We start from the raw sequence: 54,839 nt of genomic DNA on the forward strand, positions 1-54,839 counted from the left end.
TTCGATCGCCGAGGTCCCGGACGGCGTCGTCGTACGCGAGACGGCGCACGGCCGTGATCTCTTCCTGCCCCGGACCGACCTGGAGGCGTACGCCGAGAAGGCGGGTCCGGCGGCCGGACTCCTGGCGTACGAGGCGCTGCGCGTCGAGCAGCACCGGCCCCGCCTCGGCTTCGAGACCGACCACCGCACCATCCCGCACGAACTGGGCTGGATCGGCACCGCAGTGCATCTGCAGAAGGGCTGCTACCGGGGCCAGGAGACCGTGGCCCGGGTGCAGAACCTCGGCAAGCCGCCGCGCCGCCTGGTCTTCCTCCACCTGGACGGCAGCGAGGTGCACCTGCCGCCGCACGGCACGGAGATCCGGGTGGCCGACGAGGGCGAGGACGGCCGGAAGATCGGCTTCGTCACGACGTCGGTACGGCACTTCGAACTGGGGCCGGTGGCCCTGGCGTTGGTGAAGCGCAACGTGCCCGTCGACGCCCGCCTGATGGCGGGGGAGACGGCGGCGGCACAGGAAGCGATCGTCGAACCCTAGGCGACCTCAGGCGTTGTCCGCAGGTCTGTCAGAGGCCGTCGGATCCGGCAAGCACGCTGCGCGGGTTGCCGTTGCCAATCCATAATTGGCAACGGGCAGCGACCTTTGGGACACGGCGTGCACGTGCCCGACCTCATCGAGCGGCATGCCCCTGGGGGAGGAGCAGTGACACCGCAGGAGGAGTTCGCCGAGGCGCTGCGGGTGCGCCGGGAGGCCGCGAAACTCTCCCTCGCCGAACTGGCGGAACGGGTCCACTACAGCAAGAGCTACCTCAGCCGGGTCGAGAACGGCCTGCGGCCTCCCGGCCGGCTCCTCGCCGAGCGCTGTGACGCCGCGCTGCGGGCCGACGGCGCCCTGCTCGCCCTGCTCCCGGCCGGGCCCGAGAAACACGAGAGGCAGGAGGGGCACGAGGGACGTGGGGGACGCGAGGGACCTGATGAGGCCGGCCGGTCCGGGCGTGCGGTCCCGCGCCGCCCGCACCCCGACCTGATCCCGTCCCCGTCCGCCCGGCCGAGCGGCTACGGCGCCGAGTTCGACCAGCACATCCGGCGCGGCGACACCCGCCATCTCCTCGGCGAGATGTACGAGGCGGGCCAGCACTACCAGGCGGCCTACGAGACCGCGGGCGAGGACGAACTGGCCCGCTCCTACGCCGTGGTCCGCTCCGCCCGCCGCTGGTCGGACCCCGGGCAGGTCGACCGCGACCTGCTCTTCCGTATCGACGCCTGCCTGGCCGCGCTGGCGGACCGCGAGGACCCGCCCGCCGTCGAACTGCGGCTGCGGCTCACCGTCCACCGGGCCAAGAAGATCGCCATGGCGATCGGCGACGACACCGCGGTCACCGGCGCCGAACCCCGCACCGGCGCCCGGCTGGCCCGCCAGGCGCTGGCGGAGCTGCGCGAGCGCGGCCGCCGGTCACCCGGGCAGATCGGGGACGAGGCCCGCTGCGAGGTGCTGACCGAGAGCCGCTGGGCCCTGTACGACTTCGCACCGGCCCGTGAACTGCTCGCCCTCTCCACCGAACTCCGTGACCTCGCCGTACGGTCCCACTCCGCCTACTTCCAGGGCGAGGCGCTGGTGGCCCTCGCCATCGACCAGCTGCGCACCGGCCGGGTGCCCACCGCCGAGGCGACCGTCAGCCTCCACCGGGAGTTCGCCGCCCGGCACCGCAGCCGGCTCGCGCACTGGCAACAGGGCACGCTGGACGCCCTGATGAGCCTGTGGCGCGGGGAGTTCGCCGCCGCCGAGGGCTGGATCCTCGGGGAGGCCGGGAGGGTGGCCGGGGCGATGGAGTCCGGGCTTTCCATGCCCGCCGACACCCTCAGCCAGACCGTGCTCGGCCAGGAGTACTGGCTGCGCCACGAACAGGGCCGCCTGGCCGAGCTGTTCGCCTCCCCGCGCATGGCGGGCGTCCAGCGCCGGGGCTACTTCCCGGTGTGGCGGGCGGGCCTGGCGCTGGCCCTGTGCGAGACCGGACGGTACGAACAGGCCGTGGACCAGGTACGGGCGTTCGCCGCCGACGCCGACGGGTTCACCCGCTTCCCGCCGAGCGGCTGGGCGCTGCCCACCGCGGCGATCCTCGCCCAGGTCTGCGCCGGCCTGGCGGAGCGCACGGACCGCCGTGCGGAGATCTCGGCGTACCTCCCACCGCTGCGTGCCCTTCTCGACCCGCACGGCGACGAACTGGTGCTGGCCGGCTGGCCCACCGTGCTGCTCGGCCCCGCCGCCCGCTTCAGCGGACTGCTCGCCCTCGCCGCCGGCGAACCGGACACCGCGCTCGCGCACCTCGCCCGTGCCGTACGCCTGGTCCAGCGCTACCCGGCGCAGATGGCCCGGCTCCGCCTCGACGAGGCCCGCGTCCGGCTGCGCACCGGCTCGCCCGCCGCGCGGGACCTGGCCAGGACCGCGCTCGGCATCGCGGAGGAACTCGGCATGGCGGCCCTGGCCCGGGACTGCCGGGAGCTGCTCAGATCTCCAGCAGGACGGTGAACGGCCCGTCGTTCGTCAGGGACACCCGCATCTGTGCCCCGAACCGCCCGGTCGCCACGGTCGCCCCCAGTGACCGCAGCTGCGCCACGACCTCCTCCACCATCGGCTCGGCCACCTCGCCGGGGGCCGCCGCGTTCCAGGTCGGCCGCCGCCCCTTGCGCGCATCGCCGTACAGCGTGAACTGGCTGATGACGAGCAGGGGCGCGTCGATGTCACTGCACGACCTCTCGTCCGCCAGCATGCGGATCGACCAGAGTTTCCTGGCGAGTTGGGCGGCCTTCTCCTTGGTGTCCGCATGGGTCACGCCGACCAGGACGCACAGCCCCTCGCCCTCGATCGCGCCCACCGTCTCGCCGTCCACGACGACACTGGCGCCGTCCACCCGCTGTACCACCGCTCGCATGCGCACCATCATGCCCGGTGCGGATCGAAGCCGTCGAAGCTGTGCCCGTTCCTGGACGTGCCCGCGGCGGCGGCCGGACCCGGCCGCCGCCGCGGGGCCACTTCTCAGCCGAGGCCGAACTTCTGTGCGGTGGTGCCGTTGCAGTCCCAGATCTGGAGGCGGGTGCCGTTGGCGGTGGCGCCGCTGGGGGAGTCGAGGCAGCGTCCGGACTGGGGGTTGAGGAGGGAGCCGTCGGCCTGCTGGACCCAAGTCTGGCCGCCGACCCCGTTGCAGTCCCAGAGCTCGACCTTGGTGCCGTTCGCCGTGCCGTTGCCCACGATGTCCAGGCAGCGCCCGAGGGTGGACAGCGAGCCGTCCGGGTTGTGCGTCCAGTGCTGGTCCTCGGCGTACGTCTGACAGTCCCACAGCTACGCACCGTGTTCGGGTGCGTCAATATTTGTTTCCTTTTTTGGTACAGACCACAGCGGGAGCCGGGACTGGAAAAGGAGGCCCATTATTGATCCTTAACATCCCAACTAGGGCCGTTCGGGGGCACTCGGTCACATTGCGGCCACTTGGGGTGGCACCATGCTTCCACACGCCGGTCGAGGGGACGGTAGAGGCGTATGAGCACACCGAGTACCGGGCGACTGAAGGTGCAGGGCACGCAGAGCGCGCAGAGCCTGCCCCGGCCGCCCGCACAGCGAGGCGAGGGCGTCCCGCTGCCCGCGGAACCCCCGGAGCACGACCTGACCCGCCTGAGCCTGCCGGAGCTGCGCGTCCTGCGCCGGGACGCCCAGCGAGACGAGGCCGACCTCAGTTACGTACGACGGCTGCTCCAGGGCCGTATCGACATCCTGCGCGCGGAACTGGCCCGCCGCTCCCCGGCGGGCGCCGCCTCCGTAGTGGACCGCCTTCCGGAGATCCTCACGGACGCCCCGGCCCGCCACCGCTCCTCGGCCCGCCATGTCACCCTGGGCACCCCGCACAACGAGGAGTACGGCCGCCTGGCCGCCGAGATGCTGGCAGAGGTCGAGCTGTCCGACCTGGAGGCCCGCACGGACACCGAACTGAACACGGCGATGGGCCGCCTGGTGCGCTACGAGCAGGAGGTGTCGGGCAGAAGGCAGCGCCTGCAGCGGACGGCCGACGACTCCAGCGGAGAGATCGCCCGCAGGTACAGGGAAGGCGAAGCCCAGGTGGACGATCTGCTGACGTAAGGCAGAGCGCCCCTTCAGGGACGCGGGGCTGTATCGATGTGCGGCTACCGCCGCGTGGGCGCGACCAGCCCCCACAAGGCCGCACCCAAAAATGAATCGGCACCACGGAATCAAACACATACCGTGCTGCCATGACCGACGCCGTCGAAGTCCGCCCCATAACCGAACCCGAGTTCGCAGACTGGCAGCGAGCCCTGAAGACCGGCTTCCTCCAGCACCCCACGCTGACAGCCGACCAACTCGACGCCCGGCGAAAGCAGTTCGTCCCGGGCAGACTCCTCGGCGCCTTCGACGGCCCCCGCTGCGTCGCGACGTTCCGCTCCTTCGCCCAGGAACTGACCGCGGTCGGCGGCGCCACCCTCCCCGCGGACGCAGTCTCGAACGTCACCGTCACCCCGACCCACCGCCGCCGCGGCCTGCTCACCCGCATGATGAGCCAGGACCTCGCCGCGGCCAAGGAACGCGGGGACGTCGTCGCGACCCTGATCGCCGCCGAGTACCGGATCTACGGCCGCTACGGCTTCGGCCCCGCGACCACGCTGACCGAGTGGACGATCGACGTTTCACGCACCGGCCTGGACCCCCGCTGGTCGCGCCCCGAGGGCGGCGGCCGGATCGACCTCGTCGACGGCGAGGACATTCGCAAGCTCGGCCCCGAGCTGCACGAGCGCGTGCGCCGCAGTACTCCCGGCGCGGTCAGCCTCCCCGAGCTGTCGTGGCAGCTGCGGACGGGGGCGGTCCGCTTCGACTCCGAATGGGCCGAGCCGTACTTCGCGGTGTACCGGTCGGCGACCGGCGAGGTCGAGGGCATCGCGTCCTACGATTCGGACGACAACTGGCACGACAAGCAGCCGCACAACACCGCCGACGTGCGCTGGCTGCTGGCCGCGACCCCGGCGGCGGAACGCGCGTTGTGGCACTACCTGTGCTCGATCGACTGGATCACCAAGGTGAAGAGCGGCTGGCGGTCGCCCGACGACCTGCTGCCACACCACCTTCCCGACCCGCGTGCCGCGCGGATCACCACACAGGCCGACTGGCTGTGGGTGCGGATCCTGGACGTCGTACGGGCCCTGGAGGCGCGGACCTACGACAGGGCGGGTTCGCTGGTCCTCGATGTGGTGGACCGGCAGGGGCTGGCCGGCGGCCGGTTCCGGCTGGACGCCTCCCCCGAAGGCGCGTCCTGCACCCCGACCACCGACACCCCTGAACTCACCCTCGACATCGCCGAGTTGGCGAGCGTCTGGCTCGGGGACCAGTCCGTGACGCGGTTGCACGCCCTCGGACGGGTCCGGGAAGAGCGAGTGGGCGCCGTCCGGGAGGCCGACGCCCTGCTGCGCGCGTCCGGGCGTCCTTGGTGCCCGGACATCTTCTGAGACGGTCTCCTTCCTCCCGGTGACAGTGCCTGAATCACCTTGTTCAGTTGTCTGTGCTGTGGTGCTCGATGGTGCTCATCCGTAGCGAGCTGTGAAGTTGTGACTGTGCGGGTCCTGCCGTGTTCGGTTGTCGGTGTTCAGTTGTGACTGTGCCGGTGTGCTGCGGGCTGGTCGTGCGCCTCGACGGCCGCCCTGAGTGACCGGGCTCCCGGCTCCCCTCCGGAAGGGAACCCGATCGGCCAACCGCCGAGGAAGTTTGACCATGTTGTAGGAGTTGGTGACCAACTCCACTGTACTTATCTCCGCTTGGAAGCGACTCATAACCACCTTCCCGGGAACTGCCAGAAGATGGCGGGAAGTTGTACTGTTTGTCCGTGGACCCGGAACACGCCTCCGCCAATGGGCGGGCGAGGTCACAGCGGCCTCAGGCGTCACATCGCGAGGTGGCCGACGAACTGCGCATCCGGATCAGGTCCGGGGTGCTGCGGCCGGGCCAGCGCATGCCCACGCAGGCCAAACTGGCCGACGAGTTCGGCGTCGAGCGGGGGGCCGTACGGCAGGCACTGCGCATCCTGCAGTCGGAGCATCTGCTCACCAACGTATCGAAGGGCAGTCCGGCAACGGTGGCCCCGGTTACGGGCCCGGTGCGGTTCGCCGTGGGGCCGGAGGCGCCCCCGCAGCCCACGATGGTGGCGCTCACGCCCCGGATAGAGGCGGCCTTCGCCGCACCGCACGTGGAGATCGACGCGCTCTGCCTGACCTCGGTCTCCCTCAACCTCGCCCTCGGCGAGCCGCTGCGGCTCATCCACGCGGGGCGGCTGGAACCGGCCAAGATCGACGTCCGGGTGCTGCTGCCCAGCCGGAACATCGACCTCGCGTTCCCGACCGCGGTGGACGCGTCGGCGGAGGACGCGGTGCACGACCGCTGGCTGGCCCAGCGCAACGCGCAGGGCCAGGTGCTCCAGCACAACCTGCAGGCGCTGCGCGCCACGCACGGCGTCGACGTGCAGGTGACCTTCCGGGCCCTGCCGTTCACCCCGCCGGTCAAGCTGTACCTGCTCAACGGGGCGGAGGCGCTGTTCGCGTACTACACGCTGGGGCGCCACGAGCGGGAGATCGACCACGAGCATCTGCAGACGTACGACGCCGAGGGCACGCGGTCGATGCTCTTCGCCTTCGAGCGGGGCGCGGGGCTGCGGGACACCACCTTCGTGACGCAGTCCCGCCTGTGGTTCAACGCGCTCTGGGAGACGATCAGTTCGGAGCTGAAGCTCACGTCCTAGCCGCCGCCGGACCGGCGAGCACCAGGGCGAGCAGGACCGCGCCGGCCGCGCTGAACGCCGGACTCTTGGCCTTGATGCCCACAGTGAGCAAGAGCAGGCCGATAATGCCAGTGGCACCGTACTTCGACTGGACGATCTGTTCGAAGCCGACGACGAAGACGGCGGAGAGAAGAGTGAGGGTGGCGGGCATGGCGGTTCCCCCATCGTCGGGAAGCAAAGCTTCCACCAACTCGACCAAGTTGGCAACCAACTCTAGTTATGTTGTTCCCAGTTGGTCGTGACTTATAAACAACCTTCAAACAACTCCCACCAAGTGGATCAGAGTTGTAGCGTTTGGTCGTGACTCAGGAGAACGTGGCAGTGAACGGCGGAAGCAGGCTCACGCACCAGGAGATCGCCGACACCCTGCGGGAACGCATCCGTGCGGGTGACCTCAAGGCGGGTGACCGGCTGCCCACCCAGGCCGAGTTGGCGGAGGAGTTCGGCGTGGAGCGTGGCGCCGTACGCCAGGCCCTGCGCGCACTCCAGGACGCCGGTCTCCTCACCAACGTCAGCAAGGGCAGCCCGCCGCGGATCGCCGAGCCCCCCGGCCCCACGCTCGACGAGCCCCAGCCGACCATGGTCGGCCTCGGCCCGCGTATGACGGAGGCCTTCTCCTGCCCGCATGTGCGCGTCGACGCCGCCTGCCTGACCGCCCAGAGCCTGCTCCCGGCGCTCGCCGAGCCGCTGCGCATGATCCACGAGGGCCGGATCCGCCCCGACCGCATCGACTTCCGGGTCCTGCTCCCCAGCCGGGACATCAACCTCGCCTTCCCGGTGCCGGTCGAGGGCGACGGCGACGCGGTCCACAACCGCTGGCTGGCCATGCGCAACGCCCAGGGCCAGGTCCTGCAGTACAACCTCCAGGGCCTGCGCTCCACCCACAAGATCGAGGTGAACGTCACCTTCCGGGCCCTGCCGTTCACCCCACCGGTCAAGCTGTACCTGCTCAACGAGGCCGAGGCGCTGTTCGCGTACTACATGGTCACCCGCCGGGAGGAGCAGACGGAGTCCGGCATCCTGGACATGTACGACGCCGTCGGCTCCGAATCCCTCCTCTTCTCGTTCGAGAAACGGGCCGGGCACCGGGACGCCGCGTTCGTGGAGCAATCGCAGAAGTGGTTCAACGCCCTCTGGGAAACCATCACCACGGACCTGACACTCTCCTAGTGACTTCTGATACGGCGCAGACTGAACTGGTGGCAGCCAAGAGCGCGAGGGAAACCGAAGAACTGACGGAACTGATCAGAAGCGCCCGTGTCGTCCTCTGGGACTTCGACGGGCCGATCTGCCGTCTGTTCGCGGGCCACTCGGCGGCGGAGGTCGCCGTCGGACTGGTGCAGTGGCTGGAGGGCCGGGGCCTGCACGGCCTGGTCGCGGACACCGGACGCGACTCCGTCGACCCGCAGCTTGTGGTGCGTGTCGCGGACCGCCGGCAGTTCGGCGGCGAACCGGCCGACGACGCCGAGGGCAACGTGCCCGACCCGCACCGCGTGCTGCGTGTCGTGGACAGCCGGCGTCCCGGCAGCGACCTGGTCGCGGAGTTGGAGGAACGTCTCACCGAGGAGGAGCTGCGGGCCACGGCGACGGCGATGCCGACGGCGTACGCGGACGTCCTCATCCAGACCTGGCGGGCACTCGGCGTGCGGATGGCGGTGACCACCAACAACTCTCCCCGGGTGGCCCGCGCCTACCTCGACGCCCGTGGCCTGACCGCCTGTTTCGCCCCGCACATCTACGGCCGTACCCAGGACCTGGACCTCCTCAAGCCCGACCCGCACTGCCTCAACCGCGCACTCAGCGCGATGGGCGCCGTCCCCGACGCGGCCCTGATGATCGGCGACTCCCCCTCCGACCTGGAGGCGGCCCGCAGGGCCGGGGTGCCGTTCCTGGGCTACGCGCGTAACGAACGGAAAGCCAAGCTTTTGACCGCGGCCGGTGCGGACCGTGTCGTCGGTTCACTGGAGCCTTTGCTGGAGATGCTGCGGGACTAGCCGTCTGCCCGCGCGCCTGCCGACGACGCCTGCGGACCCACGCTGTCAGGGACACCAGCAAACCTGCCGTCCAGACGGCAAGTTGACTGAGGTCGTCGATTTGCAGGTTGATCCCGAGTACCTGAACGTTCATGGCTTTCCACCCCCCTCGCCTCGCAGCAGTCGGTCAACCCCTCAAGTTGCCCAGTTGACTGAGAAGTTGACTGCTCGAGGCAGGGATGCCCGCCCGACTAGATCTATTAACCCCAAAGTTGACTGGTCAGTTGGCTGACTGGAAGTTGTTTGCCGGACGTCCGGGTGCGGTACTTACGGCATGTGACCAATCGGACGGCAGGTGGCGCAGGCGCCTTTCAGCGGGTCTCGGAGGAGCTCCGGGTCCGGCTCTCCGACGGGGCCTACCCGCTGAACTCCTTCCTGCCGTCTCAGGGGTCGCTCGCGGAGGAGTTCGGAGTCGCCCGTGACACCGTGCAACGGGCGCTGCGTGAACTGAGCAGCGAAGGGTGGATCGAATCCGGCCGGGGCAAGCGCTCACGGGTCGTGATGCGTCAGCACATACAGTCCTCCGCGCCCCGGGCCAGCCGTTCCCGGCACCACCCGGTCACCCTGGGCCCGCTCATTGGTGAAGCCTTCGAGCGGGAGGAGGTCACGCTGGACATATACACGCTGACGTCGGAGAGCCTGGACGCCCACATCCGCATCCAGGCGGAGCGGATCCGGGCCGGTGACATCTCGCCCCGGCGGATCGCCCTGCGGATGATCCTGCCGGCCGAGGGGCAGTCCATGCCGTACCCCCGCGCCAGTGGCGACAGGGACGACCCGCGCCTGCCGAAGCGGCTGCACGCCATCACCGATGCCCACACCAGTTCCCTGCGCACGGTCCTCGGCCAACTCCGGGCCGAGAAGCTGGTGCCGGAGGTCGAGCTGGAGGTCCGCCATGCCGAACTCACGCCGACGTTCAAGCTCTACGTCATCAACCACGACGAGGTCCTGCACGGCTTCTACGAGCCCGTCCGGCGTAGGGTGATCCTGGACGACGGGACGGAGGTCGAGGCTGTGGACGTCCTCGGCTTCGGTGCCTCGCTCACCCATCACGTCCGCGATGCGAACGCGACATCACCCGGTTCGACCTTCGTCGCCAACACCACCAGGTGGTTCGAGTCGGTATGGGCTCTCCTGGCCACATGACGTGATCCCGATGCGGTCCGGAGATGTTCTCCGCTGCGCTAGCATGCCGCAATCGACTGAGCAACCGCTCGGGTTCGTGCGTATGGGGATGGTGACAGAGCCGTCCTCGGGCGACCATACCGATCAACGACCGAACAGCTGTGCCCCACCACCCGTCAGGGTCACTCTGCTTCGCCTCGACTCGTGTCGTGCGTCACCCGGCAATACCGTTTCCCCTACCCGATACCCCGCGATCCACGCGCGAACCACCCCGGAGCGACCAGTGGGTGCACCGCCTGTCCCCCCTGTCGTGAGCGGGAGAGACACCGGCAGACCTCTATTCGACGACGAGTACGAGGCGTTCCGGGGGCGTGCGGCGGAGCAGGGGCTGGCCAGCTCCGGCTTCCACAACCAGAACTACGTCCTTCCGCTGAACGACGCGGTGGCCCGGCTGCTGGGCCGTGAGCCCGGGACCGCGGTCATCGTCAGGGTCCGCAGGCCCGACGCCCTGTCCGTGGTGATCCGGACGTGGGCGAACGAGGCGCGGATCCTGCAGGCGGTCCATGGCGTGCTGCCCAACGTCCCCGAATGTCTCTTCGAGGGGAATCGCTTCACCATCCACAGCTATGTGGAGGGAGTTCCGCTCTCCAGCGTCTGCGGGAACGGCAAGCCGGTCGACACCGTGCTGTTGAGCGCGCTGGCCCGGCTGATGGCCGAGATGACCCAGGTGCGCGGTGCCGCGCTGCCGCCGCTGCCGTCGATGTGGCCCAGGAACCACATGGACAGCCAGGGCTTTCTGCGGGCGCTGGCCAGGATGGCGGACCTCCAGGTCCGGCAGGCCAACGGGCCCGTGTTCGGCTGGCTGTTCGCCGCTCTGGGCATCCCCGAGGACGCTCTGCTCCGGTACGCCGACCGGGTGCCCTGGATGACCCGGCGTCCCTACAGCCTTCTCCACGCCGACCTGCACCGCGACAACGTGATCGTGTCGCCGGACGACGGTACGCCGCTCACCTGTGTCGACTGGGAGCTGGCCACCTTCGGTGACCCCTTGCACGACCTCGCGACCCATCTGGTCCGGATGCAGTACCCGGACCATCAGTGGGACGAGGTCGTCGAGGCGTGGGCGGTCGCCATGTTGGCGGTGCGGCCCGCCGCCACCCATGGGGTGGCCAAGGATCTGCGGCACTACGTGGACTTCGAGCTGGCCCAGTCCGTCTACCCCGACGTGATGCGGGCCGCGAGGTCCCTGGACGAGTCCTTCGACGAGCAGAGCCTGGACGCGGCCGCGGTGGCCGTCCGCCGCGCTCTGGAGGCCGCGGCGGAGCCGCTGCAGTTGCGGACCGTGCCTGGTGACAAGGAGATCGAACGGATCCTGTTCCGCTGGGCGGCGTCCGCGCCCGGCACCGGCGACACCCGGCGCGGCCGGGTCACCAAGGTCATCGACTGGAAGCAGGACTGGCGGGTTCCCGAGCGCCCCGACTTCCCGCATTCCGCGGTGCGCGCGGCGCTGTTCCTGGAGGGTTCGGCGCCGGCCCGTCAGGTGTTCAAGGGCACCGCGCACCTCAACTCGGTGATCCGGGTGCCGGGCATCGACTTTCCCGTGGTGATCCGCCGCAAGGTGCCGCACATCCGGCGTCTTGAGCGCAGTTACCTCAGTGAGCACGCGGTGCTGCGGGCGATCGAGCGCTCCGGGGCGCCGGTGGCCGCTCCCCGCGTCCTGGCGTTGGGGGAGAGCCACTCCCGCTATCTCTTCGCCTACTCGCGGGACCGCTTCGCCATCCACACCTACGAGGGCCCAGGCGACATCGGCCGCAAGCCCGGCCATCCCGTCGACGGGCTCCTCCCGCACGAGGCCGACAGGCTCGTCGACCAGTTGGCCGCGCTCACCGAGGTCGACTACACCCAGCTGGACCCGGCCGCCGGCGAGCCCGGCTTCTACGGCTGGCTCAGCGAGCAGCTCGTCGCGCTGGTCGGCAGCCTCCCCGGGGAATCCCAGCAGCTGGCCCGTTTCCTCGGCCTGCCCGGCGCTTCCCGGCTGCGGGAGATCCTCGCCCGGCACCCGGTGAGCGACCGCGCCTCCGCCCTGCTCCACGGCGACCTCAACCCCTGGAACCTGGTACGCCGGGACGACCCGCTCGCGCTGACGATCATCGACTGGGAGATGGCCCTGGTCGGTGACCCGCTCTACGACCTGGTCCGGCACATGCATCTCACCCCGACCCGGCCGGAGATCCGGGACAGGATGTTCCGTCGCTGGGACCGCATGCTGCCCGCGCGGTTCACCCACGACTGGCAACGGGACTGGCGGGTCTACCGCTGGATCGAGATCGTTCGCTCGGCCTACGTCGACCTGGACCGTCAGGTCACCGGGGCGAGCCTGGACGTGCCCAATGTCCGCCGGGCCGTGGACTCGTACGCCATGACGCTGACAGCGGCCAAAGGCTCCCTGGGCCTGCCCGTGCGGGCGACGGCGAATCCCCGTCTTGCTCGTGCTCTGGCCTAGAGGGGCCATGGCCGAACCGAATGCCCGCCTGCCCGTGGGTCCGTGGTGTCGGCCGGGCGGCGCGGTGCGGAGGGGGCAGGTATGTTCCGGCGGAGCGGTGGCCGGGTGGGCGAGGCCGGGGCAGCCCGGCTGAGGCGCCTTCAAAAACGGGTCGGGCCGGCGGTGATTCGAATCCTCCTGCTCGGCGCCTTCGTCACCGGCCTCACGGCCCAGTTCGTGAAGCCGGTCGGTGACGCCCCGGAAGGCAAGGCCTGTCTCGGCGGCGCGTTGCTGAGTCTGGTCGGCTATGTCCTGTACGACCAGGTGAAGGAGCTGACGTCGTCGGTCCGCGCCCCGGCCAGGGTGCTGGTGAACTCCAGTCAGCTGGACGGCTTCGTCGGCGAGGCCTTCGAGGCACGAAGCGTTGAGATCAGCTTCCTGTGGTCCCGGGACGGTGCGGCCGAGGCAGCCGTGGCGACCTGGACCGAACACCTCGACGATCTGTGGCACCTCGCGAAACTCCCTCAGTGGCGGCGGGGAGTGCCGGCCTGAATACCGCTGCGTAGGCTTGTCCCATGGGTGAGATGGGCCTGCGCGAGCGCAAGAAGCGGCGGATGTACGAGGACGTGTCGGACATCGCCGTACGGCTGTTCCTGGCGAAGGGGTTCGACGCGGTCCCGGTCGCCGAGGTGGCCGCCGCGGCCGGGATCTCCAAGCCGACGCTGTTCCGGTACTTCCCGGCCAAGGAGGACCTGGTCCTGTACCGGATCGCCGACCACGAGACGGAGGCCGCGCGGCTGGTCGCGGAAGCCTCGGACGCCGAGTCGCCGGTCGGTGTGCTGAAGGCCCACTTCCTCGACGGGCTCGGCCGCAACGACCCGATCACCGGGCTCAACGACCATCCCGCGGTCCTCGCCTTCCACACCCTGCTCAACAGCACCCCGACCCTGGTCGCCCGGCAGTACTCCTACCTGGAGCGGTCGGAGGCCGCGCTCGCCGAGGCCCTCGGTGGAACCCTGGACGCCCGGCTGGCCGCCGGCCAGATCATCGCCGTACAGCGGATCCTCGCGCAGGACAACTGGCGGCGGATCGCGGCCGGGGAGCGGGTCGAGGACGTACGGGAGGACGCCGTGCGGGCGGCGGAGCGGGCGTTCGGGCGGCTGGAGCGGTCCCTGGCCGAGGACGGCTGAGTTCCGGACGGACTCCGGCTGAGTTCGGGACGGACTCCGGGGACTCCGGACTGAGCTCCGGGGACTCCGGACTGAGCTCCGGTAAAAAATTTAACCGGGTCACGATTTCTCGTTTACGCTGTCTCCATGCAGCAGGAACTCGACCTCGAACGTGCCTACCACGACGCCTGCCGGGCCGCCCTCGACCGCATGGTCGAAGGCGCCGCCGAACACGTCGTCACCGGCGAGGACGTCTCAGCCTCCGGCGCCGACGCCGAGGTGCTCGGGTACCGGCTGCGCAGCCACGCCAAGGAGATGCGCGAGCTGCCGGAGGGCCCGCTGTTCTTCGGCAAGCTGGACTTCGAGACGGGGGAGCACGCCGGGCAGAGCTACCGCATCGGCCGGCTGCGGATCAGCGAGGAGCCGACCGCTCCGCCCCTCGTCGTCGACTGGCGGGCCCCTGTCTCCCGCGCCTTCTACCAGGCCGGCCCCGACGACCCCCAGGGCGTCGCGGTACGGCGCCGGTTCGGCTGGGCGCCCGGCAGCCGCGGCGACTCCGCCGACCTCACGGGGCTGGAGGACGAGCATCTCAGCAAGGGCGAGGCCGGGACCGGAGCGCTGCTCACCCACGAGATCGAACGACCCCGCGTCGGCCCCATGCGGGACATCGCCGCCACCATCCAGCCCGACCAGGACGACCTGGTCCGGGCCGGCCTCGCCGACTCCGTCTGCGTCCAGGGCGCCCCCGGCACCGGCAAGACCGCCGTCGGCCTGCACCGCGCCGCGTACCTCCTCTACACGCACCCCCAGCGCATCCGCCGCTCCGGCCTCCTCATCCTCGGCCCCAACCGCACCTTCCTCTCCTACATCTCCGAGGTCCTCCCGGCCCTGGGCGAGACCGGCGTACGGCAGACCACCCTGCCGGAGGAGATCGGCCGCCACCCGGCCACCGGCACCGACTCCGACCGCACCGCCGCGCTCAAGCACGACCCCCGGATGGCCGAGGTCCTGCGCCGGGCGCTGTACGCCCGTATCTCCACCGACGGCATCGACGCCCTCTCGCTCTCGGACGGCACCTACACCTGGCGGGTGCCCGCGGCCGTACTGGCCCGGATCGTGGAGGGGGTACGGGACGAGGAACCGCCGTACGCCGTCGGGCGCGAGCGGGTGCGGGGGCGGGCGATGCGGGCCGTACAGCTGCAGGCCGAACGCCGGGCCGGCCCGCAGCCGGCCGCCTGGACCCGGCGCCTGGAACGCTCCCGCGCCATGAGCGCCTACCTCGACACCGTCTGGCCCAAGGTGCGCCCGGAGGAGGTGGTCGCCGGACTCCTCACGGACGCCGGGGTGCTGGCGCGGGCCGCCGAAGGCCTCCTGACCTGCGACGAACAGCGGGAGCTGCGCTGGCCCCGCCCGCCCCGCTCGTACAAGTCCGCCCGCTGGTCACCCGCCGACCTGGTCCTCCTCGACGAGGTCGCGGGCCTCGTCGAACACCCCGAGGGATACGGCCATATCGTCGTCGACGAGGCCCAGGACCTCTCTCCCATGGAGTGCCGGGCGATCGCCCGCCGGGCCGTCTTCGGCTCGCTCACCGTCCTCGGCGACCTGGCCCAGGCCACCACCCCCTGGTCGGCGCGGAGCTGGGGCACGGTACTGCGGCACCTCGGCAAACCTGACGCCGCCGTCGTCCCGCTCACCACCGGCTTCCGCGTCCCGGCCGCGGTCGTGGACCTGACCAACCGGCTGCTGCGGCACCTGGGCACGGACGTGCCCCCGGCCAAGTCCTACCGGGCCGACGGCGAGCTGACGATCAGCCCGACGCGGGACGTCCACGCCACGACGGTCGCCGCCGTACGGCGGGCCCTCGCACACGAGGGTTCGGTGGGGGTCGTGGCGGCGGACACGGAGGTGACCGGGGTACGCGCCGCCCTCAAGGCCGCCGGCATCGACCCGGCGGACCCGGACCAACTGGGCGCCCGGGTGGCGGTGGTCCCGGCGAGCATGGTCAAGGGCCTGGAGTACGACCACGTGGTGGCCGTGGAACCGGCGGCGGTGGCGGAGGCGGAGGAGCGCGGCCTGCACAGGCTGTACGTGGTCCTGACGAGAGCGGTGTCCAGGCTGGATGTCGTGCACTCCAGAGCGTTGCCTTTCTGAGAAGGCCCGTTGCAGCGCGCCCCTTGAGGGGCGCGGGGCGGTATTCGATGTGCGGCTACCGCCGCGTGGGGGCGAGCAACCCCCACACACCCGCAGCCGCGCTACTGCCTCTCCCGGCACTCTCTTGCGATCCTGTCTCCCGATGCTCCTCTTCCTAGACATCGACGGAACCCTCATCCCCTTCGGCGCCCCCGCCGACCACCCCTACCCGGTCTACGGGACCGACCCCACCCCCTCGTCCCCCCTCCTCACCCGCATCGACCCCGCCCTCGGCCCCCGGCTGGAAGCCCTCCGCTGCGACCTCGTCTGGGCCACCACCTGGATGGACGACGCGAACACCGTCGTCTCCCCCTGGCTGGGCCTGCCCCCGTTGCCCGTCGTGGAGTGGCCGGACGAGGAGGAGCCGCCCTCGCTGCTGCACTGGAAGACCCGGGCGCTGGTGGCATGGGCGGCGGAGCAGCCGTTCGTCTGGATCGACGACGAGATCACCGAGGCGGACTCCGCCTGGGTGGCCATCCACCATCACCGCCCCGCCCTCCTCCACCGCGTCGACCACGAGTTCGGCCTGACGGACGCGGACTTCACGGCGCTGGAGGAGTGGCTACGGACGAACCGAGGACCGCGGTGACGGTGTCAGCGGCAAATCCCCGGCATTGACGGGGAGTTGGGGCACCGGGATGATCGGCGCCGACCCGAGCGACGGAAGGACCGGCCCGTGTCCGCACCCCCTGCCGCCGAGGCGGTAGCGCTCCTCCATGAACTCGGCGCCGCCGAGATCGCCCATCCCGGAGGCACACTCCTCGCCCATCTCCTGCGAGTCCACGACCAGTTGGCGGCCTGGGACGCCCGTCCGGCCCTCCGGCTCGCGGGTCTGTGCCATGCCTGCTACGGCACCGACGGCTTCCCCACCGCGCTGCTGGCCCCGGACCGTCGCGCCGAACTCGCGGCGGTGATCGGCGCCGAGGCCGAAGCCGTCGTGTACCTCTACGGGGCGTGCGACCGGAAGGCCACCTATCCGGTGCTCGCGGAGCCCGACGCCCCCGTCCACGACCGCTTCACCGGCCGCCCCCACATCCCCGAGCCCCGACTCCGCCGGGACCTCGCCGAACTGACGGCCGCCAACGAACTCGACCTCGTCCGTATCGACCCGTCCTTCCGGGAACGGTGGGGACCCGGACTCCTCACCCTGTTCACCCGCTTCCGCCCCCTGCTGAGCGGGCCGGCCTGGTCGACCTGCCACGCCCTGCTCACGGAGGACTGACGGCCGGTCGCCGGGCCCGTCGGCGGCGAGCCCTCAACTCGGCTCGGCGGGGGTGTCCGCGGGCGTCCCGGGTTTCCCGTGGAGGACCTCTCGGGCCTGGTCCGCGGCGCGCGCGATGCTCTCCGAGATGAAGTCGGTGAACCGGGCGATGTTCTCGAGGCGGCCGGCGGCCGGGGTGCCCGGACCGAGGACGGCCACACCCTGGCGTGCGGTGTCGGCGAGGTGGGCGGTGGCGCGGGCGCTGGCCATCGTCGACTGGTACATGACGTCGTCGTCGACGAGGTAACGCTCACGACGGCGTTCGTCGCGCTCCCTGCGGATGAGCCCCTGGCTTTCGAGGAACGCCACCGCCTTGGAGACGGAGGCCGGGCTGACCTGGAGGCGCTGGACGAGTTCGGCGGCGGTGAGGCTGCCCGCGTCGGTGGTGTAGAGGCAGACCAGGACCCGGGCCGTCATCCTGGACAGGCCCGACTGCATGAAGATGGTGGTGAAGACCTCCTCGTACGCGCGCACGGCTTCGGCGTCACGTCCGTGGGCCTGCGGGGGAGTGCCCGGGTCCCGGGGCGCGGCCTGCCTGCGGCGGTGGGTGCGGTGTTCGGTGGCGCGGTGGGCGAGGTCGGCGCGGTAGGCGGTGGGGCCGCCGTTGCGCATCACCTCGCGGGTGACGGTCGAGGTCGGGCGGTCGAGGCGGCGGGCGATCTCGGCGTAGGCGAGGTCGTCGGCCAGCCCCAGCGCGATCTGCTGACGCTCCTGCTGAGTGAGCCTGCCTCCCGGCATCGCGGTCTCCTTCGGGGTGTGCGGTGCGTTCGAGCATAGCGTTCACTCTCTATTCATTGCAACGCACGGGAGCGGGCTCTGTTGCGTTAGATTCAAAGCCATTGCAACGATTCTCGACGCTGACCTGCATAAATAAAGTTTGAGTGCAATGAATCCGTTGCTGAATCCATGAATGCAACGTAGCGTTTCTTTCGTCGGAAACGGCGGGCCGAAAGGGGCCCGCCCTGTAGATGAAGGAGTGCGCGATGCAGAAGTTCGACACCCCCGCCCCGGTCTTTGTCGTTCTGGACATCCCCGCGGGACTCATCCGGTTCATCGCCGCCGACCGGGCCGACACCACCGTCGAGGTGCTGCCCTCGGACCCCGCCCGGGGCCGTGACGTGAAGGCGGCCGAGCGGATCGAGGTCGGCTACGACGACGGTGTGCTGCGGATCGAGGCCGCGGCGGCGAAGAACCGGATCCTCGGCGACTCCGGGTCGGTGGAGGTGACCGTCCAGCTGCCGGCCGGCTCGCGCGTCGAGGCGAAGGCGGCGCTCGCCGAACTCCGGGGCGTGGGACGGCTCGGCGACGTCGTCTTCGAGGGTGCGCAGGCCACGGTCAAGCTCGACGAGACCGACGGCGCCCGTCTCACCCTCCAGGCCGGCGACATCTCCGTCGGCCGGCTGGGCGGTCCTGCCGAGATCAGCACCCAGAAGGGCGACCTCGACATCACCGAGGCCGTGCGCGGCGTGGTCGTGCTGCGCACCCAGCACGGTGAGATCTCGGTCGGTGCCGCCCGCGGGGTCTCCGCCTCCCTGGACGCGGGCACCACCTACGGCCGTATCAACAACACCCTCAAGAACGACGGCACCGCCGCCCTCGACATCCGGGCGACCACCGCCTACGGCAACATCAGCGCCCACAGCCTGTGAGTCCGGGGGCGGCATGCACCGAACGGGGCGGCGTACACCGGCACTTCGCCGGTGTACGCCGCCCCGTCCGTAGGGTCTTATTCGCCCTTCTCGGCGAACAGGCCGACCAGGCCCTGGGCCGTGTTGTCGGCGGAGTCGATCCGGTGGACCTCGACGCCCTCGTACGTGGCGACCTCGGCGCTGCGCGGGAACATGGCCCGCTCGTACTCGGCGAGCGCGGCCTCGGTGTCGTCGGGGTGTGCGGCGAGCGCCCTGCCGAGTTCGGCGCCGTCGAGCATGGCCAGGTTGGCGCCCTCGCCGTTGGGGGCCTGGAGGTGGGCGGCGTCGCCGAGCAGGGTCACCCCCGGCACCCGGTCCCACCGGTGCCCGGCCGGCAGGGCGTGGTGCGGGCGCAGGACCGGCGCGGTGTCGCCGTCGGTGATCAGCGCGGTGAGCGCGGGTGCCCAGCCGTCGAACTCCGCCGCGATCCGGGCGGTTGCTGCGGCGGCGTCGGTGAAGTCGACGGCGGCGAACCAGTCCAGCGGCCTGCTGAGCGCCACGTAGGTGTGCAGGGTGTCGCCGCTTTCCCGGTGGGCGAAGATCTCCTTGCCCGGCGAGGGCGCGATCATCGACCCGCCGCCGACCGCCTCGGCGGCGGCCGGGTGCCGGGTGTCGGCGTCGAACAGGTAGGTCTCGACGAAGGACGTACCGGCGTACTCGGGTACGGCGCTCGACAGCAGCGGCCGGACCCGTGACCAGGCGCCGTCCGCGCCGACCAGCAGGCCGGTGTCGACGGTGGTGCCGTCGTCGAACGTCACCTCGTGGCGTCCCCCGCCGAGGGACCGGGCGCTGTCGACCCGGTGCCCCCAGCGGACGGTGCCGGCCGGGAGGGAGTCGAGCAGGATCCGTCGCAGGTCGCCGCGGAGCGCCTCGGGGCGTCCGCCGGTGCCGTCGTCGGCCTCGGTGAACAGGACGGTCCCGTCCTGGTCGAGGACTCGCATGGCCTGGCGGCCGGCCAGGACGATGGCGTGGAACTCGTCCATCAGGCCGGCCGCGTGGAGGGCGAGTTGCCCGTTGTAGTCGTGGATGTCGAGCATCCCGCCCTGGGTGCGCGCCGCGGGGGAGGCGTCGGCCTCGTAGACCGTGACCGGGACTCCGTGGACGTGCAGGACGCGGGCGAGGGTGAGGCCCCCCAGTCCGGCGCCGATGATCGTGACGGGAGTGGGCATGGTGACTCCTTCGGGATCGGGCCGCCCGGTGGACTCCGGCCGGCCGCCTCCGGAAAGCTCGCAGACCCCACCGACGGACAGCCGACGCCCACCGACGAGCCCCCGACACCCGACCGGCACCCCTCCGACAACCGACCGACACCGCAGCCCACCGGCCCACCGGCCCACGGCCTCCCTCGCCCCCTCTCAGCCGGTCACGATGAGGCGTGCGGACGGCTGGAGCGGGTGCTCTGCCGCGCATTAGGCTGCGCTGACAGGTCGAGGCGGACCGGCGGGGGTCATGTGGATGTCACTGAGCGCGAGCTGGCAGATCCCTGGGAGGGCGTGCTGGTCGCTCCCGTCCGCGGTAGTGACATCGGTGTTCTGGTCCTGGCGGGATCAAGCGGGCGTGTGGAACGAGAGAGAGCACGCATCCTTGCCCGGCAGGGCATGACGGCCATGTCGATCCGCTGGTTCGGCGGACCGGGGCAGTCCCCGGGGATCTGCGAGATCCCACTGGAAACCTTCACCGCCGCCGTGGACCTCCTCCGGTCGAACGGGGCGCGACGCATCGGCATCGTGGGCACTTCCAAGGGGGCTGAGGCAGCTCTGCTCACGGCAGTGCACGATTCGCGTGTGGACGTCGTCATCGCGCTGTCGCCCACATCCCGGGTCTGGTGCAACGTCGGACCGGGCCGTGACGGAGCGCAGCACCCCTATCGATCGTCCTGGACCTGGCAAGAGCAGGCGCTGCCGTTCATCCCGCTGGATGATTCCTGGACTCCCGCAGAGCCAGGCAGCGGGCCGGTCGCCATCCGCGGATGGTACGAACTCAGCGAGCGGACCTTCGCGCACCTGCTCCCTCCAGCGGAGATCCCCGTGGACAAGGCGCGGGCCGATCTGCTGCTCGTCGCAGGCGGCGACGACGCGATGTGGCCGTCTCTGCCCTTCGCCGAACAACTGGCGCAACGTCGACGCTCGGTCGGGGCCACGGTGCGTCTGATAGCCCGCCACGACGCGGGCCACCGTCCACGGTTTCCCGGCGAGAGCCCGGCGCCGGCATCCCCGCGCTTCCAGTACGGAGGCACGCCCGAAGCCGACGCGCTCCTGGGAACGGCCGCCTGGCCCCACGTCCTCGACGCGCTCCGGAGCAGGGGCTGATCTTCTCTCCGGTCGCACGGAGACAGGACACGCCATCCCGTTGTCCTGTCTCACGTTCCGCAGCCGTGTCGATCGTCGCCCGGGTGCCGAGGGGGATCGTCGGGGGGTGCCCGGACATCGCAGGGACAGGGCGGCGGTCGGCATCCCGTCTCTGGGCCGTCCGGGTATGGCGCGGCACACTTTTGCAAGCAGGTGCTTGCAATTGTTAGCGAGGGTGCTGCAAGGTGGAGGCATGGCATCGCTCAACGTCGGCAATCTCGGTGAGTATCTGCGCGAACAGCGGCGCAACGCGCAGCTGTCGCTCAGGCAGCTCGCCGACGCCGCCGGGGTGTCCAACCCGTACCTGAGCCAGATCGAGCGCGGGCTGCGCAAGCCGAGCGCGGAGGTGCTCCAGCAGGTCGCCAAGGCCCTGCGGATCTCCGCCGAGACGCTGTACGTCCGCGCCGGCATCCTCGACGCCGAGCGGGATCTGAACGAGGTCGAGACCCGTGCGGTCATCCTCGCCGACCCCACTCTCGACGAGCGGCAGAAACAGGTGCTGCTGCAGATCTACGAGTCGTTCCGGAAAGAGAACGGCTTCGGATCCGGCGAGGAGAGCGCGAGCGACACGGACACCGCCGGCGCGAAGGACGACGCCGCCGCCGACGGTGCCGCCGACAGCGGTGCAGACAGCGAGACCGATCCGCGGCGGACGGCCGGATGAGCCGGCCAAGCGCGCCGACCGCCGCGCCGCGGACCACAAAACCCTCAGCCGAAAGCGAATCCGGGAGGACCATCACCATGGCCATCACCGACGACCTGCGCAAGACCTTCAGCGACCCGACTCCGCTCTACTTCGCCGCCGGCACCGCCGACCTGGCCCTCCAGCAGGCCAAGAAGGTCCCCGGCCTGGTCGAGCAGCTGCGTACCGAGGCCCCCGCCCGCATCGAGGCCGTGCGCAACACCGACCCGAAGGCCGTGCAGGAGAAGGCCACCGCCCGCGCCAAGGAGGCCGGTGTCAAGGCCAAGGAGGCACAGGCCAACCTCCAGTCCAAGGTCAACGACTTCATCGTCTCCCTCGACGGCGACCTCAAGAAGCTCGGCGAGTCCGCGCAGGACTTCGCCCTGCGCGGGGTCGGCGTGGCCGCCGAGTACGCGGTCAAGGCCCGCGAGACCTACGAGAAGGTCGCCGAGCACGGCGAGCAGGCCGTGAAGACCTGGCGCGGCGAGGCCGCCGACGAGATCGAGGACCTGGCCATCGCCGTCGAGGGCAAGCCCGAGCCGGTCGCGGTCAAGGACGAGGAGAAGAAGGCGGAGGAGCCGAAGGGCGCCGAGGCCAGGCCGGTCGCCGTGAAGAAGGCCCCGGCCGCCAAGAAGACCCCGGCGCCGCGCAAGGCCGCCACGGTCAAGAAGACCACCCCGCCGGCCAAGTAACCGGCAGGGCGACGACGGCTACGGGCCGGGCACTCCTGGAGTGCCCGGCCCGTTGTCGGTGTAGCGGGATCGCCCGAGCGGGTACGGTGACCGCATAGGGACAAGCCGAGTCGGGTGGTGGACGTTGTGCTGATGCAGGGCTTCACGAGTTTCCTGGGGCTGCTCTACCTCGCCATGCTGGTGCTGGCCGTGGTGGCCCTGGTCATGGCCGCGCTCTTCCGCGACGACGCCTACCGGGCCGCCAGCAAGCAGAACAAGGGCTTCTGGCTGATCATCCTCGGCATCACCGTCGCGGTGAACCTCCTGGTCCCGATGCTCTTCCTGCAGCTCGCGGGCCTGGTCGCCACGATCGTCTTCTTCGTCGACGTCCGCCCCGCCCTCAGGCAGGTCTCGGGAGGCGGCTTCGGCCGCCGCGGCCGGGGAAGCAGCAGCGACGGCCCGTACGGCCCGTACAACGGCGGCCGCTGACCTGCCAGGACGCGCCCACTGCAACGCGCCCCAAAGGGGCGCGGGGCTGTACTGAGTATGCGGCTACCGCCGCGTGGGCGCGACCAGCCACAACCCACCCGCAGTCGGCCGACGACAGGCCCCCACGGCGAGCAGCCGCTCAAACCCCCCGATCCAGCAGCACAACAGCCACGTCGTCCGTCAGCTCGCCCCCATTGAGCTGCCGTACCTCGTTCACCGCCGCCCGCAGCAACGCCTCCCCGGTCAGGCCGGAGGCCAACTGCCGGCGCACCATCTCGACCATCCCCTCCTGACCGAGCCGCTCCCCGCCCGAGCCCACCCGGCCCTCGATCAGCCCGTCGGTGTAGAGCATCAGGCTCCACTCGGCACCCAGCTCGACCTGCATCCGCGGCCACCGGGCACCCTTCAGCAGCCCGAGCGCCGGTCCGTTGTTGTCGTACGGCAGCAGCTCGGCCGGCCGGTCCGGCCCGGCGACCAGCGGCGCCGGATGCCCGGCCAGGCACAGCCCGGCCCGGCGCCCGTCCGGCGCTATGTCGACCGTGCAGAGCGTCGCGAAGATCTCGTCGTCCGAGCGCTCGTGCTCCAGCACCTCCTGCAGCGTGCCCAGCAGCTTGTCCCCGCACAGCCCCGCCAGGGTCAGCGCCCGCCAGGCGATCCGCAGCTCCACCCCGAGCGCGGCCTCGTCCGGCCCGTGCCCGCAGACGTCGCCGATCATCGCGTGCACGGTCCCGTCGGGCGTGCGCACGGTGTCGTAGAAGTCGCCGCCGAGCAGTGCCCGGGAGCGGCCGGGGCGGTAGCGCGCGGCGAAGCGCAGCGCCGAGCCGTCCAGCAGGGGCGTGGGCAGCAGGCCGCGCTCCAGGCGGCGGTTCTCCTGCGCCCGCATCCGCCCCTCCGCGAGCTTGCGCTCGGTCGTGAGGGAACGTTTGCGCTCGACGGCGTACCGGATGGCGCGGCTCAGCAGCCGGCCGTCCAGTTCGTCCCGGAAGAGGTAGTCCTGCGCGCCGACGCGCACGGCCTCGGTGCCGCGTTCGGCGTCACCGGAGGCGGTGAGCGCGAGCACGGCATGGCGGGGCGCGAGCTGGAGCACGTGCCGGAGCACGGCGAGCTCGTCGGTACCGGCGCCGTCGCCGGTGGCTGCGCTCGCGCGGCCCGGCGCCGGCAGCGCCAGGTCCAGCAGGATGCAGTGGACGTCGTCGGTCAGCAGCCGCTCGGCCTCGGTGAGGTTGCGGGCGGTGCGGACGCGGATCGAGGTGCCGGACGCGTCCTGCAACTCGGGCAGGACCGGCGAGCCGGCCGGATCGTCCTCGATCAACAGCAGGGTGAGAGTGGTGCCGCCGGTGTTCTGTGCGACGGCTTCCGTGCGGTTGGCCTCTTCCTTGAGGGGGCCGCCGCCCTGTGCGGGCATGGCGGCCGGCGCCTGACCACTCTCCACGGCCGGGATCGCTCTCTGCCGCGGTACGGGTACGGGCATCGTGTTGGGTTCCTTCCCTCCCCCCGAGGGCATGGCGGGGCGAGGGACCTCGACCCACCCGACGGGGACCATAGCGGTACTGGCCGCTTCAACGGAATGGTGTGAGCCGCGTCGCCCTGTCTCAGGCCGGTGGCATATGCCGCATGCCGTACCGCAGTTGGGTAAGAAGTGTGCCGGAAGGGGATGACGAAGGTCACGTGCGCCGGAGTTTGAACGGGTGTTGGCGTGCACTGGGTCACATGACTCAGCTCACGAAAGGGACATCACACCTAAAAAGAACGGTCAGGCGTCCGGGCGTACCACTCCGAGGATCGGCATCGAACCGGCGCCGCCGATCGACACCGTCCGCCCCGGGCGCGGGGCTTGGATGATCGCGCCGTCCCCGATGTACATCGCGACATGGCTGGCGTCGTCGAAGTAGATGATCAGATCGCCGGGGCGCATGTCCTTGACGTCGATGTGCTTGAGCTGCTTCCACTGCTCTTCCGAGGTGCGTGGAATCGGCCGGCCGGCGCTCGCCCAGGCCTGCGAGGTCAGCCCCGAGCAGTCGTACGAGTCCGGACCCTCCGCGCCCCACACATACGGCTTGCCGAGCTGCGCGGTGGCGAACGCGACCGCCTTCTGGCCCGCCGCGGACGCCTTGCTGTGGATCTCGTCGAGTATCCCGGTGTCCAGCCAGGCGGTCTGCGCCTTGTAGGCGGCCTCCCGCTCCAGTTCGGCGAGGCGTTCCTTCTGCTTCTCCTCCAGCTGCGATTCGAGCTTCTCTGCGGCGGCGATCCGCTCCGTGATCTTCTTCTTCGCGGCGGCCTTCGCCTTGCGTCCCGCCTCCAGCTTGTTCCACTGGTCGGCCGCGTCCGCCGCGTACTGCTTCAAATCCTGCTGGGTCTGGGTCAGTTCCCTGATCAGGTCCTTGTAGGCCCGCCCCCCCTGGAGTGCCAGCCCGGCCCCGTCCAGGAACTGCGAGGGGTTGTCGCTCAGCAGCAGCTGGGCGGTGTCCGGCAGTCCGCCGGTGCGGTACTGGGCGGCCGCCGCCCGGCCCGCGCGGGCCTTCAACTCGTCGAGCTGCTGCTGGCCCTTGACGATCTTCTTGGCCAGCTCGACGATCTCGGCGGACTGCTGCTGGGAGGCCTCCTGGGCGGCGTTGTACGCGTCGGTGGCGACGGCCGCGTCATGGTAGAGATCGTCCAGTTTCTCCCGTACGGCCTCAAGGTCCTTGTCGGCCGGGAGAGTCACGGCGGGACTGGGGGAGGCCGAGGCGCCGGGAGAGGCCGAGGTGCTGGAGGACGGTGTGGGGCTCGGTGCCGCGAACGCCGTGCCGGGTGCCGCCAGTACGGTCACCGCGCAGACCACGGTCACCGCCACCATCAGGATCCGGCGCCCGCCCGGGCGGGCGGTGTGCTTGTCCGGCCCCATGACCCGACCCCCCAAAAAAAACTGATTAACCGTCAGTAACTTATGACACGTGGAGGATCGTGCCACGTCGCGCCGCAAAGCGACAGAGGTAGCAACAGGCGGGTTCCTCCCCTGTTTCCCCCCGAGCATGACGATCTCCCCGCCTTTGTGACGTACGACTCACCGAGATCGTTCCATCCGCCCGCCATCAGGCAAGCGGCGCCAATGCCCCCCACGCCACCGTCACTTCTCCCTGCCGCCAGCGCACCGCCGAGTCCGTCACGGGCCAGTCGGCCGTCAGGTCCCGCACCGCCCGGATCCACCGCTGCCGGGCGCCGTACGACGCGTAGGGCGCGGCGGCCGCCCATGCGCGGTCGAAGTCCCGCAGGAACGCGTGCACCGGCTCGCCCGGCACATTGCGGTGGATCAGCGCCTTCGGCAGCCGCTCCGCGAGGTCCGAGGGCCGCTCCAGCGACCCCAGCCGGGTGGCGAAGGTCACCGTCCGCGGCCCCTCCGCCCCGAGCGCCACCCACACATGACGCCGCCCGATCTCGTCACAGGTCCCCTCGACCAGCAGCCCGTCCGGCGCGAGCCGTGCGCACAGCCCCTCCCACACGCCGGCCACCTCGCGCTCGTCGTACTGCCGCAGCACATTGGCCGCACGGATCAGCAACGGCCGCGCGGGCACGGGGATCTCGAACCCGCCGTGCCGGAAGGTGAGCCCGTCACGCTCGTAGGGCTTGGCCGCGAAGACCCGGGCGGGCTCGATCTCGACCCCGACGACACGCGCGCGTGGAGCGACGGTACGCAGCCGGCCGAGCAGTTCGACGGCGGTCCAGGGCGCGGCTCCGTAACCGAGGTCGACGGCAACGGGATCGCCGGCGCGCCGCAGTTCGGCACCGTGGGTCGCGGCGATCCAGCGGTCCATGCGGCGCAGCCGGTTGGGGTTGGTGGTCCCGCGCGTCACCGTTCCCATGATGGGGGTCCCCCCGCTCGAGCGAAGCCGAGAGTGGGGGAGGGGGGCGCGGGCTTTCATGCCTACGAGGGTAAAGCGCCCCATAGGGGCGCGGGGAACTGCGCGACCAGCCCCACCGGCCTGCAACCGACCGGCGGCCTCACCGCCCCCACGCATCCCACCCTCGAACGGTTGAGCGACGTTCAGTAACGTGTCAGTAAAATCGACGCCCCCCGGAATGGGAACCAACCCCTCCGCTGTTGCACTCCTGGAGGACGCTCGACGCCCTCCCAACGGCATGCCCGCACCAAGGAGGACCGCCACGTGAGCCAGTACGCCAGCAGGCTCGGGCGCCGCTCACCGTCGGCTGCCACCCGGCTCCTCCGGCCCCGCCGCCCCCGCCGGGTCGCCATGCTCTCCGTGCACACCTCACCGCTCCACCAGCCCGGCACCGGCGACGCCGGCGGCATGAACGTCTACATCGTGGAGCTCGCGCAGCGCCTCGCCGCGATCAACATCGAGGTCGAGATATTCACCCGGGCCACCTCCGGCGGCCTCCCGCACACCGTCGAACTCGCCCCCGGCGTCCTCGTCCGGCACGTCGACGCCGGCCCCTACGAGGGCCTCGCCAAGGAGGACCTCCCGGCCCAGCTGTGCGCCTTCACGCACGGCGTGATGCAGGCCTGGGCCGGCCACCGCCCCGGCCACTACGACCTCGTCCACTCGCACTACTGGCTCTCCGGCCACGTCGGCTGGCTCGCCGCCCAGCGCTGGGGCGTCCCCCTGGTGCACGCCATGCACACCATGGCCAAGGTCAAGAACGCCAGCCTGGCCGACGGCGACACCCCCGAACCCGCCGCCCGGGTCATCGGCGAGACCCAGATAGTGACCGCGGCCGACCGTCTCATCGCGAACACCGCCGAAGAGGCCGACGAACTCGTGCGCCACTACAGCGCCGACCCGGCCAAGGTCGCCGTCGTCCACCCCGGAGTGAACCTCGACCGGTTCCGCCCCGCCGACGGCCGCGCGGCCGCCCGTGCCCGCCTCGGCCTCCCGCAGGATGCCCTGATCCCGCTCTTCGCGGGCCGCATCCAGCCCCTGAAGGCCCCCGATGTGCTGCTCCGCGCGGTGGCCGTCCTCCTCGACGAGCGCCCCGAACTCCGCTCCCGGATCGTCGTGCCGATCGTCGGCGGCCCCAGCGGTAGCGGCCTCGCCAAGCCGGAGGGGCTGCAGAAACTGGCCGCGCGGCTCGGTGTCGCGGACGTGGTCCGCTTCCGCCCGCCGGTCGGGCAGGAGCAGCTCGCGGACTGGTTCCGGGCGGCCTCCGTCCTGGTCATGCCCTCCTACAGCGAGTCCTTCGGCCTGGTGGCGATAGAGGCCCAGGCGGCCGGGACGCCGGTGCTCGCGGCCGCCGTCGGCGGCCTCCCCGTGGCCGTCCGGGACGGTGAGACCGGCTTCCTGGTGCACGGTCACAACCCTGCCGACTACGCGCGCGTGCTGCGCTGTTTCGCCGACGACGCCACTCTGGCGGACCGTTTCGGCAGCGCCGCCGCCCGGCACGCCCAGTCCTTCGGCTGGGACACCGCGGCCGCCGCCACCGCCGACGTCTACATGGCCGCGAACCAGTCCCACCGCCGTCGCGTACGCTCCCCCCATGGGTGATGCTCCACAAGAACGGCAGGCCGCGCAGGTCATCGAGGGTGTCCTGAAGGACGCCGAGCTGGAGTGGGAGAGTCCCGAGCCCGGCAACTACGTCGTACAGCTCCCCGGCACCCGCAAGCTGAAGACGACCGTCTCCCTCCTCGTCGGCCGCCACTCCCTCTCGCTCAACGCCTTTGTCATCCGCCACCCCGACGAGAACGAACCGGCCGTCCACCGCTGGCTCCTGGAGCGCAACCTCAAGCTGTACGGCGTGGGTTACGCTGTCGACCGCCTCGGCGACGTGTACGTCACCGCCAGGCTCCCGCTCGCCTCCGTCACCCCCGATGAGATCGACCGCATCCTCGGCCAGGTCCTGGAGGCGGCCGACGGTGCCTTCAACACCCTCCTGGAGCTGGGCTTCGCCTCCGCGATCCGCAAGGAGTACGCGTGGCGGGTGTCGCGCGGGGAGTCGACCCGGAACCTGGATGCGTTCACCCATCTGATCGAGCGCCCGGCCGACTGACCCAGGTCCGTACCTGAGCCCGATTGACCCCTGCACGACTCTTTCGAGGCGCCGGGGTGCCGTGCCATGCTCACGCCAGACGCAGATCTGAACGTCGTTCACATCCATGAAGAGTCGCATGGAAGGACGCACGGAATGAGCACCGCGCACCAAGGCATGACCAACGGCATGACCAGACGGACCCTGCTCGCCGGCGCCACAGCGGTGGCCGCCGCCACCGTGACGGCCGGTACGGCCCGAGCATCGGAAGGGGTCCACGCATCCGGCGGCCAGGTCCCTTCCCTCTGGCGGGAGTTCACCTGCACCCCCTTCACCCACCCGCAGATCCCGTTCATCGGCAGGGCCGGCGCGGCACGCATCCGCCGCCTCCCCGTGGTGGCCGACGTCCGCGCGTACGGCGCCGTGGCCGACGGAGTCACCGACTGCGCCCCCGCGATCAACCGTGCCATCGCCGCTGCCGCCAGGGCCGGCGGTGGCACGGTCACCATCCCGCCCGGCACCTTCCGCATCGACGGCCTGATCCAGCTCGGCCACGACAACGTGGTGCTGCGCGGCGCCGGCAGCGGGCGTACCACGCTGTACGCGACGAAGAACCTCACCGAACTGATCGGCCCGTACGGCTCCCGGTACGGCGGCACCAAGTCCGCGTGGTCCTGGGCGGGCGGCCTCATCTGGCTGGCGCCGCAGGCCCGTTGGGACTCCCTGACGGCCGCCATAAGGGGACAGGCCTGGCCGTTCGAGGGCTGGACCGGCAACAAGCGGGACGAGTGGGAGCAGTTGACGCCCGTCGCCCCCGCCCGCCAGGGCGACCGGACGGTCACCGTCACCGACCCCTCCCGGCTGCGCCCCGGCCGCCTGGTACTCCTCCGCGTGGACGACGACAGCGCCCACACCCTCCTCCAGCACATGTCCGGCGGGGGCCCGGGCCCGGCGTCGTACTACTGGGAGGACAAGACCAAGCTGCTGTCGTACGTGCCCTACGAATGGCCCGTCCGCGTCGCGGCCGTTCGCGGCCGCCGGGTGACCCTGGAGCGCCCGCTCCCGGTCGACCTGCGCCCCGAGTGGAACCCGCAGTTCACCACGCACGTAAGGGCGTTGACCGGATCCGGGGTGGAGGGCCTCACCCTCGACGTGATGGAGACCCCGCAGTCCCCGCACCTCCTCGACAAGGGCTACAACGGGGTCGTCCTGCAGTGCGCGTACGACTGCTGGGTGGACGACGTCACGGTCCGCAACGTCGACAACGGCTTCGGCCTGGTCGCCGCCTCCGCCTGCACCCTGCGCCGCACCCGGGTCGGCGGCCGGGGTGAACACCACCCGTACTTCTGCCGCGAGGGCTCGCACGACAACCTGATCGAGGACTTCACGATCGAGGAACGCACGGTCCCGGCCCCGTCCGACACTCAGCTGCACGGCATCAACGTCGAGGGCCTGTCCTCCTACAACGTCTGGTCGCGCGGCGAAATGCAGATGGGCACCTTCGACTCCCACCGGGGTCTGCCCTTCGCGAACGTCCGCACCGACATCACCGTCAACAACAACGGCCGCCACGGCGGCGACGCGAACGCGGGACCGTTGTTCGGGGCGCGGTTCACGCACTGGAACGTCCGGGTGACCAACGGCCGCGCGGGCCTGATGCGCCTCGACGGCCTCGCCCCGTACTCCGCCACCGTCGGCCTCGACACGGTCACGGACTTCGACCAGATCGACGTACCGGACTTCACCGGCGACCTGCACTCCCGCCTGGAGCTGTACGGGACATGGGACGCGGTCCGGCCGCGGAACCTGTACGAGGCTCAGCGCGAGCTGCCGTTCCGGTAGCGCCCGGGGGTCACCCCGACCAGCCTCTTGAAGTGGCGGGTGAGATGGGCCTGGTCGTAGAAGCCGGTGGCGGTGGCCGTCTCGCCGGGCGGTACACCGTCGAGGAGCAGCCGGCGGGCGCGGCCGACGCGGCGGGACATCAGGTACTGGTGCGGGGCGATGCCGTACGCGCCGCTGAACGCCCGTACCAGGTGGGCGGGGTGCGCGTGCAGCAGCCGGGCGGCCTCCTCCAGGGCGAGCCCGTCGGCGACGCGTTCGTCGAGGAGCTCGCGGAGGGCGGCGGCGAGGGCCGGGCCGGCCGGCCGCTCGGCCACGAGACGGGGGCGGAGCAGGCCCCGCAGCCGCTCGCCGATGAGGGTGAGCCGGCTCTCCGCCTCCAGCTCGTCTCCGGGGCGGGCGAGGGAGGAATGCAGCTGGCCGACGCGCCGGCGCAGCAGCGGGTCGCGCAGGTCGGGCCCGTCGACGGCGGCCCCGATGAGCTCGTCGCCGAGCAGGGCGCCGTCCAGATAGACCACGCGCTTGCGGAAACCGTCCGCGGTGGCCGGGGAGCCGTTGTGCGGTACGTGCGGCGGCAGCAGGGACACGGTGTCGCCAGGGGTGCCGTGCTCGTGCCGGTCGAGGTCGTACCGTACGGCGCCGTCGTCCACGATGAGCAGCGTCCAGGCGTCATGGACGTGCATCGGGTAGGCGTACTCGGTGAAGTGCGCGTGGAAGACCTCGGCGACGCCCGGGACACGCGGCCGCCAGGCGGTGACGTGCTGCGTGGCGTGCGGCCCGGCGTCCTGCGGGGCGTCCTGCGGGACGTGCTGCCGGGGGGCCATGCAAAGAACGTACAAGACGGGGTCGTACCGCGGTCGGCAGTCTCATGGCATGAGCACTGAACCCCTCCGCTTCGATACGAAGATCGCCGTTCTGCTCCGCGAGGACCTGGAGCCGTGGCAGCGCCTCAACGTGACAGCCTTCCTGGTCAGCGGCCTGGGACCGACCCTCCCCGAGGTGGTCGGGGAGCCGTACGAGGACGCCGACGGGGTGGCGTACCTGCCGATGTTCCGGCAGCCGGTGCTGGTCTTCGAAGGCACGAAGGAAGTGGTGAAGGCGGCCCACACCCGGGCCCTGAGCCGCGCCCTGCCCCGGGCCGTCTTCACGGCGGACCTGTTCTCGACCGGCAACGACCGCGACAACCGCGCGGCGGTGCGCGCCGTACCCACGGCCCAGCTGGACCTGGTGGGGCTCGCGGTGTACGGGCCGCGGAACGGGGTGGACAAGGTGCTGAAGGGGGCCCGGATGCATCCGTGACCTGCACTGTCCGCCGACAGAAGGAATCCCGTCGGGTGACCGGGTGATCGGATTATCACAATGGATGCAATCCGGGCTGAATGTCGTATGTCAGATTCATGCGATACATCAGATTCTTCAGTGCGGCCGCAGCTGCGGCGGCGATCGTCACGGGCCTGACGGGCCTGACGGGCGGGCCGGCGAGCGCCGCGGAGCCGGACCGCATCGCCTGCAGCGGGACGGCGCTGGCCATCGCCGTCAACACCGCGCAGAACGGCGACACCCTCGAACTCCGCCGCGACTGCACGTACCACCTGACGACGCCGTACCCGGGCAGTGACAACGACGGTCTGCCCGCCATCGGCAAGAACCTCACGATCCGGGGCAACGGTGCGACGATCGTCCGCGACGGGCTGAACACCGCCCCGTTCCGGATCTTCGACGTCAACTCGGGCGGCAACCTGCGCCTGGAGAACCTCACCGTCCGGGGCGGGTATCTCGACTCCTCCATCGGCGAGGACGGTGCCGGGATCCGGGTCAACGGTGGCGGCGCGCTCTCGCTGGTGAAGGTCGACGTACTCGACAACACCACCACGGAGAACGGCGGCGGCGTCGCGGTGGAGGCGAACGCCTCGGCGACCGTCAAGAACAGCTATGTGGCGTTCAACAACGCGAACAACGGCGGCGGGCTCTACACCGCGGGGGCCGTGACCATCGAGAACTCCGAGTTCGCCCGCAACCACGCCCGGACCTCCGGCGGCGGGATCTACCAGGCCGGCGGCACCACCTTCGTCGGCGCAAGCGTGATCCGGCGCAACACCTCGGCCGGGACCACCCGCGGCGGCGGCATCTACATCGCCGGGGGCACGGTGGAGATCTGCGAGACCAAGATCGCGAACAACACCGACACGGGCAACAGGGGCGGCGGGATCTACAACAACGGGAACCTGCGGCTGGTGAGGTCCGAGGTCAGCGGCAACGTCGTCGGAGGCGCGAACGGCCTGGGCGGCGGCATCTACAACACCTCCTTGGGCGTGCTCACCCTCAAAGGCAGCGAGGTCTTCCGCAACAGCGCGAACGGACCCGGCACCTCCGTGGGCGGCGGCATCTACAACGCCGGCGGATCCGTCACCCTCGACCACAGCACCGTCCGCAACAACGCCTCCACGGCGGCGCCCGGCGGCGTCTTCACCAGCAACGCGGTCCTGGTGACGGACTCGAAGGTCGTCCACAACATCCCGACCAACTGCACCCCGAGCCCGGGCCTGGTGCCCGGCTGCACGGACTGAGACCGATGGGCGGTCCGGCCGTCCCCTGCCCTCGGAAGACCGCGGGCAGGGGACGGCCGGCGGCCCCGATGACCGGGCCGACCGCACCGACCGGTCCGGTCAGACGGTGCGCAGGCCGGTTGGACGGTACGCAGGCCGGTCAGACGGCACGCACCTCGGCGCTCTTCGCGGGAACGGCCGCAGGCCGCTGCACCGGCAGCCGCCGCATGAGGACGCCGTACCCGAGCCCCGCCCCGGTGCCCACGACCGCGCACACCCCCCACAGCCACTCCGCCCCGAACCGGTCGATGACGACCCCGGACATCAGCGGCGCGACGAGCGCGGCGGCGGACCACGACAGCGTGTACATCCCCTGGTACCGCCCCCGCCCGTGCACCGGCGAGAGCCGGACCACCAGCCCGGTCTGTGTCGGGGCGTTGACGATCTCGGCGAGCGTCCACACGCACACGGTGAGCGCGAAGACCCCGACCGACCCGGCGAAGGCGGTGAGCCCGAAGCCGTACCCGGCCAGCAGGGACGAGACGACGAGCAGCGACCGCGGATCCCGGTGCTCGATGACCCGGGTGACCGGGATCTGGAGCACCACGATGAGCACCCCGTTCACGGCGATGGCCATGCCGTAGTCGGCGGGCGTGAACCCGGCCTGTCCCATCGCCACCGGCAGCGCGACCGATCCCTGCTGGAAGATCAGGGCGACGAGGAAGGACAGTCCGACGACGGCCATGTACCGCCCGTCGCGCAGCACGTTCGCGAGACTGACGTCGTCCTCCTTCGCGACCTCCTTGGCGGCGCGTTCCGGCCGGGACTCGGGCAGCTTGAGGAAGACCAGGACCGCACAGACGGCGGTCATCCCGGCCTCGATGAGGAACCCGGCGCGGTAGCTGACCTCGGCGACGAACCCGGCCCCCATGGACGACACTGCGAACCCGAGGTTGATGGCCCAGTAGTTCAGCGAGAACGCCCGGACCCGGTCCTCGGGCCGCACGATGTCGGCCATCATCGCCTGCACGGCCGGGCGGGAGGCGTTGGAGGCCATGCCGACGAGGAAGGCGACGCCGGCGATGGCGACGGGATCGCTCACGAACCCGAGCAGCGCGACGGCCGCGGCGGTCGAGGACTGGGCGACGAGCAGAGTCGGCCGCCTCCCCAGCCGGTCCGCCATCACCCCGCCCGCCAATGACGACACGACCCCGCCCAGCCCGTGCAGGGAGGCGACGAGCCCGGCGTAGGACGCGCTGTAGCCGCGGTCCAGCGTCAGATACAGGGCCATGTACGTGGCGACGAAGGCGCCCAGGCGGTTGACGAGGGTGCTGGTCCACAGCCACCAGAACTCGCGGGGCAGACCGGAGACGGTCTCCCGGGCGGCGCGTCGCAGGGCGACGGACGGCATGGCTCCCCCAAGGCAAGGTGTAAGTGCTGCGTGGCTTGACCGGACCTTACTTACACGCCGCTCGCCTGAGCCACTCAATTAACAAATGCAGTCAACTGTCCGCCCCCTGGGACGGCCCCCGGGCGCCCGCCCCCTGCCCCGAATACGTGGATTACGCTCTGACCCATGGCCGACGCACCGTACAAGCTGATCCTCCTCCGCCACGGCGAGAGCGAATGGAACGCGAAGAACCTGTTCACCGGCTGGGTGGACGTCAACCTCAACGAGAAGGGCGAGAAGGAGGCGGTCCGCGGCGGTGAGCTCCTGACGGACGCCGACCTTCTCCCCGACGTGGTCCACACGTCCCTCCAGAAGCGGGCGATCCGCACCGCCCAGCTGGCCCTGGAGGCCGCGGACCGCCACTGGATCCCGGTCCACCGCAGCTGGCGCCTGAACGAGCGCCACTACGGCGCGCTCCAGGGCAAGGACAAGGCGGCGACGCTGGCCGAGTTCGGCGAGGAGCAGTTCATGCTCTGGCGCCGCTCGTACGACACCCCGCCCCCGCCGCTGCCGGACGACTCCGAGTTCTCCCAGGCCGCCGACGCCCGCTACGCGACGATCCCGCCGGAGCTGCGCCCCCGCACGGAGTGCCTCAAGGACGTCGTCATCCGCATGCTCCCGTACTGGTACGACGGCATCGTCCCCGACCTCCTGGCCGGCCGCACGGTCCTGGTAGCCGCCCACGGCAACAGCCTCCGCGCCCTGGTCAAGCACCTGGACGGCATCTCGGACGCCGACATCGCGGGCCTGAACATCCCGACGGGCATCCCCCTGTACTACGAGCTGGACGCCGACTTCAAGCCGGTCACCCCGGGCGGCCGCTACCTCGACCCCGATGCGGCCGCAGCGGCGATCGAGGCGGTCAAGAACCAGGGCAAGAAGAAGTAAGCCTGACTGATCAAGCCCCCTACCTGCGGGTTCTCCGCGAGCAGGGGGCTTGTCGCTGTGCTGGGGCCGTCTCTGGGCCGTGGCGCTTAAGAGCCCTGCACGGTGTCCGTCACCCAGGCCAGCACGCGCATCACGTGGACGATCCGGCCGGTGGTCTTCCTGCCGCTAGCTCATCGGCACGACGAACAACTCCCGCCCTGTGCATACGCCTTCAGGCCTCAGGCGAAGGGAGCCTAGGTTCACTTGATGCTTGACGGCCCAGCGCCTCACTCTGGAGCCGGGCCTCAGGCATGCTCGCCTGCATGAGCGCCTACAGCAGCGATCTAGACCTCAACGTGTACGACGTCACCGGCAACGGCACGGAAGTCGACGTTGCCACCAATCTGCTCAACGGCGACATCAGGCTCTCGATCCTGTGGACCCAAGAGATCCTCCTGTCCGCCGAAGCCGCCGACCAAGTAGCCGACGCTCTACGGCGAGCCGCAGCACAGTCCCGCAGCATCACAACCGCCCCAAGCACCGACTGAGTTACAACTTTCTCTACTGGTTCAAGCCGGCTGCGCTCCGCTCCGCCGGGCGCGTTGGTTCCGTATTCTGCCGCACTCGACCTGCCCCATGCCCTGGTCGAGTGGGTCACCATGCTCATCACTGTTTGAGATCTTGAATGCCTGAGAAGTGGGCCCCCTGCCCACCGCGCTGGTACACACCGCTACAAGTAGGACCGGTGCCGTGAGTGAGCGGCTCCCCCGATGACGCGCTGGAATGCAGGTCCGCATCCCCACGGATGATCCTGAAGACATGGCCGGACCGATGCGCGTGATCGTGCATCCGCCGTCACCCACAGGTGGCCGTAGGGTGCGCTTGGACGGCCGGGATCCTCGGCCTGGTCCACAACGTGGCCGACGTCGCGGAGTTCCTCCGCCGAGCGGGGCTGGAGATCGACCCGGCGGAGGTGGCGGAGTCGCCGTGGATCGACTGGCGGGGAGGCGGGCCGGAGCACTGGGGCCCGGAGACGTGACGGTCGAGAAAGTCTGACCGGCATGGCAGTCGAACCCCCTTCCGTACCCGTCTTTACAGGGGAACGAGGGAGGGCGCATTGAACGCCGACGAGGAACGCCAGTTCCGCGAGTTCGTGGCGGCGCGGTCGAGATCGCTGCTGCACACGGCCTACCTGCTGACCGGGGACTGGGAGCAGGGCCGGGACCTGCTCCAGACCGCGCTTGCCTCCACCGCTCGGCGTTGGTCGAAGCTGCGCGACCGGGAACAGCCGGAGATCTATGTCCGCCGGGCTCTCTACCACGCCCAGGTGGATCGCTTCCGGCTCCTCAGCTGGGGGCGGGAAACGGTCACGGACACCGTGCCGGACCAGCCGTCCGGGCAGGTCGCCGACTGGGCCGACACCGTGGTCCAGCGGCAGGACATCATGGCCGCGCTGCGGCGGCTGCCCAAGCGCCAGCGTGCGGTGATCGTCCTGCGCTACTTCGAGGACCGGCCGGACAACGAGATCGCCGCGATTCTGGGCGTTGCCCAGGGGACGGTCCGCAGCCAGACCCACAAGGCCCTCGCCTCTCTCCGCACCACCCTGGCCGAGGCAAGGCCGTCGGCCGCCTCCTCCACCGCCGCCGGAAGGGGCGCCATCGCATGAACGACTCGACCGAACACCCGCTGCACGATGCCTTGCACGCCCATGTCCGGGAGAGCAGCAGTGACGCCGCCGGTGCCCATCTGGTCGGCCTGGCCGACGGCGCGTTGCGGGTCGCCCGGCGGCGGCAGTGGCTGGCCCGCGCCGGCGTCGGCGTCGTCGCAGCCGCCGTGGTCGCCACCGCCTGGGTGGCCGTCGCGGACGGCGCGACCCCGCGCGCGCACGTGGTCCAGCCCGCCACAGGGGGCGGCACCGGGAAGGCGACCCCGGTCTCCCTCCTGCCGGTCACCTCGTCCGTGGAGCGCGCCTGCACCCAGGGCAGCGACGGCTACACCGTGCACGCGACCGCGACCCAACCGGCGTTCTGCGTCCACACCGACCGTGCCAAGGGCATGACCGACGTCCGCGTCACCTCCGCGAAGGCCGGGAAAAGCACCATCGACGGCACCTGGCAGGTCGAGGTGACCCTCAGCCCCGCCGACCGGACCCGTTTCGCCGCCCTCACCGGCTCCATCGCGGCGGCCCCGGTCCCGCGCAACGAATTCGCCATCGTCATCGACGGCAAGCTCTGGGGCAACCCCTACGTGACCTCCTCGATCACCGGCGGCCGTTTCGAAATCGTCGGAGCCTACGTCGGGGATCTCAGCAGCGCCACCGCCCACGATCTCGCCCACCAGCTGAATCCCAGGTGAGTGGTCGACTCCCGCTACGGCGTTGGCACAGCGAAAAGGCCCCCGCCTGCGGGAAATCCGCAGGCGGGGGCCTTGATCAGTGAGCTTCTTCGAGTTGGTCATCGTTCAGGTGATGGCCTGTGAAGCGCAACGAGCGAGGCCCTCGGGCTGGAAAGCCGTGGCTGGCCGCGGTATCTGCAGGCCAGGATGCGGACATGACCTTCGTGATTGTTCGTGGCAGCGCCGAGGACGGGCCGTACCGCTGCCCATGCTGCGGCTTCATCACCCTGGCCGAGCGTGGAGCGTTCGAGATCTGCGACGTCTGCTATTGGGAAGACGACGGCCAGGACGAGCACGATGCCGATGAGGTCCGCGGCGGCCCCAACCACGACCTAAGCCTGCGCCAAGCCCGACAGAACTTCGGGGCATTCGGCGCATGCAACGAGTACTGCGCCCAATTCGTCCGCGCCCCGCTGCCCGAGGAGCACCCGGATAGCGGCACGCCCTACGGAGTGGGAGCCCTCTACTCATGGCAGTGACGTTCAGAGCTCCCAACGCACCACAACCGCACCAGAACGAGCGGGGAACTGCGGGGAATCACGGGGAAGGCAAGTGCCACGGACGGGGCCACAGCTCGACCGTTCGCCCAGGTCAGCCCCTGAACCAGCAGCAAATGATCTCAGCTTCCCAAGCTGAGGGCTCAGGCACCGTTGTTACGGGGCGGTCGCCCCGGCTGCTCTGGTCGACGGCACCGGCAGCGTGGTGGAGGCCGGTGGGGGTGCAGCGAGGCATACGCGCGCCTGGTCGGTCGGCGCACCCGCCGTCGTGGGTGACTGTCGTCGGCTGAGGCGCAGACGAACCTGTGTCCGACTCTGAGCAGACGTCTCCGGGCCCCCACCCGCGGCCGGTGCGGTAAGACTGTGCATCCTGTGCACCATGGCGAACCCCGAGGGCCCGTACGTGAAGGCGCACTTCCGGCTTGAGATCGAGGACGACTGGCCCCCGGCGTCGGTGGAGAGTCTGTGGGCGGTCGACCAAGGCGACGGCACTGTACGGCTCGACAACATCCCATGGTTCGTTCGTGGCATTGCCTGCGGGGACGTCGTGGCCATCGAGCCCGACGAGGAGGGCGTGCGATGGGCCGGCGAGGTGGTTCGGCGTTCGGAGAACTGCACCATCCGCCTCATCGTGTTCCGTGACAGCGGCTCGGGAGCCGCACGGCAGAGCGTGATCAACGCGTTCAAGGAACTTGGCGTCGACGGCGAGGGCATAGAGCGGTTCGGCATGGTCGCCCTGGACGTCCCGCCCACCGCCGATCTCGCCAAGGTGCAACGGCTGCTCAACCACGGCGTCGCCAAGGAGTGGTGGGACATGGAAGAGGGGTGCATCACCGCGCAGTGGCGGGCTGCTTCCGTCGGCTGACGCCGTTCATGTGATCCACGGCTGGGCCGTCCCTGGGCCGTCCGAGGCCGCTCGGCAGTAGTCAATGACGACCAACGACGACCACCAGCCGCTCGAGCCCACCGCCTTCGACCAGCAAAGACCCAGCTCACCAAGATCCCCTGCAAGACCCGGGGCAAGAAGAAGTAGCTTTTGTGATCATGCCCCTGAGCTGCCCTTCCGGCGCGGGTCAGGGGTATTTTCACGGTCGGAGAGCCTGTCCGGCTGCGCTCGCGCGGGAGCGCCCCGCGGCGTGTGGCTGCGGGGCGCCCCTGGGGGGTTCAGTCGACCGGCTCCCCGTCGTGCGTACCGCCCTTGCAGAGGTTGCCCGGCTCATTGATCGCGGGCATTCCGCCGCCATCCCTGCACTGCTTGGGGGTGACGTAGGACGTGGCACCCTGTGCGGTGGCGGTGGCGGCGCTGGTGAGGCCGAGTCCGGCGAGGGCTGCCGTGGCGATGACGGCGGCGAGGATTCGTCGAATGCGCATCTGGTTCCCCTTTCACGGATTGCCTCCAATGGGGCACTAGTCAGCTTGATCTTCACCCATGTGGGTGGCACGCCATGTTGGGCCATTCGGGTGACGTTGCTGCGGGTGCGGGGCGGCTACGCGTCCCCGGACCTCTGCCCTGCCTCTGCCTGGGCTCCCGCATCGCGGAGGGCCAGGACGGCTGCGGTTGCGTCTTCCTGGGGCACGCCGTCGAGAATCAGGGCGGGAACCCGCGTCGCCAGAACCTTGCTGCGCCAGAGGCTCAGCCCGGTCAGCCGACGTACGGCCTGAGCCACGTCCAGCACGCGGGCACCGGGATCGGTGAGCACCACGTCGTAGGGCACGTCGTCGCACACCAGCAAGAAGTACTCGGCTGCCATTGCTCTCCCCGCCTCCTCTCCGGTTCGGAGCATACGAGCCCTCGGTCGACGCGACACGGGGTCGCCGTCACGACGCCCTGCGTTGTCGCCTGATCGGTTCTCCCACCCGGTGCAGGTGGGCCAAGGCCTCGCGGTAGGACTGGATCAGCCCGGTCTCGTGGTACGGCACCCCGATCTCGGCGCAGTACTCGCGCACGATGACCTGGGCCTGCCGCAGATGGGGCGTGGGCATGCTCGGGAACAGGTGGTGCTCTATCTGGTAGTTGAGTCCACCGAGCAGCACGTCGATGAACCTGCCGCCGCGCACGTTGCGGGAGGTCAGCACCTGGCGCCGCAGGAAGTCGGGCCGCTCGTCGCCGGTGAACGTCGGCATGCCCTTGTGGTTCGGGGCGAACGTGCAGCCCAGGTAGACGCCGAACAGACACTGGTTCACGGCGAGGAACGCCACCGCCTTGCCCGGAGAGAGCACCAGGAAGAGGGCGGACAGGTAGCCCGCGATGTGCAGGAAGAGCAGGGCGCCCTCGACGAGCCGGTTCTTCATGGCCGGCGAGCGCAGCGCCCGTACGCCGGCAACGTGCAGATTGAAGCCCTCCAGCGTCAGCAGGGGGAGGAACAGGAATGCCTGGTGGCCGCCGATGAAGCGGGCCAGGCCGCGGCTGGAGCGGGCCTGTTCGGTGGACCACAGCAGGATGTCCGGGGCGACATCCGGGTCCAGTTCCTCGTGGTTGGGGTTGGCGTGGTGGCGGGTGTGCTTGTTCATCCACCAGCCGTAGCTCATGCCGATGCCGAGGTTGCCGTACAGCCTGCCCCCGATCTCACTCGGCCGGCCGCGCCGGAACACCTGACGGTGCGCCAGATCATGGGCCACCAGGGCCGTCTGACCGAAGACCACGGCCAGACAGGCGGCGACCGCCAGTTGCCACCAGGTGTCACCGAGGGCGAAGAAGGCCGCCCAGCCCGCCGCCAGCAGGGCCGTCACGAGGCCGAGACGCAGCGTGTAGTAACCGGGGCGCCGCTCCAACAGGCCCGCTTCGGCGATGCGTCGGGAGAGCCTGGCGAAGTCGCTGCCGGTCCTGGAACCGGACCGGTGCGGACGGGCGGCGGCGGATGTCCTGGCCGCGGTGGACGCGTCGGTGGAGAAGGTCATGCCGCCGAGTCTGCGGACTGCCGTCCGGCCGGGGCAGCCTGCCAGTCACCGTATGCCCATGGGGGCTGCCCCCATGTCGTTCCAGGGGGATGTCACCCCCCTGTGCCGTTGACCAGGCACGGGACAGGCCCCACGGCCATACCGACCTTCCCCCGCATGCCGTTTCCTGCGCATGCCGATGTGCCGTACGAGTGAATCGGACGCTCGTTGACCGGCGGCCGACACGACAGCGGGAAGGCCATCCTGCAAACCGGACACGTCACGGGCAGGGAGAGCGCCCCTATGCCGAAGTTCCTCATCCAAGCCGCCTACACGCCCGAGGGGACGAAGGGTCTGCTCAGGGAAGGTGCGAGCGGCCGCCGCGCCGCCGTCGACCATGTGGTCGCCGGCCTCGGCGGGACGGTCGAGGCCATGTACTTCTCCTTCGGAGAGGACGACTTCGTGTGCATTCTCGACTTCCCCGACCCGGTCTCCATGGCCGCTGTCAGCCTCAGCGTCAAGGCCAGCGGCGCGCTCCGCACCCGGGCCACCCCCCTTCTCACCCCTGACGAGATCGACGAAGCCGCCCGCCGGCAGGTCGACTTCCGCCCTCCCGGCGCGTAGGCCGGGACAGCCTGGCAAGGGGTGCGCCGGACACATGCCGGTGGACCCCTCACGGCCGACCCCTCACGGTCGACTCGTCACGCCGGAACGTGTCCTGGCCACCCGCCCCGTTTCTCGCGCGACCTGCGAGAACCCCGCGACCTACGATCACCCGGTACGGCTGCCGGAGGGGCGGGGAGGGGCGGGAATGCTCGAGGACATGGAGGACGGGACGGCGGCGGCGACGCGGCTCGCGGAAGGCGCGCCGCTTCGGAGCACGCTGGATGTCACCGACCCCGGTGACTGGCTCCTGCTGGACGCAGGAGTGCGTGAGGTGGCCTGGTACCGGGACCGGCCGCGGCTCATGCCGGAGTGGGAGCCGTCCGCCCCGCTGCCCGCCGACCTGACCCGGCTCGGCGAGTCCCGGCTCGCACTCGCCCTCTGCCACCGTGACGGACGGATACGTCAGGAAGCGGTGCGCCGGTCGGCCGAACACCCCGGCCTGCTGCCGCTGGTCGTGATCCGCTGCGCCGACTGGGCCGGCCCGGTGCGCGAGAGCGCCCGGCAACTGCTGCGCGAGGCCCTGGGCATGGACTCCGCCCTCGGCCTCGCACCGCTCATCCTCCGCGTCGGCCGCCGGGACAGAGGCGCCTTCGGCGTCGATCTGCTCGGCCGGGTGCTGCGCCGGGCGTCCCACGAGCGGCTCGCCGCGCTCTTCACCGACCCCGACCGCGTCGTCCGGCGGTTCGCGTACCGGCTGGCCGTCGAGGGCCGGCTGCTCGGCCCGGCCGAGCTGGCCCGCGCGGCCGCCAGGGACGAGGACAGCGTGGTCCAGGACCTGTGTGCCACGGCGGCGCTCACTGCTCTGGGGGACGAGGAGGCGTGCGAGGAGGCGTACGAGGACGTGCTGCCTCTGCTGCTGTCCGCGCGCAACCCGCGTACCCGCTCGGCCGGCGTCACCGGGCTGCGGCGGGCGGGGCGACCGGAGCAGGCGGAGCCGTTTCTCAGCGACCGGTCCGCGCTGGTGCGCGCATGCGCCCGGTATGTCGTACGGCAGCAGCAGGGAGGCGATCCGGCCGCCTGGTATCGGGACCGGTGCTCGGCACCGGACGACCCGGAGTTGCCGCCCGGCGCGGTCATCGGGCTGGCCGAGTGCGGGAACCGCGCGGACGCCGGGCTGCTGAGGCCGCTGCTCGCGCACCCGGCGGCCAGGGTGCGGGCGCGGGCGGTGGCAGGGCTGCGGGTACTGGACCGCGTGGATACGACGCTGCTGCGGCCGCTGCTCGACGACCCTGCCGCCGGTGTCGTCCGCGAGACGGCGGTCGCCCTGCTGCCCTCGGCGACGCAACTGCCCGCCGACTGGCTGCTGGAGCGCACCGGCTCCGAGTGGCCGCGGCACGTCCGCGTCGGCGCGTTCCGGCTGCTCGACGCGCGCGGCGGCATCGTGGCGCTGCGGGCGGCGGTCGGTCTGCTGGCGGACCCGGACACAAAGCTGCGCACCTGGGCCGGCCTGTCCGTGCAGCGCTGGCATCCGTCGGCGGATGTGCGCGGCCATGAAGCGGAGGCGGGGGATCTGCTCGACCGGAGCGGACACCTCTTCAGCGACCATGTGCTGCGCCGGCGCAAGTGGGAGGCCGGGGTGGACTGCTGAGTACGCCTGGAGGCGACGGCGCCCTCCGCGCAGCCCACACGCCGGTCTCGCGCCAGTTCGTACGACCGTCTGCCCGGCCGCTCGGCTGTCCGAGGTGTTCCGTTGCGCCGCACAGGCGACCTGCCCGTGCCACCTCGCTCCTTCGTTCGTATCGCGCGCATTGACTGCCCCCTGCCGCGCTACGGAGATTCACGCGATGCAGTCCCTTTCGCGGCGACCACACATGCCCGCGTATCCGGTGCCGGTTCCGGCACCGGAAGAGAAGGGAATCGGATGCGCGCACTGCGACGTCTCCTCTGGAGCGCACTTGCGTCGTCGCTCGTTCTGATCGGAGCAGCACCAGCCCCCGCCCAGGCCGACGAGCCCCACCCGCAGAACGGCAGCAAACACAACTGCCCGATCGAACACCGGACGGCCAGCACGACCAAGGCACCGCCGACGGGACTGCAGGACTACTACCACGGTGACTGGCGGCTCGGCCCCAGCTACCTCGGGACGACCGGTGTCATCGGACGGATGCTCCGGGGCTACCGCCCGCAGGACAGCACCTCGCAGTTCTGGTTCCTCGGCTGCTACTGGCAGACCGACCAGCAGAACCAGTCCGGCTGGTGGTACCCGGACAACAACGGCTTCGTCCTGCGCGACGGCCGTCCGGTCGAGGCACCGAAGACCCTCCGGGTGGGGCAACGTGTCGACCTGTTCGGCAGCGGCAACGGCTTCTTCCTCGCACCGGAGGGCACGCCGTACACGAAGCGCGCTCTGCCGCCGACCAACCTGGACGAGTACGACCCGAAGAACCCTCCCTTCAACTACCACCTGTACCGCGTCGTCAAGCCGCTCACGGTCCAGGCCGGGCCCATCAGGCCCTGGTTCGGCCAGGAAGGGCTCGGCGAGCAGTTCCTGACCAGCACCAGGGTCTCCGTACTGGCCGCGCCGGGCGGGTATCTGAAGGAGATCGCCCCGCCTATGCAGCACCAGCAGCAGCACCAGCACCAGCACCAGTCGCAGCAGCAGTCGGAGCACCAGCCGCAGCACCAGCCGCAGCAGCAGCACCAGCACCAGCCGCAGCAGCAGCAGCACCAGCCGCAGCAGCACCAGCCGCAGCAGCAGCACCAGCCGCAGCATCAGCAGTCGGAGCACCAGCCGCAGCACCAGTCGCAGAATCAGTCGGACCACCAGTGGGACCACCAGAAGTAGCACCAGTCGCCATACCAGGGGGGCGCACCGTGCAGCCCCTACCTGCCGCTTCGTGGTGGGTAGGGAGCCGCTTGCCCTTCCGGGACCGCCGTCATGCCCGGTGACGTGGTCACGCCGCGGTCGGTGTTTGCCGGATCGGCAAACGGGGTCGTCCGACCAGGACGGGGTTTCGCATGATCGGTGGTGCGGCGGCGGCACCTGCGCTCGAAGCCGCGTCCTACGGATCCGCGGCCTTGAGGAGGGCGTATGGCACAGCATGCCGAGATCGGTCACCGGGTGGTTTCCTCCCCTGCGGGGCGGATCCATCTCGTCGAGCAGGGCACCGGGCCGCTCGTGCTGCTCGTCCACGGATTCCCCGAGTGCTGGTACTCCTGGCGGCACCAGTTGCCCGCGCTCGCGGCGGCGGGGTACCGGGCGGTGGCCGTCGATGTGCGCGGGTACGGCCGCTCCTCCAGGCCGGCCGCGACGGACGCCTACCGGATGACCGAACTCGTCGAGGACAACGTCTCCGTCGTGCGTGCCCTCGGCGAGGAGTCCGCGGTCGTCGTCGGGCACGACTGGGGCGCGACCATCGCCGCGAACTCCGCGCTGCTCAGGCCGGAGGTGTTCCGGGCCGTGGGGCTGCTGAGCGTGCCGTACACCCCGCGTGGCGGGCCCCGGCCCAGCGACGTCTTCGCACGGATGCGTGCCGGTGGCGGGGACGAGGAGTTCTACGTCCCGTACTTCCAGCAGCCGGGGCGCGCCGAGGCCGAGATCGAACCCGATGTACGAGGCTGGCTCGCGGGCTTCTACGCCGCGCTGTCCGGAGACACCCTGCCCGGGCCGGGCGCTCCCGACCCGCACTTCGTGCGCGAGGGCGGGACCCTCCGGGAGCGGTTCCCCGCCGGGCGGATACCCGCGTGGCTCGGCGAACGGGAACTCGACGTCTTCGCGGGAGAGTTCGAACGCACGGGGCTGACGGGCGCGCTCAACCGGTACCGGAACATGGACCGCGACTGGGAGGACCTCGCCGCCTACGACGGCGCCCCGATCACCCAGCCGTCCCTGTTCGCCGGCGGCAGCCTCGACGCCTCGACGACCTGGCTGGCCGACGCCATCGAGGCGTACCCGGCCACCCTCCCGGGCCTGGTCTCCTCCCACCTCCTCGACGGCTGCGGACACTGGATCCAGCAGGAGCGCCCGGACGAGGTCAACCGGCTGCTCGTCGACTGGCTCGCCGGCCTGCCCGGCTCCTGAGCGGAAGCGCCCGTCCGGCCTCCGGGACCGTCACCAGATCGACAGGGGCACCTCGTGGATCTCGTCGGCCGGATGACCGGTGCGTTCGTGGACGCGCCTGACCGCCTCGGCCGACGGCGCCTCGGAGAGGCAGTAGACGTTGCCGGAGTCCGGGTCCGCCCAGGCCCGTTCGAAGTGCACGCCCTCGTCCTTCTCGACGGCGAGATCGGCCTCGTGGGCCTCCTGGAGCTGTTCGGCGGTGATGCCCTTCATCCCGTGGTGGACGTCCATGAACTGCGGCATGGCTGCCACCTCCTTCGCCTTGTCCGTCTCCCCTCCATGCTGCGCCCGCCGCCGCGGCACGGCATACGAAGGGCCCCGGACCGGAGTCCGGGGCCCTCTGCCGTAGCTGAAGTGTCCGCTCAGCCGCACTGGCAGGGGCTGCCCGACTGGCAGCCGCAGCCACAGCCCGAGCCGCACCCGCACGCGCCGATGACCAAGAGGTTCTTGATCTCGGCGGGCTGCTCGGTCTCTCGTTCCTGGGTGGGGTCGGGTGTGGTGCTGGGGGATTCGGCCATGGATCCCTCCTAGAGGTCCCTAGATTCCCGGCCCCTGGATTCCCTAGAGGCAGGGCGTGGTGCCTTTGCCCATTCCATGCCCGTTTCGCTGGGCGCATCAACAGCGCACGGCAGCGCACAGATGCGCCGCGAGCCTGCCCCGCACCCCGCGAGCCCCCCGACCGCCGGAGGTGCTACGCCCCCTCGGCGCCCGTCACGGCTGGATGTCGGGCTGCAGCTCGTCCGCGTGCTCACCAGTGACCAGGAAGACGACGCGCTTGGCGACGGCGACCGCGTGGTCGGCGTACCGCTCGTAGTAGCGGCCGAGCAGCGTCACGTCGACGGCGGTCTCGATGCCGTGCTTCCAGCGGTCGTCCAGCAGGTGCGAGAAGAGCGTGCGGTGCAGCAGGTCCATCTCGTCGTCGTCCTGCTCCAGCTGCATCGCCAGGTCGACGTCCTTGGTGATGATCACCTCGGCCGCCTTGGCCATCAGGCGCTGCGCGAGCTGGCCCATCTCCAGGATGGTCGCCTCCAGGTCCCGCGGGACCGCGCGCGACGGGAAGCGGAGCCGGGCGAGCTTCGCGACGTGCTGGGCAAGGTCGCCGGAGCGCTCCAGGTCGGCGGACATCCGGAGCGAGGTGACGACGATCCGCAGGTCCGTCGCCACCGGCTGCTGGCGGGCGAGCAGGGCTATCGCGCGCGCCTCCAGGTCGTGGTGGAGTTCGTCGACCTTCTGGTCGTTCTCGATGACGCTCTCGGCAAGCTTCAGGTCGCCGTCGAGGATCGCCGTCGTGGCGCGCCCGATGGCCGAGCCGACCAGCCGGGCCATGTCGACCAGGCTGTCGCCGATCGAGTCGAGTTCCTCGTGGTACGCGTCCCGCATCAGGGTTCCCTCTCGTGCGTGTGTCCAGGGGTTTCGGGGGCCGGGGGCCGTGGCCGAAACCAGCTGCGAACCCCACGCTCCCACGTTCCGGTCCCAACGCGACCGTTTCTGCCACCCCAAATGAACCAATACTGGCTCCAAGGTGAACTCTGGGCGACGAGTGTTCGAGCTCGCACTCCCATGGCTGTGGGGATGTCGTACCCCCTGCTTAACCTGTTTGCATGGACGTGAACGCGGCGGTCGCCGCAGCGGCAGCGATCGCCGGGGTGCTTACCGGTGTCATCGCCATGCTGGCGTTCCGCTGGAGCGAACGCGACCAGAAGCGACCGACCAGGACTTCTCTGCACACCGACCCCGTACTGCCCCCGGGCGTGGACACCGTACTGAGCGTGCTGCGCTCCTCCGCGGTCGTCCTCGACGAGGCCGACGCCGTCGTCAAGGCGAGCTCGGCGGCGTACGCCCTCGGACTCGTGCGCGGCGGCAAACTCGCCATCGAGCCGATGCTCGGGATGGCCCGGGACACCCGGCGCGACGGCGAGATACGCCAGGTCGAGCTGGACCTGCCGCGGCGCGGCACCGGACGCGGAGAGGCCCTCGCCGTCTCCGCCCGGGTGGCGCCCCTCGGCTCCCGGCTGGTGCTCCTCCTCGTCGAGGACCTCACCGAGGCCCGCCGCATCGAGGCGGTACGACGTGATTTCGTGGCGAACGTGAGCCATGAGCTCAAGACCCCGGTCGGCGCACTCTCCCTCCTCTCCGAGGCTGTCATGGACGCCTCGGACGATCCGGAGGCCGTGCAGCGCTTCGCCGGTCGCATGCAGATAGAGGCCACGCGCCTGACCAACCTGGTCCAGGAGCTCATCGACCTGTCGAGAGTGCAGAACGACGACCCGCTGGAGGACGCCGAGCCCGTCCGGGTCGACGAGCTGGTCGCCGAGGCGATCGACCGGTGCCGCCACCAGGCCGGCACCAAGCAGATCACCATGGCCGCCGGCGGCACCGCCGACCTGCACGTCTGGGGCAACCGCGGCCAGCTCGCCGCCGCCCTCGGCAACCTGGTCGAGAACGCCGTCAACTACTCCCCGGCCCGCACCCGGGTCGGGATAGCCGCCCGCCGGGTCAGCGCGCCCGGGGGCGACATGATCGAGCTCGCCGTGACCGACCAGGGCATCGGCATCACCGACAAGGACAAGGAGCGCATCTTCGAGCGCTTCTACCGCGTCGACCCGGCCCGTTCCCGGGCCACCGGTGGCACCGGCCTCGGCCTCGCCATCGTCAAGCACGTGGCCGCCTCGCACGGCGGGGAGGTCACGGTGTGGAGCGCCGAGAACCAGGGCTCCACGTTCACCCTCCGGCTGCCGGAGGCGGGCGCGGTACGCGACCGCGCGTCGCAGCACCCCGACCCCGACCTCGACGACGAGGCCGGCACCACCGAGTCATCCCCGTACGAACCGCTTCCCGCCCCGGAGGTCCTTCCGTGACCCGTGTGCTCGTCGTCGAGGACGAGGAGTCCTTCTCCGACGCCCTGTCGTACATGCTCCGCAAGGAGGGCTTCGAGGTCGCCGTGGCGGCCACGGGCCCCGACGGACTCGACGAGTTCGAGCGCAACGGCGCCGACCTCGTCCTCCTCGACCTGATGCTGCCGGGGCTGCCCGGTACCGAGGTCTGCCGCCAGCTGCGCGGCCGCTCCAACGTCCCCGTCATCATGGTGACGGCCAAGGACAGCGAGATCGACAAGGTCGTCGGGCTCGAAATAGGAGCCGACGACTACGTCACCAAGCCCTTCTCGTCCCGCGAACTGGTGGCCCGCATCCGCGCGGTGCTCCGCCGCCGCGGCGAGCCCGAGGAGGTCACCCCGGCCGCCCTCGAAGCGGGCCCGGTCCGCATGGACGTCGACCGCCACGTGGTCACCGTCTCCGGCTCCAAGGTCGACCTTCCCCTCAAGGAGTTCGACCTCCTGGAGATGCTGCTGCGCAACGCGGGCCGCGTCCTGACCCGTATGCAGCTCATCGACCGGGTCTGGGGCGCCGACTACGTCGGCGACACCAAGACCCTCGACGTCCACGTCAAGCGCCTGCGCGCAAAGATCGAACCGGACCCGGGCGCCCCGCGCTACCTGGTGACGGTGCGGGGCCTCGGCTACAAGTTCGAGCCCTAAGTCGCCGACCGGCTACGATGAGCAACCCTCGCCGTCGGGTGGACGGAGAGGCTAAACGCCTGTGGAGCGTTGGTAAGACCCGGAGTGATCCGGGCGCGATGCGGTGAAGCAGGAATCCCCTTGAGGGTGCGCCAAAAGTTCGAGCCGTAAAGCTCGGCAACGCCAAGGGCGGGAACCGATAACCAAGGTTCCCGCCCTAGCTGTTTCAGGCCGACGCTCAGCCCGCGTTCGTCGACGCCGACGCCGAGTCGGTCGGGGTGGCCGAGGCGCTCTCGGACGTCTTGCCCTTCTTGCCGGTCTTACCGGCCTTGGCGCTCTCGCTCGCCGTGGCGCCGGCGGCCGGGGAGACGGAGACCGACGCGGAGGCCGAAGGCGACGGCACCGAGCTCGGGCCCCAGCCAGTGAAGTAGCTCTCGGCCGGCACGACGAACGCGCGCAGGCTCACGTCACCGGTCTTGCTGAAGGTGAACGTGATCTTCTGGGCGTTGCCGTCCTGGACCGCCTCACGGCTGCTGGCCAGCATCGCGGAGGCGTTGTCCTTGCCGCCGAGGATCAGCCGGCCGCCGGCCTGGATGGTCAGCGGCTGCGACTTGGTGGCGTGCAGCTCGGCGGTCTTGTTGGTACCGGCGACGACGATCGACTGGAGCGTCTCCGGCTCGGTGCCGGTGTTGAAGATGGTCGCGGAGATCACGGCCGGTCCGTCCGACGTGAGGTCGGGCTGCGTGATCACGCTCGCGTTCTGGACCTTGATGTCGCCGACACTCGTCGCGGCGTTGTCGGGCTTGATCTCCAGCGTCTGGGAGTCGTTGCCGGCGCCGCACGCGGCGAGCGAGGCGACGGAGAAGGCGATGGCGGAGGCGGCGAGGGCGCCGCGTCGAAGGCTGCTGCTCACGGCGGCGGCAACTCCTTGAACGCACGGGCGACTACCTTATAAAGCCGCCCTAAGTGTCTGTCAGCGGCCTTAGGTTACCGAGCCGTTCCCGCACGGTCGCACCCGACCCTCCCCAAGCCCCTCGCTTCTCTCAAGCAGTGGGTACCCCCAGGGGGCTGCAAGTGACTCTCCGGTCACTTTGAAGCGACGCCCGTCCGGCATTCAGATAACTCGTTCGCAACACCGCGCGCAAAATTTCCGTGAAGGAATGCGCGGCCACCAGGGAAATTGATCACGTACCGTTCGGTCGGACGCCTGTGATCAATTCCGGAAACGCCCCGGATCCGGTCCGGGCAACCGAACGGAGTAGCGGAAGTCGTACGCTTGGAACCGGACATATGGGGACGTTCATCCACTTGGGTGGGCGTCCGGATGTGTGTAACGTGCGCGTTTCACCTCACCCGGAGAGCCGCTCCGACCTGCGAATACCTGCTTCCGGACGGCTTGTGCAGCACGTTCCTGTTGCTGTTGTCAAGCCCCGAGATATGCCCTGACCTGCGAAAACGCCATTCAGAACCGCCGGTTTCCGTGTTACCCTGGATAGCCACGGAAGGGGTACCTGTCACATGACGTTCAAGGTTGGCGACACCGTGGTCTATCCCCATCACGGGGCCGCGCTGATCGAGGCCATCGAAACTCGCCAGATCAAAGGCGTGGACAAGACCTACTTGGTGCTGAAGGTCGCCCAGGGTGACCTGACGGTACGTGTGCCAGCGGACAATGCGGAGTTCGTCGGCGTGCGTGATGTGGTCGGTCAGGACGGGCTGGACCGGGTCTTCGAGGTGCTGCGTGCACCGTACGCCGAGGAGCCCACGAACTGGTCCCGTCGTTACAAGGCAAACCTGGAGAAGCTCGCCTCCGGCGATGTCATCAAGGTCGCGGAAGTCGTGCGTGACCTGTGGCGTCGTGAGCGCGAGCGCGGACTCTCCGCCGGAGAGAAGCGCATGCTCGCCAAGGCCCGCCAGATCCTGGTGAGCGAGCTCGCCCTCGCGGAGAACACGAACGAGGACAAGGCCGAGGCCCTGCTCGACGAGGTCCTCGCGTCCTGACGCGGTCCAGCTCGGCACACTGAAACTCCGCACACCGATATGCCGCGGTGCCCGATGACACAGCAACTGTCGCCGGGCGCTGCGGCATGTTCGTACCCGGAATCCCGGAACGCGCATATTGAGCCCAACGCGCGTATTGAGCCCGCTGTGCTCGGTCACTCGGAACCCCGCCCTGAACCCACCCCGGCGGAAACCCCCGATACTAGGCGTGCCGGGCCCGGGCTGCTGGCTCGACCGGTGTCACGGAAGGGTCCGGTCAAGGCGTCGCGCCCGGCACTTCCCAGGCCATACCCACGCCAGGCCCGCACACAAACCTGACAGGAACCGATGTCTGACGATTCGCGTCCTTCGCGTACGGAATCGCGTACCGCACTGCGCACGGCAGCCGTGATTCCCGCCGCCGGCCGGGGCGTACGCCTCGGTCCGGGCGCCCCCAAGGCGCTACGCGCGCTGAACGGCACGCCCATGCTCATCCACGCCGTACGCGCCCTGGCCGCCTCCCGCGCGGTCTCCCTGGTCGTCGTCGTGGCCCCGCCCGACGGCGCGCCCGAGGTCAAGTCCCTCCTCGACGCGCATGCGCTGCCCGACCGCACCGACTTCCTCGTCGTCCCCGGCGGCGAGTCCCGCCAGGAGTCGGTCAAGCTCGGCCTGGACGCACTGCCCCCGGACTACGACATCGTCCTCGTCCACGACGCGGCCCGCCCCCTCGTCCCCGTCGACACCGTCGACGCCGTGATCCAGGCGGTCCGCGAGGGCGCCCCCGCGGTCGTCCCCGCCCTCCCCCTCGCCGACACGGTCAAGGAGGTCGAGCCGGCGGCCACCCCCGGAGACCCGGAACCGGTGGTCGCGACCCCGGAGCGGGCCCGGCTGCGCGCCGTGCAGACCCCCCAGGGCTTCGACCGCACGACACTGGTCCGCGCCCACGAGACGGTCACCGACAACGTGACCGACGACGCCAGCATGGTCGAACAGCTGGGCGAGCAGGTCGTGGTCGTCCCCGGCCACGAGGAGGCCTTCAAGGTCACCCGCCCCCTGGACCTGGTCCTCGCGGAGGCGGTCCTGGCCCGCAGGAGGCTCAACGATGGCTTCTGAGGTCGTACTGCCGCGCGTCGGCATCGGTACCGACATCCACGCCTTCGAAGAGGGCCGCGAGCTGTGGTGCGCCGGCCTCAAGTGGGAGGGCGAGGGCCCGGGCCTGGCCGGCCACTCCGACGCGGACGTCGTCGCCCACGCGGCCTGCAACGCGCTCTTCTCGGCGGCGGGACTCGGGGACCTGGGGCAGCACTTCGGCACGGGACGGCCCCAGTGGTCGGGCGCGTCCGGCGTGACCCTCCTGACGGAGGCGGCCCGGATCGTCCGCGACGCCGGTTTCACCATCGGGAACGTCGCCGTACAGGTCGTAGGCCCGCGCCCGAAGATCGGAAAGCGCCGGGACGAGGCCGAGAAGATTCTTTCGGACGCCGCCGGGGCTCCCGTGTCGGTCTCCGGGGCCACCACGGACGGCCTGGGTTTCCCGGGCCGGGGCGAAGGTCTCATGGCGGTGGCAACGGCGTTGGTCGTGAAAACAGCGTGACCGGATTCCTTCAGGGGCGCGGGGCCGAATCGATGTGCGGCTCCGCCGCCCGGGCGCGACGAGCCACAGCGCACCCGCACCCGGCAACGGCGCTTCGCACGCCGGTGCCACGCACCACCCTCCGCCCACTACCCTAGGTCCCGTGACTATTCGCCTGTACGACACCAACGCCCGGCAGATCCGTGACTTCACCCCGCTCACCGCGGGCTGTGTCTCGATCTACCTCTGTGGTGCCACCGTGCAGGCGGCGCCCCACATCGGGCACATCCGGTCCGGCCTGAACTTCGACATCATGCGCCGCTGGTTCGAATACCGCGGCTATGCCGTGACGTTCATCCGCAACGTCACGGACATCGACGACAAGATCATCGCCAAGTCCGCCGAGCAGGGCCGCCCCTGGTGGGCGATCGGCTACGAGAACGAGCGCGCGTTCAACGACGGCTACTTCGCGCTCGGCTGCCTCCCGCCGACGTACGAGCCCCGCGCGACCGGGCACGTGCCGGAGATGATCGAGATGATGCGCGGGCTCATCGAGCGCGGGCACGCCTACGAGGCCGACGGCAACGTCTACTTCGACGTGCGCTCCTACCCGGACTACCTCCAGCTCTCCAACCAGGAGCTGGACAACCTCCGCCAGCCCGAGGGCGAGGGCGAGACCGGCAAGCGGGACCAGCGGGACTTCGCGCTCTGGAAGGCCGTGAAACCGGGCGAGCCCAGCTGGGAGACGCCGTGGGGCCGCGGCCGCCCGGGCTGGCACCTGGAGTGCTCGGCGATGGCCCACAAGTACCTCGGCGAGTCGTTCGACATCCATGGCGGCGGCCTGGACCTGATCTTCCCGCACCACGAGAACGAGATCGCCCAGGCCAAGGCGTTCGGCGACGACTTCGCCCAGTACTGGGTGCACAACGCCTGGGTCACCATGAGCGGCGAGAAGATGTCGAAGTCCCTCGGGAACTCGGTCCTCGTCTCCGAGATGGTCAAGCACTGGCGCCCGATCGTGCTGCGCTACTACCTGGGCACCCCGCACTACCGCTCCATGATCGAGTACAGCGAGGAGTCGCTGCGCGAGGCCGAGTCGGCGTTCGCGCGCATCGAGGGCTTCGTGCAGCGCGTGGTGGAGCTGGCCGGGGGAGCAGTCGAGCCCTCGCCGGAGGTCCCGCCGGCGTTCGCCGAGGCGATGGACGACGACCTGGGTGTCCCGCAGGCCCTCGCCGTCGTGCACACCACGGTCAGGCAGGGCAACTCCGCCCTCGCCGCCGACGACAAGGAAGCCGCGGTGGCCCGCCTCGCCGAGGTCCGCGCCATGCTCGGCGTCCTCGGCCTCGACCCGCTCGATGCGCACTGGGCCGGTGGCGTCGAGAAGGGCGACGACCTGCACGGGGTCGTGGACAGCCTCGTACGGCTCGTCCTCGACCAGCGCGAGTCCGCCCGCGGCCGCAAGGACTGGGCGACCGCCGACGCCATCCGCGACCAGCTGGGCCAGTCCGGCCTCGCGATCGAGGACAGCCCCTCCGGACCGCGCTGGACCCTCAAGTCCTAGCCGCCCCGGATCTGAAGATCAACTGTGCCGCCCGGCCCCCCGGGCGGCACACTGCATAAGACGCACGTACGAAACGAAGCTCACGGAGACGG

At 70.5% G+C, this 54,839-nt stretch carries 56 protein-coding genes and 2 pseudogenes (1 of these 58 running past the window's edge); 41 read left to right on the forward strand and 17 right to left on the reverse strand.

The window, feature by feature from the left end; translation table 11 throughout:
* Both EDD90_RS29705 and EDD90_RS57655 read left to right on the forward strand, forming a co-directional pair.
* On the forward strand, nt 1-535 hold the 3' portion of the coding sequence (locus tag EDD90_RS29705; protein WP_123976004.1) for a folate-binding protein YgfZ. 431 nt of this gene lie to the left of the window's left edge; 535 of the gene's 966 nt are visible here — the last part of the coding sequence; its start codon lies beyond the left edge, outside the window; its stop codon occupies nt 533-535.
* A gap of 165 nt (nt 536-700) precedes the next feature.
* Nucleotides 701-2,524: a helix-turn-helix transcriptional regulator gene (locus EDD90_RS57655; RefSeq protein ID WP_260328162.1), complete on the forward strand. Its 1,824-nt coding sequence runs from the start codon at nt 701-703 to the stop codon at nt 2,522-2,524.
* Here the strand turns inward: EDD90_RS57655 and dtd are convergent.
* The gene (dtd, locus tag EDD90_RS29715; RefSeq protein ID WP_123976005.1) at nt 2,502-2,927 is read right to left on the reverse strand and encodes a D-aminoacyl-tRNA deacylase; all 426 of its coding nucleotides are present in this window, start codon (nt 2,925-2,927) and stop codon (nt 2,502-2,504) included. The two genes, EDD90_RS57655 and dtd, sit on opposite strands and share 23 nt — an antisense overlap.
* A 104-nt stretch (nt 2,928-3,031) precedes the next feature.
* A pseudogene (locus EDD90_RS29720) lies at nt 3,032-3,334 on the reverse strand (ricin-type beta-trefoil lectin domain protein); the annotation flags it as partial.
* A 198-nt stretch (nt 3,335-3,532) separates the two neighbouring features.
* Between EDD90_RS29720 and EDD90_RS29725 the strand changes: the two are divergent.
* The 3 genes from EDD90_RS29725 (at nt 3,533) to EDD90_RS29735 (ending at nt 6,785) form a co-directional block, all read left to right on the forward strand.
* Nucleotides 3,533-4,126: an aerial mycelium formation protein gene (locus EDD90_RS29725; protein ID WP_123976006.1), complete on the forward strand. Its 594-nt coding sequence runs from the start codon at nt 3,533-3,535 to the stop codon at nt 4,124-4,126.
* A 131-nt stretch (nt 4,127-4,257) separates the two neighbouring features.
* Complete coding sequence (locus EDD90_RS29730; protein ID WP_123976007.1) at nt 4,258-5,502, forward strand: GNAT family N-acetyltransferase; 1,245 nt, start codon at nt 4,258-4,260, stop codon at nt 5,500-5,502.
* Between the two features lie 368 nt (nt 5,503-5,870).
* Nucleotides 5,871-6,785 carry a winged helix-turn-helix domain-containing protein gene (locus EDD90_RS29735; RefSeq protein WP_123976008.1) on the forward strand — a complete coding sequence of 305 codons (915 nt, stop codon included), beginning with the start codon at nt 5,871-5,873 and terminating at the stop codon, nt 6,783-6,785.
* Here the strand turns inward: EDD90_RS29735 and EDD90_RS29740 are convergent.
* On the reverse strand, nt 6,775-6,975 hold the full coding sequence (locus tag EDD90_RS29740) for a hypothetical protein (RefSeq protein WP_123976009.1): 201 nt from the start codon (nt 6,973-6,975) through the stop codon (nt 6,775-6,777). The two genes, EDD90_RS29735 and EDD90_RS29740, sit on opposite strands and share 11 nt — an antisense overlap.
* Before the next feature lie 143 nt (nt 6,976-7,118).
* Here EDD90_RS29740 and EDD90_RS29745 point away from each other — a divergent pair, with 143 nt between their 5' ends.
* From EDD90_RS29745 to EDD90_RS29785, 9 genes are all read left to right on the forward strand, one after another.
* Nucleotides 7,119-7,994, forward strand: coding sequence for a FadR/GntR family transcriptional regulator (locus tag EDD90_RS29745; protein ID WP_185149265.1), 876 nt, complete (start codon nt 7,119-7,121; stop codon nt 7,992-7,994).
* A gap of 29 nt (nt 7,995-8,023) precedes the next feature.
* On the forward strand, nt 8,024-8,818 hold the full coding sequence (locus EDD90_RS29750) for an HAD family hydrolase (RefSeq protein ID WP_260328163.1): 795 nt from the start codon (nt 8,024-8,026) through the stop codon (nt 8,816-8,818).
* A gap of 315 nt (nt 8,819-9,133) precedes the next feature.
* Complete coding sequence (locus EDD90_RS29755) at nt 9,134-10,003, forward strand: winged helix-turn-helix domain-containing protein (RefSeq protein WP_123976011.1); 870 nt, start codon at nt 9,134-9,136, stop codon at nt 10,001-10,003.
* A 289-nt stretch (nt 10,004-10,292) separates the two neighbouring features.
* The gene (locus tag EDD90_RS29760; RefSeq protein WP_260328164.1) at nt 10,293-12,485 is read left to right on the forward strand and encodes a phosphotransferase family protein; all 2,193 of its coding nucleotides are present in this window, start codon (nt 10,293-10,295) and stop codon (nt 12,483-12,485) included.
* A gap of 162 nt (nt 12,486-12,647) precedes the next feature.
* On the forward strand, nt 12,648-13,016 hold the full coding sequence (locus EDD90_RS29765; RefSeq protein ID WP_123976012.1) for a hypothetical protein: 369 nt from the start codon (nt 12,648-12,650) through the stop codon (nt 13,014-13,016).
* A 23-nt stretch (nt 13,017-13,039) separates the two neighbouring features.
* Nucleotides 13,040-13,654, forward strand: coding sequence for a TetR/AcrR family transcriptional regulator (locus EDD90_RS29770; RefSeq protein ID WP_123976013.1), 615 nt, complete (start codon nt 13,040-13,042; stop codon nt 13,652-13,654).
* A gap of 126 nt (nt 13,655-13,780) precedes the next feature.
* Entirely contained in the window at nt 13,781-15,784 is a 2,004-nt protein-coding gene (locus EDD90_RS29775) for an AAA family ATPase (protein ID WP_123976014.1), read from the forward strand.
* A gap of 142 nt (nt 15,785-15,926) precedes the next feature.
* Nucleotides 15,927-16,412, forward strand: a complete 486-nt coding sequence (locus tag EDD90_RS29780) for an HAD domain-containing protein (RefSeq protein ID WP_123976015.1) — start codon at nt 15,927-15,929, stop codon at nt 16,410-16,412.
* A gap of 87 nt (nt 16,413-16,499) precedes the next feature.
* Nucleotides 16,500-17,045 (forward strand): DUF6817 domain-containing protein, encoded by a 546-nt coding sequence (locus tag EDD90_RS29785; RefSeq protein WP_123976016.1) that lies wholly within the window; start codon nt 16,500-16,502, stop codon nt 17,043-17,045.
* A 33-nt stretch (nt 17,046-17,078) separates the two neighbouring features.
* Here the strand turns inward: EDD90_RS29785 and EDD90_RS29790 are convergent, their stop codons facing one another.
* Nucleotides 17,079-17,822, reverse strand: a complete 744-nt coding sequence (locus tag EDD90_RS29790) for a MarR family transcriptional regulator (RefSeq protein WP_123976017.1) — start codon at nt 17,820-17,822, stop codon at nt 17,079-17,081.
* Nucleotides 17,823-18,067: 245 nt separating this feature from the next.
* Between EDD90_RS29790 and EDD90_RS29795 the strand changes: the two genes are divergently transcribed.
* On the forward strand, nt 18,068-18,733 hold the full coding sequence (locus EDD90_RS29795; protein WP_123976018.1) for a DUF4097 family beta strand repeat-containing protein: 666 nt from the start codon (nt 18,068-18,070) through the stop codon (nt 18,731-18,733).
* A gap of 77 nt (nt 18,734-18,810) precedes the next feature.
* Here the strand turns inward: EDD90_RS29795 and EDD90_RS29800 are convergent, their stop codons facing one another.
* Complete coding sequence (locus EDD90_RS29800) at nt 18,811-19,941, reverse strand: NAD(P)/FAD-dependent oxidoreductase (RefSeq protein WP_123976019.1); 1,131 nt, start codon at nt 19,939-19,941, stop codon at nt 18,811-18,813.
* Between the two features lie 282 nt (nt 19,942-20,223).
* Between EDD90_RS29800 and EDD90_RS29805 the strand changes: the two genes are divergently transcribed.
* From EDD90_RS29805 to EDD90_RS29820, 4 genes are all read left to right on the forward strand, one after another.
* Nucleotides 20,224-21,081: an acyl-CoA thioester hydrolase/BAAT C-terminal domain-containing protein gene (locus EDD90_RS29805; RefSeq protein ID WP_123976020.1), complete on the forward strand. Its 858-nt coding sequence runs from the start codon at nt 20,224-20,226 to the stop codon at nt 21,079-21,081.
* 232 nt (nt 21,082-21,313) lie between these two features.
* Complete coding sequence (locus tag EDD90_RS29810) at nt 21,314-21,784, forward strand: helix-turn-helix domain-containing protein (RefSeq protein WP_123976021.1); 471 nt, start codon at nt 21,314-21,316, stop codon at nt 21,782-21,784.
* A gap of 77 nt (nt 21,785-21,861) precedes the next feature.
* The gene (locus EDD90_RS29815) at nt 21,862-22,494 is read left to right on the forward strand and encodes a hypothetical protein (protein WP_123976022.1); all 633 of its coding nucleotides are present in this window, start codon (nt 21,862-21,864) and stop codon (nt 22,492-22,494) included.
* Nucleotides 22,495-22,626: 132 nt separating this feature from the next.
* Entirely contained in the window at nt 22,627-22,962 is a 336-nt protein-coding gene (locus tag EDD90_RS29820; RefSeq protein ID WP_385682912.1) for a DUF2516 family protein, read from the forward strand.
* Nucleotides 22,963-23,101: 139 nt separating this feature from the next.
* Here EDD90_RS29820 and EDD90_RS29825 read toward each other — a convergent pair whose 3' ends face one another.
* From EDD90_RS29825 to EDD90_RS29835, 3 genes are all read right to left on the reverse strand, one after another.
* Entirely contained in the window at nt 23,102-24,433 is a 1,332-nt protein-coding gene (locus EDD90_RS29825; RefSeq protein WP_123976023.1) for a PP2C family protein-serine/threonine phosphatase, read from the reverse strand.
* 282 nt (nt 24,434-24,715) lie between these two features.
* The gene (locus EDD90_RS29830; RefSeq protein ID WP_123976024.1) at nt 24,716-25,846 is read right to left on the reverse strand and encodes a C40 family peptidase; all 1,131 of its coding nucleotides are present in this window, start codon (nt 25,844-25,846) and stop codon (nt 24,716-24,718) included.
* Nucleotides 25,847-26,033: 187 nt separating this feature from the next.
* Nucleotides 26,034-26,801, reverse strand: coding sequence for a class I SAM-dependent methyltransferase (locus EDD90_RS29835; protein WP_185149266.1), 768 nt, complete (start codon nt 26,799-26,801; stop codon nt 26,034-26,036).
* Between the two features lie 303 nt (nt 26,802-27,104).
* Here EDD90_RS29835 and mshA point away from each other — a divergent pair, with 303 nt between their 5' ends.
* From mshA to EDD90_RS29850, 3 genes are all read left to right on the forward strand, one after another.
* Entirely contained in the window at nt 27,105-28,442 is a 1,338-nt protein-coding gene (gene mshA, locus EDD90_RS29840) for a D-inositol-3-phosphate glycosyltransferase (RefSeq protein WP_185149267.1), read from the forward strand.
* Entirely contained in the window at nt 28,435-28,944 is a 510-nt protein-coding gene (locus EDD90_RS29845; RefSeq protein ID WP_123976027.1) for a YbjN domain-containing protein, read from the forward strand. Before mshA ends, EDD90_RS29845 begins: the two co-directional genes overlap by 8 nt.
* A 135-nt stretch (nt 28,945-29,079) precedes the next feature.
* Nucleotides 29,080-30,765 carry a glycosyl hydrolase family 28-related protein gene (locus EDD90_RS29850; protein WP_260328165.1) on the forward strand — a complete coding sequence of 562 codons (1,686 nt, stop codon included), beginning with the start codon at nt 29,080-29,082 and terminating at the stop codon, nt 30,763-30,765.
* On the opposite strand, the gene EDD90_RS29855 is transcribed toward EDD90_RS29850, so the two are convergent.
* Nucleotides 30,741-31,586, reverse strand: coding sequence for an AraC family transcriptional regulator (locus EDD90_RS29855; protein WP_123976028.1), 846 nt, complete (start codon nt 31,584-31,586; stop codon nt 30,741-30,743). The two genes, EDD90_RS29850 and EDD90_RS29855, sit on opposite strands and share 25 nt — an antisense overlap.
* 49 nt (nt 31,587-31,635) lie before the next feature.
* Between EDD90_RS29855 and EDD90_RS29860 the strand changes: the two genes are divergently transcribed.
* Entirely contained in the window at nt 31,636-32,061 is a 426-nt protein-coding gene (locus EDD90_RS29860; RefSeq protein ID WP_123976029.1) for a DUF2000 domain-containing protein, read from the forward strand.
* 98 nt (nt 32,062-32,159) lie between these two features.
* Nucleotides 32,160-33,329 carry a right-handed parallel beta-helix repeat-containing protein gene (locus EDD90_RS29865; protein ID WP_123976030.1) on the forward strand — a complete coding sequence of 390 codons (1,170 nt, stop codon included), beginning with the start codon at nt 32,160-32,162 and terminating at the stop codon, nt 33,327-33,329.
* A gap of 139 nt (nt 33,330-33,468) precedes the next feature.
* Here the strand turns inward: EDD90_RS29865 and EDD90_RS29870 are convergent, their stop codons facing one another.
* The gene (locus EDD90_RS29870) at nt 33,469-34,719 is read right to left on the reverse strand and encodes an MFS transporter (protein ID WP_123976031.1); all 1,251 of its coding nucleotides are present in this window, start codon (nt 34,717-34,719) and stop codon (nt 33,469-33,471) included.
* 165 nt (nt 34,720-34,884) lie between these two features.
* Between EDD90_RS29870 and EDD90_RS29875 the strand changes: the two genes are divergently transcribed.
* From EDD90_RS29875 to EDD90_RS29905, 7 genes and pseudogenes are all read left to right on the forward strand, one after another.
* Nucleotides 34,885-35,646 carry a phosphoglyceromutase gene (locus EDD90_RS29875; RefSeq protein ID WP_123976032.1) on the forward strand — a complete coding sequence of 254 codons (762 nt, stop codon included), beginning with the start codon at nt 34,885-34,887 and terminating at the stop codon, nt 35,644-35,646.
* 302 nt (nt 35,647-35,948) lie between these two features.
* Nucleotides 35,949-36,173, forward strand: a complete 225-nt coding sequence (locus EDD90_RS29880) for a hypothetical protein (RefSeq protein ID WP_185149270.1) — start codon at nt 35,949-35,951, stop codon at nt 36,171-36,173.
* A gap of 271 nt (nt 36,174-36,444) precedes the next feature.
* Nucleotides 36,445-36,664, forward strand: a pseudogene (locus EDD90_RS29885) (hypothetical protein).
* Between the two features lie 78 nt (nt 36,665-36,742).
* Complete coding sequence (locus EDD90_RS29890) at nt 36,743-37,291, forward strand: SigE family RNA polymerase sigma factor (RefSeq protein WP_123976034.1); 549 nt, start codon at nt 36,743-36,745, stop codon at nt 37,289-37,291.
* Nucleotides 37,288-37,980 carry a SecDF P1 head subdomain-containing protein gene (locus EDD90_RS29895; protein ID WP_123976035.1) on the forward strand — a complete coding sequence of 231 codons (693 nt, stop codon included), beginning with the start codon at nt 37,288-37,290 and terminating at the stop codon, nt 37,978-37,980. The genes EDD90_RS29890 and EDD90_RS29895 overlap by 4 nt, the downstream gene beginning before the upstream one ends.
* A gap of 194 nt (nt 37,981-38,174) precedes the next feature.
* On the forward strand, nt 38,175-38,498 hold the full coding sequence (locus EDD90_RS29900; protein WP_123976036.1) for a CPCC family cysteine-rich protein: 324 nt from the start codon (nt 38,175-38,177) through the stop codon (nt 38,496-38,498).
* A 397-nt stretch (nt 38,499-38,895) separates the two neighbouring features.
* Entirely contained in the window at nt 38,896-39,381 is a 486-nt protein-coding gene (locus tag EDD90_RS29905) for a DUF4265 domain-containing protein (protein WP_123976037.1), read from the forward strand.
* Between the two features lie 299 nt (nt 39,382-39,680).
* On the opposite strand, the gene EDD90_RS29910 is transcribed toward EDD90_RS29905, so the two are convergent.
* The 3 genes from EDD90_RS29910 to EDD90_RS29920 form a co-directional block, all read right to left on the reverse strand.
* Nucleotides 39,681-39,887, reverse strand: a complete 207-nt coding sequence (locus EDD90_RS29910; protein ID WP_123976038.1) for a hypothetical protein — start codon at nt 39,885-39,887, stop codon at nt 39,681-39,683.
* Between the two features lie 116 nt (nt 39,888-40,003).
* Complete coding sequence (locus tag EDD90_RS29915; protein ID WP_123976039.1) at nt 40,004-40,267, reverse strand: ribosomal protein L7/L12; 264 nt, start codon at nt 40,265-40,267, stop codon at nt 40,004-40,006.
* Between the two features lie 67 nt (nt 40,268-40,334).
* Nucleotides 40,335-41,414, reverse strand: coding sequence for an acyl-CoA desaturase (locus EDD90_RS29920; protein WP_123976040.1), 1,080 nt, complete (start codon nt 41,412-41,414; stop codon nt 40,335-40,337).
* Between the two features lie 282 nt (nt 41,415-41,696).
* Here EDD90_RS29920 and EDD90_RS29925 point away from each other — a divergent pair, with 282 nt between their 5' ends.
* From EDD90_RS29925 to EDD90_RS29940, 4 genes are all read left to right on the forward strand, one after another.
* Nucleotides 41,697-42,017, forward strand: a complete 321-nt coding sequence (locus EDD90_RS29925; protein ID WP_123976041.1) for a GYD domain-containing protein — start codon at nt 41,697-41,699, stop codon at nt 42,015-42,017.
* Between the two features lie 187 nt (nt 42,018-42,204).
* Nucleotides 42,205-43,647 (forward strand): hypothetical protein, encoded by a 1,443-nt coding sequence (locus EDD90_RS29930; protein ID WP_260328166.1) that lies wholly within the window; start codon nt 42,205-42,207, stop codon nt 43,645-43,647.
* Nucleotides 43,648-43,920: 273 nt separating this feature from the next.
* Nucleotides 43,921-44,844 carry a TNT domain-containing protein gene (locus EDD90_RS29935; protein ID WP_123976042.1) on the forward strand — a complete coding sequence of 308 codons (924 nt, stop codon included), beginning with the start codon at nt 43,921-43,923 and terminating at the stop codon, nt 44,842-44,844.
* A gap of 246 nt (nt 44,845-45,090) precedes the next feature.
* Entirely contained in the window at nt 45,091-46,080 is a 990-nt protein-coding gene (locus EDD90_RS29940) for an alpha/beta fold hydrolase (protein WP_123976043.1), read from the forward strand.
* A gap of 30 nt (nt 46,081-46,110) precedes the next feature.
* On the opposite strand, the gene EDD90_RS29945 is transcribed toward EDD90_RS29940, so the two are convergent.
* The 3 genes from EDD90_RS29945 to phoU form a co-directional block, all read right to left on the reverse strand.
* The gene (locus EDD90_RS29945) at nt 46,111-46,362 is read right to left on the reverse strand and encodes an SCO4226 family nickel-binding protein (protein WP_123976044.1); all 252 of its coding nucleotides are present in this window, start codon (nt 46,360-46,362) and stop codon (nt 46,111-46,113) included.
* A 119-nt stretch (nt 46,363-46,481) separates the two neighbouring features.
* Nucleotides 46,482-46,637 (reverse strand): hypothetical protein, encoded by a 156-nt coding sequence (locus EDD90_RS55715; RefSeq protein ID WP_185149271.1) that lies wholly within the window; start codon nt 46,635-46,637, stop codon nt 46,482-46,484.
* A 193-nt stretch (nt 46,638-46,830) separates the two neighbouring features.
* A complete protein-coding gene (gene phoU / locus EDD90_RS29950; RefSeq protein ID WP_123976045.1) occupies nt 46,831-47,499 on the reverse strand; it encodes a phosphate signaling complex protein PhoU in 669 nt (222 codons plus the stop codon).
* Between the two features lie 221 nt (nt 47,500-47,720).
* Here phoU and EDD90_RS29955 point away from each other — a divergent pair, with 221 nt between their 5' ends.
* Both EDD90_RS29955 and EDD90_RS29960 read left to right on the forward strand, forming a co-directional pair.
* Nucleotides 47,721-48,977: a cell wall metabolism sensor histidine kinase WalK gene (locus EDD90_RS29955; RefSeq protein ID WP_123976046.1), complete on the forward strand. Its 1,257-nt coding sequence runs from the start codon at nt 47,721-47,723 to the stop codon at nt 48,975-48,977.
* Entirely contained in the window at nt 48,974-49,654 is a 681-nt protein-coding gene (locus EDD90_RS29960) for a response regulator transcription factor (protein ID WP_010358452.1), read from the forward strand. Before EDD90_RS29955 ends, EDD90_RS29960 begins: the two co-directional genes overlap by 4 nt.
* Before the next feature lie 217 nt (nt 49,655-49,871).
* Here EDD90_RS29960 and EDD90_RS29965 read toward each other — a convergent pair whose 3' ends face one another.
* Nucleotides 49,872-50,546, reverse strand: a complete 675-nt coding sequence (locus EDD90_RS29965; protein ID WP_123976047.1) for a DUF461 domain-containing protein — start codon at nt 50,544-50,546, stop codon at nt 49,872-49,874.
* Between the two features lie 605 nt (nt 50,547-51,151).
* Between EDD90_RS29965 and EDD90_RS29975 the strand changes: the two genes are divergently transcribed.
* The 4 genes from EDD90_RS29975 to cysS all read left to right on the forward strand — a co-directional run bounded on the left by EDD90_RS29975 (nt 51,152) and on the right by cysS (nt 54,747).
* Entirely contained in the window at nt 51,152-51,634 is a 483-nt protein-coding gene (locus EDD90_RS29975) for a CarD family transcriptional regulator (protein WP_003953493.1), read from the forward strand.
* 327 nt (nt 51,635-51,961) lie between these two features.
* Nucleotides 51,962-52,726: a 2-C-methyl-D-erythritol 4-phosphate cytidylyltransferase gene (gene ispD, locus EDD90_RS29985; protein ID WP_123976048.1), complete on the forward strand. Its 765-nt coding sequence runs from the start codon at nt 51,962-51,964 to the stop codon at nt 52,724-52,726.
* Entirely contained in the window at nt 52,716-53,207 is a 492-nt protein-coding gene (ispF, locus tag EDD90_RS29990) for a 2-C-methyl-D-erythritol 2,4-cyclodiphosphate synthase (RefSeq protein ID WP_123976049.1), read from the forward strand. The genes ispD and ispF overlap by 11 nt, the downstream gene beginning before the upstream one ends.
* Nucleotides 53,208-53,349: 142 nt before the next feature.
* A complete protein-coding gene (gene cysS, locus EDD90_RS29995; RefSeq protein WP_123976050.1) occupies nt 53,350-54,747 on the forward strand; it encodes a cysteine--tRNA ligase in 1,398 nt (465 codons plus the stop codon).
* Nucleotides 54,748-54,839 lie beyond the last annotated feature (92 nt).

Origin of the sequence: Streptomyces sp. Ag109_O5-1 (assembly GCF_003814875.1) — a bacterium.
Taxonomy (GTDB): domain Bacteria; phylum Actinomycetota; class Actinomycetes; order Streptomycetales; family Streptomycetaceae; genus Streptomyces; species Streptomyces sasae.

Excerpts from the sequence above, each read along its gene's own strand:
- EDD90_RS29770 (WP_123976013.1), top strand. The coding sequence starts at position 13,040 with ATGGGTGAGATGGGCCTGCGCGAGCGCAAGAAGCGGCGGATGTACGAG.
- EDD90_RS29900 (WP_123976036.1), top strand. The coding sequence starts at position 38,175 with ATGACCTTCGTGATTGTTCGTGGCAGCGCCGAGGACGGGCCGTACCGC.
- EDD90_RS29940 (WP_123976043.1), top strand. The coding sequence starts at position 45,091 with ATGGCACAGCATGCCGAGATCGGTCACCGGGTGGTTTCCTCCCCTGCG.
- EDD90_RS29920 (WP_123976040.1), bottom strand. The coding sequence starts at position 41,414 with ATGACCTTCTCCACCGACGCGTCCACCGCGGCCAGGACATCCGCCGCC.
- EDD90_RS29860 (WP_123976029.1), top strand. The coding sequence starts at position 31,636 with ATGAGCACTGAACCCCTCCGCTTCGATACGAAGATCGCCGTTCTGCTC.
- ispD (WP_123976048.1), top strand. The coding sequence starts at position 51,962 with ATGTCTGACGATTCGCGTCCTTCGCGTACGGAATCGCGTACCGCACTG.
- EDD90_RS29915 (WP_123976039.1), bottom strand. The coding sequence starts at position 40,267 with ATGGCAGCCGAGTACTTCTTGCTGGTGTGCGACGACGTGCCCTACGAC.
- ispF (WP_123976049.1), top strand. The coding sequence starts at position 52,716 with ATGGCTTCTGAGGTCGTACTGCCGCGCGTCGGCATCGGTACCGACATC.
- EDD90_RS29945 (WP_123976044.1), bottom strand. The coding sequence starts at position 46,362 with ATGCCGCAGTTCATGGACGTCCACCACGGGATGAAGGGCATCACCGCC.
- EDD90_RS29925 (WP_123976041.1), top strand. The coding sequence starts at position 41,697 with ATGCCGAAGTTCCTCATCCAAGCCGCCTACACGCCCGAGGGGACGAAG.
- EDD90_RS29730 (WP_123976007.1), top strand. The coding sequence starts at position 4,258 with ATGACCGACGCCGTCGAAGTCCGCCCCATAACCGAACCCGAGTTCGCA.
- EDD90_RS29905 (WP_123976037.1), top strand. The coding sequence starts at position 38,896 with ATGGCGAACCCCGAGGGCCCGTACGTGAAGGCGCACTTCCGGCTTGAG.
- EDD90_RS55715 (WP_185149271.1), bottom strand. The coding sequence starts at position 46,637 with ATGGCCGAATCCCCCAGCACCACACCCGACCCCACCCAGGAACGAGAG.
- EDD90_RS29825 (WP_123976023.1), bottom strand. The coding sequence starts at position 24,433 with ATGCCCGTACCCGTACCGCGGCAGAGAGCGATCCCGGCCGTGGAGAGT.
- EDD90_RS29850 (WP_260328165.1), top strand. The coding sequence starts at position 29,080 with ATGAGCACCGCGCACCAAGGCATGACCAACGGCATGACCAGACGGACC.
- EDD90_RS29930 (WP_260328166.1), top strand. The coding sequence starts at position 42,205 with ATGCTCGAGGACATGGAGGACGGGACGGCGGCGGCGACGCGGCTCGCG.
- EDD90_RS29870 (WP_123976031.1), bottom strand. The coding sequence starts at position 34,719 with ATGCCGTCCGTCGCCCTGCGACGCGCCGCCCGGGAGACCGTCTCCGGT.
- EDD90_RS29910 (WP_123976038.1), bottom strand. The coding sequence starts at position 39,887 with ATGCGCATTCGACGAATCCTCGCCGCCGTCATCGCCACGGCAGCCCTC.
- EDD90_RS29855 (WP_123976028.1), bottom strand. The coding sequence starts at position 31,586 with ATGGCCCCCCGGCAGCACGTCCCGCAGGACGCCCCGCAGGACGCCGGG.
- EDD90_RS29845 (WP_123976027.1), top strand. The coding sequence starts at position 28,435 with ATGGGTGATGCTCCACAAGAACGGCAGGCCGCGCAGGTCATCGAGGGT.
- EDD90_RS29740 (WP_123976009.1), bottom strand. The coding sequence starts at position 6,975 with ATGCCCGCCACCCTCACTCTTCTCTCCGCCGTCTTCGTCGTCGGCTTC.
- EDD90_RS29830 (WP_123976024.1), bottom strand. The coding sequence starts at position 25,846 with ATGGGGCCGGACAAGCACACCGCCCGCCCGGGCGGGCGCCGGATCCTG.
- EDD90_RS29800 (WP_123976019.1), bottom strand. The coding sequence starts at position 19,941 with ATGCCCACTCCCGTCACGATCATCGGCGCCGGACTGGGGGGCCTCACC.
- EDD90_RS29725 (WP_123976006.1), top strand. The coding sequence starts at position 3,533 with ATGAGCACACCGAGTACCGGGCGACTGAAGGTGCAGGGCACGCAGAGC.
- EDD90_RS29865 (WP_123976030.1), top strand. The coding sequence starts at position 32,160 with ATGCGATACATCAGATTCTTCAGTGCGGCCGCAGCTGCGGCGGCGATC.
- dtd (WP_123976005.1), bottom strand. The coding sequence starts at position 2,927 with ATGCGAGCGGTGGTACAGCGGGTGGACGGCGCCAGTGTCGTCGTGGAC.
- EDD90_RS29795 (WP_123976018.1), top strand. The coding sequence starts at position 18,068 with ATGCAGAAGTTCGACACCCCCGCCCCGGTCTTTGTCGTTCTGGACATC.
- EDD90_RS29955 (WP_123976046.1), top strand. The coding sequence starts at position 47,721 with ATGGACGTGAACGCGGCGGTCGCCGCAGCGGCAGCGATCGCCGGGGTG.
- EDD90_RS29895 (WP_123976035.1), top strand. The coding sequence starts at position 37,288 with ATGAACGACTCGACCGAACACCCGCTGCACGATGCCTTGCACGCCCAT.
- EDD90_RS29790 (WP_123976017.1), bottom strand. The coding sequence starts at position 17,822 with ATGCCGGGAGGCAGGCTCACTCAGCAGGAGCGTCAGCAGATCGCGCTG.
- EDD90_RS29810 (WP_123976021.1), top strand. The coding sequence starts at position 21,314 with ATGGCATCGCTCAACGTCGGCAATCTCGGTGAGTATCTGCGCGAACAG.
- EDD90_RS29780 (WP_123976015.1), top strand. The coding sequence starts at position 15,927 with ATGCTCCTCTTCCTAGACATCGACGGAACCCTCATCCCCTTCGGCGCC.
- EDD90_RS29975 (WP_003953493.1), top strand. The coding sequence starts at position 51,152 with ATGACGTTCAAGGTTGGCGACACCGTGGTCTATCCCCATCACGGGGCC.
- EDD90_RS29875 (WP_123976032.1), top strand. The coding sequence starts at position 34,885 with ATGGCCGACGCACCGTACAAGCTGATCCTCCTCCGCCACGGCGAGAGC.
- EDD90_RS29815 (WP_123976022.1), top strand. The coding sequence starts at position 21,862 with ATGGCCATCACCGACGACCTGCGCAAGACCTTCAGCGACCCGACTCCG.
- EDD90_RS29935 (WP_123976042.1), top strand. The coding sequence starts at position 43,921 with ATGCGCGCACTGCGACGTCTCCTCTGGAGCGCACTTGCGTCGTCGCTC.
- EDD90_RS29835 (WP_185149266.1), bottom strand. The coding sequence starts at position 26,801 with ATGGGAACGGTGACGCGCGGGACCACCAACCCCAACCGGCTGCGCCGC.
- EDD90_RS29820 (WP_385682912.1), top strand. The coding sequence starts at position 22,627 with ATGCAGGGCTTCACGAGTTTCCTGGGGCTGCTCTACCTCGCCATGCTG.
- EDD90_RS29880 (WP_185149270.1), top strand. The coding sequence starts at position 35,949 with ATGAGCGCCTACAGCAGCGATCTAGACCTCAACGTGTACGACGTCACC.
- phoU (WP_123976045.1), bottom strand. The coding sequence starts at position 47,499 with ATGCGGGACGCGTACCACGAGGAACTCGACTCGATCGGCGACAGCCTG.
- EDD90_RS29775 (WP_123976014.1), top strand. The coding sequence starts at position 13,781 with ATGCAGCAGGAACTCGACCTCGAACGTGCCTACCACGACGCCTGCCGG.